General features: G+C 42.2%; 49 protein-coding genes. 16 read left to right on the top strand and 33 right to left on the bottom strand.

All coding sequences use genetic code 11. From position 1 onward, the window contains the following. Window positions 1–506 precede the first annotated feature (506 nt). The 6 genes from CXF72_RS12050 to CXF72_RS12025 all read right to left on the bottom strand — a co-directional run bounded on the left by CXF72_RS12050 (window position 507) and on the right by CXF72_RS12025 (window position 7,014). Window positions 507–1,115: a thiol:disulfide interchange protein DsbA/DsbL gene (locus tag CXF72_RS12050; protein ID WP_101039263.1), complete on the bottom strand. Its 609-nt coding sequence runs from the start codon at window positions 1,113–1,115 to the stop codon at window positions 507–509. A 41-nt stretch (window positions 1,116–1,156) separates the two neighbouring features. After that, window positions 1,157–2,146: a serine/threonine protein kinase gene (locus CXF72_RS12045; RefSeq protein WP_232784971.1), complete on the bottom strand. Its 990-nt coding sequence runs from the start codon at window positions 2,144–2,146 to the stop codon at window positions 1,157–1,159. 50 nt (window positions 2,147–2,196) lie between these two features. Beyond that, complete coding sequence (ccoG, locus tag CXF72_RS12040; protein WP_101039261.1) at window positions 2,197–3,603, bottom strand: cytochrome c oxidase accessory protein CcoG; 1,407 nt, start codon at window positions 3,601–3,603, stop codon at window positions 2,197–2,199. A 464-nt stretch (window positions 3,604–4,067) separates the two neighbouring features. Further along, the gene (gene glpX, locus CXF72_RS12035; RefSeq protein WP_101039260.1) at window positions 4,068–5,078 is read right to left on the bottom strand and encodes a class II fructose-bisphosphatase; all 1,011 of its coding nucleotides are present in this window, start codon (window positions 5,076–5,078) and stop codon (window positions 4,068–4,070) included. Between the two features lie 75 nt (window positions 5,079–5,153). After that, window positions 5,154–6,365 carry an aspartate aminotransferase family protein gene (locus CXF72_RS12030; RefSeq protein ID WP_101039259.1) on the bottom strand — a complete coding sequence of 404 codons (1,212 nt, stop codon included), beginning with the start codon at window positions 6,363–6,365 and terminating at the stop codon, window positions 5,154–5,156. Window positions 6,366–6,429: 64 nt separating this feature from the next. After that, window positions 6,430–7,014: an anthranilate synthase component II gene (locus CXF72_RS12025; RefSeq protein WP_101039258.1), complete on the bottom strand. Its 585-nt coding sequence runs from the start codon at window positions 7,012–7,014 to the stop codon at window positions 6,430–6,432. 208 nt (window positions 7,015–7,222) lie between these two features. On the opposite strand from CXF72_RS12025, the gene CXF72_RS12020 reads away from it, so the two are divergent. Continuing rightward, entirely contained in the window at window positions 7,223–8,131 is a 909-nt protein-coding gene (locus tag CXF72_RS12020) for a TIGR01777 family oxidoreductase (RefSeq protein WP_101039257.1), read from the top strand. Window positions 8,132–9,108: 977 nt separating this feature from the next. On the opposite strand, the gene CXF72_RS12015 is transcribed toward CXF72_RS12020, so the two are convergent. From CXF72_RS12015 to rpmH, 6 genes are all read right to left on the bottom strand, one after another. Next, window positions 9,109–10,044 (bottom strand): porin, encoded by a 936-nt coding sequence (locus CXF72_RS12015; protein ID WP_101039256.1) that lies wholly within the window; start codon window positions 10,042–10,044, stop codon window positions 9,109–9,111. Between the two features lie 243 nt (window positions 10,045–10,287). After that, window positions 10,288–11,655: a tRNA uridine-5-carboxymethylaminomethyl(34) synthesis GTPase MnmE gene (gene mnmE, locus CXF72_RS12010; protein ID WP_101039255.1), complete on the bottom strand. Its 1,368-nt coding sequence runs from the start codon at window positions 11,653–11,655 to the stop codon at window positions 10,288–10,290. A gap of 139 nt (window positions 11,656–11,794) precedes the next feature. Further along, window positions 11,795–13,489, bottom strand: a complete 1,695-nt coding sequence (gene yidC, locus CXF72_RS12005; protein ID WP_101039254.1) for a membrane protein insertase YidC — start codon at window positions 13,487–13,489, stop codon at window positions 11,795–11,797. A gap of 19 nt (window positions 13,490–13,508) precedes the next feature. Next, the gene (gene yidD / locus CXF72_RS12000; protein ID WP_198552581.1) at window positions 13,509–13,769 is read right to left on the bottom strand and encodes a membrane protein insertion efficiency factor YidD; all 261 of its coding nucleotides are present in this window, start codon (window positions 13,767–13,769) and stop codon (window positions 13,509–13,511) included. Then, complete coding sequence (gene rnpA / locus CXF72_RS11995) at window positions 13,736–14,092, bottom strand: ribonuclease P protein component (protein WP_101039252.1); 357 nt, start codon at window positions 14,090–14,092, stop codon at window positions 13,736–13,738. Before rnpA ends, yidD begins: the two co-directional genes overlap by 34 nt. 10 nt (window positions 14,093–14,102) lie before the next feature. Further along, window positions 14,103–14,237 carry a 50S ribosomal protein L34 gene (gene rpmH, locus CXF72_RS11990; protein ID WP_011771839.1) on the bottom strand — a complete coding sequence of 45 codons (135 nt, stop codon included), beginning with the start codon at window positions 14,235–14,237 and terminating at the stop codon, window positions 14,103–14,105. 554 nt (window positions 14,238–14,791) lie between these two features. Here rpmH and CXF72_RS11985 point away from each other — a divergent pair. Both CXF72_RS11985 and lrp read left to right on the top strand, forming a co-directional pair. Beyond that, window positions 14,792–16,921 (top strand): protein-disulfide reductase DsbD family protein, encoded by a 2,130-nt coding sequence (locus CXF72_RS11985; protein WP_101039251.1) that lies wholly within the window; start codon window positions 14,792–14,794, stop codon window positions 16,919–16,921. Window positions 16,922–17,194: 273 nt separating this feature from the next. After that, window positions 17,195–17,662, top strand: a complete 468-nt coding sequence (gene lrp, locus CXF72_RS11980; protein ID WP_101039250.1) for a leucine-responsive transcriptional regulator Lrp — start codon at window positions 17,195–17,197, stop codon at window positions 17,660–17,662. A gap of 36 nt (window positions 17,663–17,698) precedes the next feature. Here lrp and ald read toward each other — a convergent pair whose 3' ends face one another. The 7 genes from ald to CXF72_RS11945 form a co-directional block, all read right to left on the bottom strand. After that, window positions 17,699–18,814, bottom strand: coding sequence for an alanine dehydrogenase (gene ald / locus CXF72_RS11975; RefSeq protein ID WP_101039249.1), 1,116 nt, complete (start codon window positions 18,812–18,814; stop codon window positions 17,699–17,701). A gap of 538 nt (window positions 18,815–19,352) precedes the next feature. Then, window positions 19,353–19,595 carry an acyl carrier protein gene (locus tag CXF72_RS11970; RefSeq protein ID WP_101039264.1) on the bottom strand — a complete coding sequence of 81 codons (243 nt, stop codon included), beginning with the start codon at window positions 19,593–19,595 and terminating at the stop codon, window positions 19,353–19,355. A 298-nt stretch (window positions 19,596–19,893) separates the two neighbouring features. Continuing rightward, window positions 19,894–21,597 carry a 2-oxo acid dehydrogenase subunit E2 gene (locus tag CXF72_RS11965; protein WP_101039248.1) on the bottom strand — a complete coding sequence of 568 codons (1,704 nt, stop codon included), beginning with the start codon at window positions 21,595–21,597 and terminating at the stop codon, window positions 19,894–19,896. Continuing rightward, the gene (locus CXF72_RS11960; protein ID WP_101039247.1) at window positions 21,594–22,598 is read right to left on the bottom strand and encodes an alpha-ketoacid dehydrogenase subunit beta; all 1,005 of its coding nucleotides are present in this window, start codon (window positions 22,596–22,598) and stop codon (window positions 21,594–21,596) included. The genes CXF72_RS11965 and CXF72_RS11960 overlap by 4 nt, the downstream gene beginning before the upstream one ends. Next, window positions 22,591–23,580 carry a pyruvate dehydrogenase (acetyl-transferring) E1 component subunit alpha gene (gene pdhA, locus CXF72_RS11955; protein WP_101039246.1) on the bottom strand — a complete coding sequence of 330 codons (990 nt, stop codon included), beginning with the start codon at window positions 23,578–23,580 and terminating at the stop codon, window positions 22,591–22,593. The genes CXF72_RS11960 and pdhA overlap by 8 nt, the downstream gene beginning before the upstream one ends. A gap of 22 nt (window positions 23,581–23,602) precedes the next feature. Further along, window positions 23,603–25,357 carry an acetate--CoA ligase gene (acsA, locus tag CXF72_RS11950; protein WP_101039245.1) on the bottom strand — a complete coding sequence of 585 codons (1,755 nt, stop codon included), beginning with the start codon at window positions 25,355–25,357 and terminating at the stop codon, window positions 23,603–23,605. A gap of 188 nt (window positions 25,358–25,545) precedes the next feature. Next, on the bottom strand, window positions 25,546–26,568 hold the full coding sequence (locus CXF72_RS11945) for a DUF2860 domain-containing protein (RefSeq protein WP_101039244.1): 1,023 nt from the start codon (window positions 26,566–26,568) through the stop codon (window positions 25,546–25,548). Between the two features lie 243 nt (window positions 26,569–26,811). Between CXF72_RS11945 and CXF72_RS11940 the strand changes: the two genes are divergently transcribed. Continuing rightward, entirely contained in the window at window positions 26,812–27,369 is a 558-nt protein-coding gene (locus tag CXF72_RS11940; protein WP_101039243.1) for a lipocalin family protein, read from the top strand. A gap of 230 nt (window positions 27,370–27,599) precedes the next feature. Here the strand turns inward: CXF72_RS11940 and fbp are convergent, their stop codons facing one another. The 5 genes from fbp to fruB form a co-directional block, all read right to left on the bottom strand. After that, window positions 27,600–28,613 (bottom strand): class 1 fructose-bisphosphatase, encoded by a 1,014-nt coding sequence (gene fbp, locus CXF72_RS11935; protein WP_101039242.1) that lies wholly within the window; start codon window positions 28,611–28,613, stop codon window positions 27,600–27,602. Between the two features lie 115 nt (window positions 28,614–28,728). Further along, entirely contained in the window at window positions 28,729–29,190 is a 462-nt protein-coding gene (locus tag CXF72_RS11930) for an RpiB/LacA/LacB family sugar-phosphate isomerase (protein WP_101039241.1), read from the bottom strand. Between the two features lie 133 nt (window positions 29,191–29,323). Beyond that, the gene (gene fruA / locus CXF72_RS11925) at window positions 29,324–31,051 is read right to left on the bottom strand and encodes a PTS fructose transporter subunit IIBC (RefSeq protein ID WP_101039240.1); all 1,728 of its coding nucleotides are present in this window, start codon (window positions 31,049–31,051) and stop codon (window positions 29,324–29,326) included. A gap of 67 nt (window positions 31,052–31,118) precedes the next feature. Beyond that, window positions 31,119–32,060 (bottom strand): 1-phosphofructokinase, encoded by a 942-nt coding sequence (pfkB, locus tag CXF72_RS11920; protein ID WP_101039239.1) that lies wholly within the window; start codon window positions 32,058–32,060, stop codon window positions 31,119–31,121. After that, window positions 32,057–33,178, bottom strand: coding sequence for a fused PTS fructose transporter subunit IIA/HPr protein (gene fruB, locus CXF72_RS11915; RefSeq protein ID WP_101039238.1), 1,122 nt, complete (start codon window positions 33,176–33,178; stop codon window positions 32,057–32,059). The genes pfkB and fruB overlap by 4 nt, the downstream gene beginning before the upstream one ends. 334 nt (window positions 33,179–33,512) lie before the next feature. Here fruB and cra point away from each other — a divergent pair, with 334 nt between their 5' ends. Continuing rightward, complete coding sequence (cra, locus tag CXF72_RS11910; protein ID WP_101039237.1) at window positions 33,513–34,496, top strand: catabolite repressor/activator; 984 nt, start codon at window positions 33,513–33,515, stop codon at window positions 34,494–34,496. 8 nt (window positions 34,497–34,504) lie between these two features. On the opposite strand, the gene CXF72_RS11905 is transcribed toward cra, so the two are convergent. Genes CXF72_RS11905 through CXF72_RS11895 form a run of 4 tightly spaced genes read right to left on the bottom strand, consistent with a single transcriptional unit; the run spans window position 34,505 to window position 37,021 of the window. Continuing rightward, on the bottom strand, window positions 34,505–35,452 hold the full coding sequence (locus CXF72_RS11905; RefSeq protein ID WP_101039236.1) for a biotin-dependent carboxyltransferase family protein: 948 nt from the start codon (window positions 35,450–35,452) through the stop codon (window positions 34,505–34,507). Next, window positions 35,434–35,607 (bottom strand): hypothetical protein, encoded by a 174-nt coding sequence (locus tag CXF72_RS19365; RefSeq protein WP_157823249.1) that lies wholly within the window; start codon window positions 35,605–35,607, stop codon window positions 35,434–35,436. Before CXF72_RS19365 ends, CXF72_RS11905 begins: the two co-directional genes overlap by 19 nt. Continuing rightward, the gene (gene pxpB, locus CXF72_RS11900) at window positions 35,589–36,293 is read right to left on the bottom strand and encodes a 5-oxoprolinase subunit PxpB (protein ID WP_101039235.1); all 705 of its coding nucleotides are present in this window, start codon (window positions 36,291–36,293) and stop codon (window positions 35,589–35,591) included. Before pxpB ends, CXF72_RS19365 begins: the two co-directional genes overlap by 19 nt. Continuing rightward, window positions 36,290–37,021 (bottom strand): 5-oxoprolinase subunit PxpA, encoded by a 732-nt coding sequence (locus tag CXF72_RS11895; RefSeq protein WP_101039234.1) that lies wholly within the window; start codon window positions 37,019–37,021, stop codon window positions 36,290–36,292. Before CXF72_RS11895 ends, pxpB begins: the two co-directional genes overlap by 4 nt. Before the next feature lie 317 nt (window positions 37,022–37,338). Between CXF72_RS11895 and CXF72_RS11890 the strand changes: the two genes are divergently transcribed. The 4 genes from CXF72_RS11890 (at window position 37,339) to CXF72_RS11875 (ending at window position 40,796) form a co-directional block, all read left to right on the top strand. Next, complete coding sequence (locus tag CXF72_RS11890; RefSeq protein WP_101039233.1) at window positions 37,339–38,310, top strand: TRAP transporter substrate-binding protein; 972 nt, start codon at window positions 37,339–37,341, stop codon at window positions 38,308–38,310. Window positions 38,311–38,403: 93 nt separating this feature from the next. Further along, the gene (locus CXF72_RS11885) at window positions 38,404–38,970 is read left to right on the top strand and encodes a TRAP transporter small permease (protein WP_101039232.1); all 567 of its coding nucleotides are present in this window, start codon (window positions 38,404–38,406) and stop codon (window positions 38,968–38,970) included. Continuing rightward, window positions 38,967–40,271 (top strand): TRAP transporter large permease, encoded by a 1,305-nt coding sequence (locus CXF72_RS11880; RefSeq protein WP_101039231.1) that lies wholly within the window; start codon window positions 38,967–38,969, stop codon window positions 40,269–40,271. Before CXF72_RS11885 ends, CXF72_RS11880 begins: the two co-directional genes overlap by 4 nt. Before the next feature lie 12 nt (window positions 40,272–40,283). After that, entirely contained in the window at window positions 40,284–40,796 is a 513-nt protein-coding gene (locus tag CXF72_RS11875) for a winged helix DNA-binding protein (protein ID WP_101039230.1), read from the top strand. A 129-nt stretch (window positions 40,797–40,925) separates the two neighbouring features. Here the strand turns inward: CXF72_RS11875 and CXF72_RS11870 are convergent, their stop codons facing one another. Continuing rightward, a complete protein-coding gene (locus tag CXF72_RS11870) occupies window positions 40,926–41,930 on the bottom strand; it encodes a zinc-binding alcohol dehydrogenase family protein (RefSeq protein WP_101039229.1) in 1,005 nt (334 codons plus the stop codon). Window positions 41,931–42,711: 781 nt separating this feature from the next. On the opposite strand from CXF72_RS11870, the gene CXF72_RS11865 reads away from it, so the two are divergent. Both CXF72_RS11865 and CXF72_RS11860 read left to right on the top strand, forming a co-directional pair. Further along, window positions 42,712–43,278 (top strand): YSC84-related protein, encoded by a 567-nt coding sequence (locus tag CXF72_RS11865; protein WP_101039228.1) that lies wholly within the window; start codon window positions 42,712–42,714, stop codon window positions 43,276–43,278. A 127-nt stretch (window positions 43,279–43,405) separates the two neighbouring features. After that, window positions 43,406–44,032, top strand: a complete 627-nt coding sequence (locus tag CXF72_RS11860) for an acyl carrier protein phosphodiesterase (protein ID WP_101039227.1) — start codon at window positions 43,406–43,408, stop codon at window positions 44,030–44,032. Between the two features lie 286 nt (window positions 44,033–44,318). Here the strand turns inward: CXF72_RS11860 and CXF72_RS11855 are convergent, their stop codons facing one another. The 4 genes from CXF72_RS11855 to CXF72_RS11840 all read right to left on the bottom strand — a co-directional run bounded on the left by CXF72_RS11855 (window position 44,319) and on the right by CXF72_RS11840 (window position 49,841). Next, window positions 44,319–44,888, bottom strand: coding sequence for a phosphoribosyltransferase (locus CXF72_RS11855; RefSeq protein WP_101039226.1), 570 nt, complete (start codon window positions 44,886–44,888; stop codon window positions 44,319–44,321). Between the two features lie 155 nt (window positions 44,889–45,043). Further along, a complete protein-coding gene (locus CXF72_RS11850) occupies window positions 45,044–47,419 on the bottom strand; it encodes a putative bifunctional diguanylate cyclase/phosphodiesterase (protein WP_101039225.1) in 2,376 nt (791 codons plus the stop codon). 4 nt (window positions 47,420–47,423) lie between these two features. Continuing rightward, window positions 47,424–48,350 (bottom strand): transporter substrate-binding domain-containing protein, encoded by a 927-nt coding sequence (locus CXF72_RS11845; protein WP_101039224.1) that lies wholly within the window; start codon window positions 48,348–48,350, stop codon window positions 47,424–47,426. 90 nt (window positions 48,351–48,440) lie between these two features. Then, on the bottom strand, window positions 48,441–49,841 hold the full coding sequence (locus tag CXF72_RS11840; protein ID WP_101039223.1) for an aminotransferase class V-fold PLP-dependent enzyme: 1,401 nt from the start codon (window positions 49,839–49,841) through the stop codon (window positions 48,441–48,443). Window positions 49,842–50,242: 401 nt separating this feature from the next. Here CXF72_RS11840 and metN point away from each other — a divergent pair, with 401 nt between their 5' ends. The 5 genes from metN to CXF72_RS11815 form a co-directional block, all read left to right on the top strand. Beyond that, on the top strand, window positions 50,243–51,277 hold the full coding sequence (gene metN / locus CXF72_RS11835) for a methionine ABC transporter ATP-binding protein MetN (RefSeq protein ID WP_101039222.1): 1,035 nt from the start codon (window positions 50,243–50,245) through the stop codon (window positions 51,275–51,277). Continuing rightward, window positions 51,267–51,953, top strand: coding sequence for a methionine ABC transporter permease (locus CXF72_RS11830; protein ID WP_101039221.1), 687 nt, complete (start codon window positions 51,267–51,269; stop codon window positions 51,951–51,953). Before metN ends, CXF72_RS11830 begins: the two co-directional genes overlap by 11 nt. A gap of 59 nt (window positions 51,954–52,012) precedes the next feature. Further along, on the top strand, window positions 52,013–52,822 hold the full coding sequence (locus tag CXF72_RS11825) for a MetQ/NlpA family lipoprotein (protein WP_101039220.1): 810 nt from the start codon (window positions 52,013–52,015) through the stop codon (window positions 52,820–52,822). A gap of 181 nt (window positions 52,823–53,003) precedes the next feature. Next, window positions 53,004–53,930 carry a Gfo/Idh/MocA family protein gene (locus CXF72_RS11820; protein WP_101039219.1) on the top strand — a complete coding sequence of 309 codons (927 nt, stop codon included), beginning with the start codon at window positions 53,004–53,006 and terminating at the stop codon, window positions 53,928–53,930. A gap of 130 nt (window positions 53,931–54,060) precedes the next feature. Continuing rightward, on the top strand, window positions 54,061–54,688 hold a 628-nt coding region (locus CXF72_RS11815; protein ID WP_101039218.1), incomplete at its 3' end, for a hypothetical protein.

Below are 54,688 nucleotides of genomic sequence, written 5' to 3'. Positions count from 1 at the left end.
CAATACCACTAATCGCGATGATTTGTGCTTTTATTGACTCATTTTTATTATAACGATCAAGTAAAGCCGCTTTTAGTTGAACTGCGCTGTTAAAGATGGTTTTCAAATGGGAAATTCCCTTATCAAAGACACGTTATACCACAGCGCAGCAAGTATCAAGAGGGCTTGCGCGGTGGCTTTTCTCTCTGCTAAGCTTTTCAAGATGCTTTTATAGCATTCATCAAGTGGTTTAGGTAACTTGTTGTTCTAATTATACCCATGTTACTTCAAGATGCTTTGTCAGGCGCAAGATCGGAGACTAGAGCAAGACGCAACATGAAGTAATGGTTATTCCCTTTCGCAGCACTGGTTTTCGAGCTAGCGCCCCGTAGGGCAAGGAAAATTGTACCAATCTGTTTTGTTATAAAATCTCTATGTAGAATAACTATATTTCAATTTTATGCCTAGCATCTCGGCACAATTTTCCCTGCTGACTTTGGATCTTGAAGTATCATGGGTATATATAATTAGTTTTTCTTCTGGGTTAAGAAAGTGACTAGTGCAACAAACTCTTCATTACTTCGGATTGAGCCTGTATTTACTTTATATTTACCATTAACAATTAAGGTTGGCACGCCTCGAATGTTGAATGTTTCGGTATCCCGTTTCATTTGCGATGCTAATCCGCTAACCGGGAAACTTGCTAATGCGTTTTCTGCTTCCTGTTGGTCAACGCCTGCTTTTTCAAAGAGCTCAAGTACGTCTGTTCGGCCATTAATCGCTTTACCTTGAGTATGAATTTGATCAAAAACGAGGCTTGAAAATTTATCTTCTACTTTGAGGATTTCTGCGGCGGCATAAGCCAAGGTTAACTCCGGGCCAATTTGTTTACCTAAAAAGTTTACATGCACTTTTTTCATTTTTACTTGCTCAGGTAATTTTTGCTCAAGGTTAGCCATCAAGGGTTCAAATTTAAAACAATGTGGGCATAAAAAGGAAAAGAATTCTTTCACTTCCGGGGTTTCGGTGGCTGTTTGCTTGACCACTTCATAGTGGTCTCCTTCATCAAAATCAAAGGCTTGTGCTGAAAATGGGAATATCATTAAGGCCGTTATTAGTGCAAAAATCTTTTTCATTGTCGTTCCTTAGGTTAAATGAGTCGCTGTTTATACTATCTTTAATAATTTGGTTGTAAAGAAATCGGCGCTTCCTTTAAGACGATTAATTGATCTTTAAGTGATTGTAACAGCTCTTTCCAATATTGATCCGTTATAAACCACGGAAAGTTAATAGGAAAAGCGGGATCCGACCAGCGTTTATTAATCCAGTTAACATGACTAATGATACGCATTGTGCGTAGCGGTTCAATCAAGCATAACTGATTCCGGTTAAAATCACACTCCTCTTCGTAACCCTCTAATAACATTGATAATTGCAGCTGTTTCTCCGGTTTTGTACCGCTCAGCAAAATCCACAGATCCTGAATGGCAGGGCCCATTTTACAATCATCAAAATCGACAAAATAGGGCGAGTTATCTTTGAGTAAAATATTACTCGCATGACAATCGCCATGTAGGCGGATTGTTGTATGTTGGTGGTTATTAAATTGCTTTGTTATTTCAAGTTCAAGCGCATCGAGTGTGGAAAATAATGGATCGCGGAGAGATTTTGGAATATAAGGGCTTGTCCGCAGTGCTTTAATTGGGTTTGACAACATAGTTTGGATATTAAGAGGCTCTCTATGTTTAAAGCTATCCTGGGCTCCAATACGGTGTATTTTTCCTAAAGCGCAACCCACATCATAGAGTATATCGATATTATCAAGCTCCATGGAGCGTGCTGATAAACTGTTGAACAGTGCAAAATAGTAACCCTGGAAGTAAAACAAGGTTTGTTGGTTAATTTCTACGGGTGAGGCAATTTGACAGCCGTTTTGCTCTAAGACTTGGCAAAATTGGTGCTCTTCTTTTAATTGCGCTTCACTCCAGTGTTGGGGTCTGTAAAACTTTACTACGTAGCGAATTTTATTTTCATCGGTAAATAAAGACACCCGGTTTTCATAGGAATTAAGTGATATTAATCCTGATTCAGGATAGACAGCAATGGATGCCAAGGCATCAAGTTGCAGTTCAGGTGTGAGAGATTGGTAACTGAAATTTGCTTGCATGGGCATTACTCGATAAAAAAGGGCTTGGTAAGGCCCTTGATATTTTTTGTTTATAAACCAAGAAAGAAAGTTGTTTGTTGTTCTATATTTTCAATTTCACCGGACGCACCGCTCAGTGTGATGGTGATGTAAATCTTGTTTTTCTTAATCCCATAGGGATCGACAGCAATTGAAATAGGTTGGGTTAATACTTCGCCCGGTTTTATAATAATTTGCTTAGGACCAAGCAGCTGAGCGTCTTTCAGACCGGAAAAAGATAAATCGTAGGTTTGGGTTTTTATGGTTTTATTCAATATTTTTAGAGTGTATGTATTTTCAGTCAACCCTTGACTATTTTCTCGGTATAACACATTACGGTCACGGAGAATTTCCATTTCGGCACTGCTTAAATTGGTAATGTTAATGAAAAATACAGCGATCATTATTAATAATAAAGCCCCGTAAGCGATAATTTTAGGGCGTAATACACGGGTCTTTTTACCCGCTAATTTTTCTTCCGTGGTATAGGATATTAACCCGCGCGGATAACCCATTTTATCCATAGTATAATCGCAAGCATCAACACAAGCCCCGCAGTTAATACACTCATATTGTAAGCCATTGCGAATATCAATGCCCGTTGGGCATACTTGCACACAAAGATCACAATCAACGCAATCCCCTAATCCTAACTCTTTAGGGGAATCCTTGCGGCTTCTTGGGCCTCGAGTTTCACCGCGCTTCGCATCATAACCGACAATATAAGTATTTTTATCAAACATGGCTGACTGGAAGCGGGCATAGGGGCACATATGCAGGCAGACAATGGATCTCATCCAACCGGCATTGATGTAGGTGATCACGGCAAAAAAGAGCACACTGGTGGTGGTGGCAAAACCGCTATTTAAGGTGAAAAAGTCGAGGTAAAGTTCGCTAACAGGCACAAAATAAGATGAAAAAGCCAAGCCCGTGAGTAAAGATATTGTTATCCAACCTATATGTTTTGCCGCTTTACGCCAAATTTTATTAAAGCTCCAGGACATTTGATCCAATCTTTTACGTTTATTTGCACTGCCTTCACAACGCTCCTCAAACCAAATGAAGATAAAGGTCCAAACCGTTTGCGGGCAGGTATAACCACACCAAACTCGGCCCAAATAGGTAGTGACAAAGAACAAAGCAAAAGCCGCAATAATAAAGACCCAGGCGAGCAGGGTGAGATCCTGTGGAAACAGGGTCATATTAAAAATATGATACTGTTGATCGGCAATATCAAATAAAATGGCCTGCTGCCCATTCCACTTTATTAGCGGTAAGGCAATAAATGCAAGAATTAATCCCCAGCCCGTATAACGACGCAGTTTTTGATAAAATCCATACATGGCACGCACATAAATTCGGTTGCTCGGATTATATTGTTTAACGTCGCTTGTCTTGCTGCTGTCTATCTCTTTTATTTTAATACGGTCAGTCATCATTCGATCCTGAGGTGGGGGTTTTTGAAAGCATATTATAAAGGAAATTGGCTCAATAAAATAATGCATTTGCAGATAATACTAATTTGACTTATTAATTTATTCTGAGTAGTAAGCATAAACACTTTTTTTTTAGTGCCTTTTCTCTTCTTTTGCAAATGCGCTTTCAACTTGATTCCGCAGTTTTTTTTCTGGCGGCTTTGAAGTGAAATTTTACTTACTTAAAAATCAAATGCTTATCATGACCTAGGAAAGTAGCATATTCCTTTCGTTTAAAGCAATTGAGATTAAAGGCTGGAAATTTCATAGAATCTCTAAAGTTAAAAACAGTAGAGTTTAGCTAGTGTGTTGTTTTGATTGATTGGGCTTAGGGTTGCAGAGGTTTATATCAATAAACAAGTAATTGATCATTATTGCATGCCGTTTGCAGAGGCGAAACGGCATGCCGATCTTTTAAAAAATCAATTTTATAGAATGATATCTTTTAATTTTCGATCTTTTCTATCTAAGTAATGAGTGGAGCAGATACGACGTATAGTACGTGACTTACCGCGCACTAATAATGTTTCTGTCGTTGCTAAACGTCCATTTGCTGATACGCCTTCAACTAAATCACCTTTAGTAATACCGGTTGCAGAAAAAATTATATTATCATTTTTAACTAAATCTTCGAGTTTTAAAATTTTGTTAACTTCAATGCCGACCGCTTCACAACGTGCAGTTTCTTCTGCTCCAATTTTGATATTTTCCTCTGTTGCCCCTTTAACCATCGGACGAGGAATCAAGCGAGCCTGCATATTACCATCTAATGCGCGCACAACCGCTGCAGAAATAACACCTTCAGGTGCACCACCAATACAATACAATACATCTACTTGGTTATCGGGCATACAGGCTAATACAGAAATAGCAACATCACCGTCGGGAATGGCAAAAACACGCACGCCTAAACCCTGCATTTCTTTAATAATTCGGTCATGACGCGGTTTGGCTAAGGTAGCAACGGTTAATTGACCTAAGGGTTTATCCAATGCGGCTGCAATTGCTTTTAAATTTTGCTCTAAAGAGAGATTTAAATCAATGGCATCTTTAGCATTCGGTCCCACAATTAATTTTTCCATGTACATATCAGGTGCACGTAAAAAACTGCCTTTTTCGCCAACCGCGAGTACTGCGAGTGCATTAGACTGACCCATTGCGGTCATGCGAGTACCTTCGATAGGATCGACTGCGATATCAACGGTATCACCTATGCCGGTACCAACGTGCTCACCAATATAAAGCATAGGGGCTTCATCAATTTCACCCTCGCCAATAACGATTTCACCATCAATCTCAATTTGGTTGAAAGTTAAACGCATTGCTTCTACGGCTGCACCGTCTGCTGTGTTTTTATCACCTCGGCCTAACCATTTATAACCGGCTAGGGCAGCTGCTTCTGTTACTCGACAAAATTCTATTTCTAATCCGCGTCTCATTTTTGAGCTCCCACTTTAATATATTTTTATTGGCTAACTATACAGGATAGTTAGCTGCAATTTTCTGTTATTAGATTATTCAGTTAGTATTTTTACTGCTTGCTTAAATTTATCCATGGCCTGATCTATTTCTTGATTACTGATGTTGAGAGCGGGTGCGAAACGGATCACATTTGCACCTGCAGCCAGTACTAATAAACCTTGATCTGCACTTGCCAGCAGCAAATCTTTTGCTCGGTCCTGATAGCGATTATTTAAAACTACTCCCAGTAATAAACCCGCCCCACGAACCTCTTTAAAAACATCATATTGTTGGTTTATTTTCTCCAGAGCATGACGTATTAAATGTTCTTTTTCTTTTACCCCGTTTAAGATTTGATCGCTATTGATTAACTCAAAGGCTTTGCTGGCAACGGCACAAGCAAGCGGGTTGCCGCCAAATGTTGTGCCGTGTGTTCCTACCGTTAGGCAGCTGGCAAATTTATTCAAGGTTAACATTGCCGAAATAGGGAAACCTGCTCCTAAGGATTTTGCCGAGGTAAGCACATCCGGGGTCACACCTAATGCCATGTAGGCAAATAATGAACCGGTGCGGCCCATACCTGTTTGTACTTCATCTAAAATCATTAGCGCATTATATTTATCACAGAGTTTACGGACACCCTGAGCAAAGGATTTATCGATAGGTAAAACACCGCCTTCACCCTGCAGAGGCTCAAGTAAAACAGCGCAGGTTCTATCGGACATCGCATTTTCTAATGCGCTTAAATCATTGTAATCCAGGTGTGTTATATCGCCTGGTTTGGGCCCAAAACCATCGGAATAAGCTGCACTACCGCCTGCACTGACCGTAAAAAATGTTCGTCCATGAAAGCCGTGATGGAAGGCGATAATTTCAGTTTTTTCTTTACCGTAATGATCAAAGGCGAAACGACGCGCTAATTTTAATGCGGCTTCATTGGCTTCTGCCCCTGAATTTGCAAAAAAAACTTTTTCGGCAAAAGTATTATCAATAATCTGCTGTGCCAATTGTAAAGCAGGTTCATTGGTATAATAATTACTGACATGCCATAGTTTTTTAGCTTGCTCTGTTAATACTGCTACTAATTCCGGATGTGCATGGCCCAGTGCATTCACAGCAATACCACCCGTTAGGTCGATATATTCACGATTTTCTTGATCCCAAACACGAGAGCCTTCACCACGAACAGGGATCATTGCTAAAGGGGCATAATTGGGCACCATAATTTGATCAAAAAGCGCGCGCGTGATGGCAGGGTTTGACATAAAAAATCCTTTAAAATAAAAATACCAAATAAGGGCTTAAAATAATGGGTGCTAATATACGCACTTATTTTTTGAAACCAAGTGATTGGTCAATAAAATTGTTGAGCAGTTTGAGGCCCTGTTCAGACATAATGCTTTCGGGATGGAATTGTACCCCTTCAAGCGCTAATGTTTTATGGCGGATAGCCATTATTTCATTACTGTTGAGCACCCTTGCCGTGACTTCCAGGCAACTGGGCAGAGTGTCCGGATCAAGTATTAGGCTATGGTAGCGTGTGATATTTAAGGGATTATTTAATCCTTCAAATACACCTTGAGCATCATGTTCAATCAATGAATTTTTACCATGCATCACTTTATTGGCGCGCACTACTTTTGCGCCAAAGACCTGACCGATACTTTGATGGCCCAGACAAACACCTAATAAAGGAATTTGACCCGCAAAACGTTCAATCGTTTTTAATGAAATACCGGCTGCATCGGGTGTGCAGGGGCCGGGCGAAATGACTATCTGATCCGGGTTTAAGTCAGTAATCTCCTGTAAACTTATCTGATCATTCCTTTTTACTATAACCTCTTGCTTTAGCTGGCCAAAATACTGCACTAGATTGTAAGTAAAAGAGTCATAATTATCGATCATCAAAAGCATTGGGAAATTACCTGTCATAAAATAGCCGGGTATTATTTTATCATTACAACTCTAAACCACCTACACTAAAACCAAGTCTACAATTAACTTACTGATCTATTGAGTGTCTGTTTACGTACAACATTATATAAAATTGAGTTAGGTACCCACTTTGTTCGATCTAATTTAAGCAAATTGGGATGATATAAATGAAGTAATGGGAGTCATTATGGATAAAGGTAAAGTGCTGCTAACCGGTTCATCAGGTCTGGTTGGAACGGCTTTAAGTGAGCTTTTGAAAGCGCAAGGTTATCAGGTCGGGAGATTATTACGCCGCGATCAGGCGGATCAACCCTACTGGGATATTAAGCAGCAATACCTTGCACTTAAGGATTTTGAAAATCCCGATGTGATTATTCATTTAGCGGGTGAAAATATTGGTGACGGGCGATGGACCAAGGATAAGAAAAAGAAACTGAGAGACAGTCGCATTCTATCTACCCGGTTACTGGTCGAACATTTCAAAAAAGTCCTGCCGCCCCCTAAACTTTTTATCTGCGCTTCGGCAATTGGTTTTTATGGTAATCGAGATCACGAAAAGCTTGATGAAAATAGTGCTGCCGGTGCTGATTTTGTCAGTCAGTTAGCACTGGATTGGGAAGAAAGCAGCCAAGGAATTAAGGAGGCAGGGACTAGGCTTGTGAATCTGCGCACCGGTCTCGTTATCAGTAAAAAAGGCGGTGCATTAGCGAAAATGTTGCCGGCTTTTAAACTGGGTTTAGGCGGAAAAATCGGCTCCGGTGAGCAAATAATGAGTTGGATTGATATTAACGATATGATCCGCGCTGTTTTATTTATTATTGAAAATGAGAATCTTCAAGGCCCGATAAATTTGGTCACTCCAAACCCTGTGACTAACCAGGTATTTAGCCAGCTGCTGGCAAAACAGTTAAATCGCCCCTGCTTTTTTCCCCTGCCTGAGGGACTGGTTAAGTTGCTGTTTGCTGAAATGGGTAAGGAATTATTGCTTTCAAGTACGCGGGTAAATCCTAAAAAGCTGCTTGATGCTGGTTTTGTATTTAAATATGCCAAGTTAGAGAATAGTTTTTTTCAGCAGTTTGGGGGGAAATCAGAATAAATTCAGGGATTAAATTAAAATCAGAGTTAGGTTTACTGTCTATCCCTAAAATTTTGCAAATGAAAATAGAAAAGTAAATTTTATAAGGCATTGTAATTTAAGTAGTTAATTATAAAAAAGCAAAGCAAAGGAAAGGGCAGCCTAAGCTGCCCTAATTTTAGTCATCCTGTCTTATCCATGACGGTCGAAGCTTCCTGCTGCATATCCTTATTGACTATTGCGACCCTACCTGGGCTTCCACTTCCCCAGTCCTTTGGGTTTCATCCATTTTATATCCCTATCAGATAAACGTTCCTGTTTATCTGCCGGCTCCCTTTCCTTGGGAGGTGTCCTTTTTTGTCATCCTGACTTAATAATACTCATCCCAAATATTATTAACCACTTTTATCCATAAAGTGTCCGGTGTATGCCTGAGCAGATAAATAATCCTTATTTATCTGTAACAACCAGCTTACTATTGTTATCTCTGGATTCTCCGTTGCTGTAAAACCATCCTGATTCTTACAAGGCTAATGATATGCCCTTATCTTAAAATATTAACAATGAAAATCACATTTTTTTGATTTTGTGATAAGAAATTTATAACAAACTGTTTTATTACAGTAGGTTGTATTATAGAACTTGTTTTTAAACTTTTTAAAATCAGCTTGATTGACACAATGTCGTCGAGCAGTAATGGTCAATCTCTTACAAACTATAGTTGTTGATTTATAAAACGCAATAATTATCAAACAGTTGTGGTTATTTATCGTACAAAACTGCGTGAGAAGGCAATAATGACGGCTTGCTTCGAATAGGGCAATAATGCCAATTTTCTATAAGAAGAAAGGGCAGCCGAAACTGCCCTGAATCTTATTAGTTCCCAGCTCCTTTGGGTTACCTCCCTGTAAGATAAACAATCCCGTTTATCAACTAGCGCCTTTCCCTGCCGCTTTTATTAGGCGGATTTAATCATAAAATCCGTGACTGAGCAGTGATTAGAAGTTGTAACGCAGACCCGCTACTAGCTCATCATCACCATCTGTTATGTTATTCAGCTTATATGAAGCGTAAGTGCGCAGGCTGTCGTTAAAGCGGTATTGTCCTTCCAATGCCGCGTAGTCAGCTGTATCAGTGGTAACACCTGCTTCTTCTTCATCGGCCATAGCGTAGGTTGCGATCATGCGGAACTCTTTAGTGAACTTATATTGAGCAGCCACTTCTAATGAAGTGAAATCATTCGTATCAGAGATTGAACCCATTGCGTAAGTAGTCGCAAGATATAAATCTTCAAATGTATATCCCGCACCTAAAGTGATTTGATTCTCCTGATCCTGATCTGCATAGGAAATACCTAAGTCTACACCGGTATCCATTGAGTAACGTGCTGATAAACCGAAAGAGTCTTCAGCGGCGGCATCTACTGTTTTAGAACCGTTGGCAATATAGTTGGCTTTTAGTGATAAATTCTTAATAGAGTTATTTGCAAATACAAAGTTATTTGACTGTTTATCCGATGCTGCATCAATAATCTGCTGCACACCTGAATGATATGAGGCAATATCCGTCATATTAGAAAGTTGTACGCTAGCTGTGTCCTGACGGCCGTAGGAAAAATCACCAGCCACTGTGCTTAAACCTGCAAACAGGTAGCGGTTATCAATTTCTGTGCTGCCATCTGGTCTATCTAATTCATATTCCATAAAAGCAAAACCCGTTAGCGTTTCAGCAATTTTTGTTTCACCTTCAAAATTGATCCGTGCACGGCTTTTATCCAGCATTGAACCATCAACTGCATCGGAAAATAGCGCGCGTACTTCAGCTCGGCCGCCGATTGATAATTTAGTATTCTCTTTGTCGTAAACCGTTGCTGCACTTAACGCGCCTGAAACGAAACTGCTAAGGATCAATGTTGCTAATAATGTCTTTTTCATAATGCTTCCAATTATAGTTAGTTAAAGGTTTTTTTGGTTTGTCAGCTCTGCGGCTGTTTACGAAAAGAAGCATAACTTTTTACTGTGACAATATTATGACAAATAGCAGTGTATTCTGGAAAAAAGAAACTTTTTTTCAGTAGGTTATGGTGGTAATAGTAACGATAATTATTACTGTTTGTAGTTGGGGGATAAAAAAACCGCTGAATAGCGGCTTTTGATTAACGGAAAAAAGGTGGTTATTTATTTGCCAATACAGAAACTTGAGAAAATCTTGCCAAGCAGATCATCAGAACTGAATTCGCCGGTAATTTCACTCAGGTACTGCTGGGTTAACCTTAACTCTTCAGCTAATAATTCACCCGCTCTATACTCTTCGAGCTGTACTTTGCCTTCCATTAAATGACGCTGGGCGTTATCAATGGCTTCTAAATGGCGGCGTCTTGCCATAAAACCACTAGTCGTATGGCCCTGATAACCCATAATCTCTTTAAGGTGTTCTTTTAATAAGTCCACTCCCTGGCCGGTTTTTGCTGAAATACGATAAACGGGGTGATCATGATTTTCCGTCGTCGTTAGCGCCTCTCCAGTCAAGTCGGCTTTATTACGCACGACGGTTAAACCCACTGATTTTGGCAGTTTATCAATAAAATCCGGCCAAATTTGACGGGGATCTTCAGCACTAGTGGTAGTGGCATCGAGCATAAACAGGATACGATCCGCTGTTGCTATCTCCTGCCAGGCGCGCTCAATACCTATTTTTTCAATTTCATCGGCCCCTTCACGCAGACCCGCGGTATCAATAATATGTAATGGCATACCGTCGATATGAATATGTTCGCGCATCACATCACGGGTGGTACCGGCAATGTCGGTCACTATGGCGCGCTCGACGCCTACCAGGCTGTTTAATAAACTTGATTTACCGGCATTGGGTCGTCCTGCAATAACTACTTTCATGCCATCACGTAAAATAGCCCCCTGTTTAGCCTGCTTTTTTACCGCTTCCAGGTTATCAATGATCTGGTATAAACCTTTGGCAATTTTTCCGTCACTTAAAAAATCCACTTCCTCTTCAGGAAAATCAATAGAAGCTTCAACATAAATGCGTAAATAGATGAGGCTTTCAACAAGCTCGTTTATTTTCTCTGAAAATTCACCCTGTAAAGAGTGCAGGGCACTTTTAGCGGCTTGTTCTGAGGTTGCTTCAATTAAATCCGCAATGGCTTCAGCTTGTGCTAAATCAAGCTTATCGTTCATAAATGCACGTTCTGAAAACTCTCCAGGCTTGGCGCCACGAAGATTTTTCATGCTTAAAATCGCCTTAATAAGCATATCCATCACCACGGGACCACCATGTCCCTGAAGTTCCAGTACATCTTCGCCCGTAAATGAATTAGGGGCTTTAAAAAACAATGCAATACCTTGATCCAGCACGTCGTTATGCTGGTCGCTAAAGGGTAAATATTCGGCAAAACGCAGTTTAGGTACTTTGCCTAAAATGATTTTTGCTACCGCCTCTACATCTGGGCCTGAAACGCGAATAATGCCAACACCACCACGACCGGGTGCGGTTGCTTGAGCAACAATTGTATCAGTAGCTTTGATCATGATTAGACCTCGAAATTTAAATTAGGATACCCAAACTACTTGAAGGTGCAGATTCCTGCCGCTGCAAGCCGTTTGGGCATATACAAAAAAGGCGACTTTTTATAGTCGCCTTTTTATCAATGGTTATTGGGAAAGTAAATTATTTTTTGGTGAGAACCACAGGTTCTTTTTCTTTTTCTTTTTGATGTAACCCTTTCTTTTCAAAGCTGCGATAAATCAGCGTTTGTTGGATCAGGGTGACAACATTACTCATCAACCAGTAAAGTACTAGACCTGCAGGGAACCACAGGAAGAAGAAAGTGAAAATAACCGGCATAAACTGCATTACTTTCTGCTGCATTGGATCTTGTACTGTTGTTGGAGACATTTTCTGAATAAAGAACATGCTCACACCCATTAGGATTGGCATGATGTAATAAGGGTCTTGTACCGACAGATCCTGAATCCACAACATAAAGGGTGCATGACGCAATTCAACGGATTCCATCAACGACCAGTATAAGGCAATGAAAATAGGCATTTGTAATAGGATAGGGAAACAACCACCAAGCGGGTTTACTTTCTCTTTCTTATACAGTTCCATCATTGCTTTTGATACTTTCTGACGGTCCTCTCCAAACTGTTCGCGTAATTCTTTAATCTTAGGCTGCAGCAGGCGCATTTTAGCCATAGAAGTGTATTGCGCTTTGGTCAGTGGATAAAGTGCACCTTTAACGGTAAAGGTAATCAGAATAATCGCAACACCCCAGTTACCAACAATACCCTGGAAGAATAACAGCAGTTTGAACAGCGGTTGAGCAATAAACCATAACCAGCCGTAATCAACTGTTAAATCAAGGTTCTTAGCAACAATTGCCATATCTTCCTGTATTTTAGGACCGACCCATAAATTAGTCTCAAGCTCAGCAACACTTTGTGCTGCAATGGTTTTTGATGGTGCCTTAAAGCCTATTGCAGCATCTTTATCTTGAATAATATTACTGTACAGTACATTTGTATCGCTAGGGGATGGAATCCATGCTGATACAAAGTAATGTTGCAGCATTGCTACCCAGCCACCTTGAGTTGTTTTTTGTAATGGCCCGTCTTGCATATCACTAAAGCTGTATTTTTCGTAACGGGTATCTGTTGTTGAGAAAGCGCCACCACGATAAACAGGCATCACCATACTGCCGCTATCATCGGATAATGTTTCTCTTAATTGTGCATAGAGCTGAACATTGATTGAGCTATTCGTTTTGTTTTCAATTTTATAAGCAACATTAGTCACATATTCACCACGTTTAAGGGTGAAGGTTTTAGTGAAAACATTACCATCTGCATCAACAAAATGCAGCACGGTTGATACTTCATTCTGGCCATCGGCTAAAACCGATTCTGTATCAGCTGTATTGTATAAAGGGCGGCCATTTTTATTAGCATCCGGACCTTGCCCAATCAAACCACTTTGTGCGATATAGGTAAAACCATTACCGCTATCCAATAGACGGTAAGGGGTCTCAGAATCAAGCGTTTCATCATGTTGTAAAAGATCCGCTTTAATAATATCACCACCAATCAGGGAGATGGTTAAGCGTAATTCGTCATTGGCTATGGTAACCGATTTACTCGCGGGCAGCTGAGTGGGTGTGGTATCGGTAGTGCTTAGCTCGGCGGAGATTGGTACGCCATCACTATTGGCACTGGAAGCTACTGAAGCCTGAACAGATGAATCAACTTGTTCTGTTTGTACTTGCGGAGCTACTTGAGGATTTTTTTCTTCGACCCATGCGGTATAAAGCAAAAAGCTCACAAACAGCAGGGCGAGTAAAAGTAAATTGCGTTGGGATTCCATAACGTTTTTTATTCTCTATTTAGTTAGGTTTATTTTTATTAGCACAACAAGTAGGCACAGGATCGTAACCACCCTCACTGAAAGGCTGACACTTTATAATACGCTTAGCCGCGAGCCAACAACCTTTTATAATTCCGTTTAATTTTATCGCTTCGATCGCATATTGTGAACAAGTTGGCGTAAAACGACAACGTGGGCCAATCATCGGGCTAATAAATAGTTGATAACCGCGAATCAATTTGATTACTACCCATTGCACCGCTGCACTAATTTCCGCCATAATTTATCCAATATTTTGTTGATTTCTTGATTTGATAAATCCGCAATACCCGCTTTAGCAATAACAACAATATCTATTGCAGGGAGTTGGTGTTGTTGGTGACGAAATTGCTCTCTAACAATGCGACGAATTCTATTACGCCCTACGGCATGTTTTATGTGCTTTTTGGGAATAGCCATTCCAATGCGAGGGTGATCTAGAGTGTTTTTTCGAGCTAAAAGAGTCAGATAGGGGGAAACTGCCGGGACAGCATTTTTAAAAACAGGTTGAAAATCTTCGGGAGTTAACAAACGTAACTCCCGAGAAAACGAATAATTCACCACGTCTGGTAGATTATGCGCTTAAGCTTGAGCGGCCTTTAGCACGACGACGAGCTAGTACGTTACGACCATTTTTAGTCGCCATACGAGTTCGAAAACCGTGTGAACGCTTACGCTTAATGTTACTTGGTTGAAAAGTACGTTTCATGCTCTTTTCCACTATTGTTAAGTACGGTACAGTAGCTAATGTTTTTAGCTTATTATTGATAAATAACTTTAATAGTCATTCATAAATAATAAATAAAAACCGTCAGCCGATTAAAAAGAGAGCGAATTCTATGTTTTGATCGACTAAAAGTCAATCAGAGATGCTTCTTTCGGCACATTAAAATTTTTACCTAATAAGCATAAACTTATATTAGATAAAGATAATGTACGCGCCAGACTCATAGTCAGGGTGCAAGGATTATATAGAAGCGTCATTAATAAGCAAGGATCTTAGGATGATCTTTCTGTTATTTATCCCTGAAGGGATTGCAGTTAGAAGATCTTCATGGTTAATCGCTTTGGTTAGGTCGGTCTCTTATTTTAACGGATTTTTCGCAGAAATTTTTAAAGCGATAAATAGTGTTAAGCACTTTGAGTCGTTATAATGACCAGCACGTTACCCTTTAAATTATAATATGACTGATCTGTGCACTCGAGAATAAGGTTTTTTATTTCAAACAGTTGCCTGAACCTTTATTATTTGGAGCTTTCCAATTGAAAAAATTTCAATTTATAGTTCGACCAGTGTTAAGCGCTTTATTATTGATTTCCTGCCTATTTAGCACGTTGGCATTGGCTGAAACATCTACAGGTTGGATAACCGACCCTAATCATCCTCCAGTGAGCGTATTGGTTGAGTTAAGCGGGCAAATTAATAAAGATAAACACAGTGTTAATGCTTTATTACAAGTACGCCTTGCAGACCAATGGAAAACCTATTGGCGTTCACCCGGTGAAGGGGGCGTTGCGCCGAGCTTTGATTTTTCCAACTCAGCAAATATAAAAGAGGTTAGCTGGTTGTGGCCGGCCCCCAAACGTTACCCAGTCTCCGGTGTGGAAACAATAGGTTATAAAAAGCAGGTTAATTTCCCGTTAACCATAACACTGCAGGATATCAGTCAACCGGCTCGATTAAAGGGGCTATTAACCCTTGCTTCATGCACCAACATTTGTGTTTTAAGTGATTATAAAATTGACCTTGCCTTTGAGCCTAATGGGCTGGTGAGCTTACCTGAAGTGGTCTTTAAATTTGGTCAGGCACTCGGCACTATTCCCATTTTAATCACTGAACAACAACTTTTACAGGAGCAGGATAACGCCACTATTAGCCGAGTACGTTCCTCCTGGAATCCATTAAAACAGCAGTTAGTGGTGCAGTTGAATAATAGCTTTGGCTGGTCTAAACCGGATCTATTTATTGACTCAGACAATCCTGAGCTTGCTTATGTTACTTTTTCAGTTCCTGAGATTAGTATTTTAAACCAGACTATGACGGCAACCATCACAGCCTCAAGTTGGTCCGGTGAGGTTGATTTAGCTAATCAACCTATCCATGCAACGGTACTGGATACTAATCTTGCCGTGGAGCTAGTGACCACAACATCGGATCAAATTATCCGCAGTACAGCGGCAGACAGTCTTTTGAGCATATTCTTAATTGCCCTGTTAGGTGGGTTGATTCTTAATATTCTGCCCTGTGTTTTACCTGTTTTAGGGATGAAACTGAGTTCGATTTTATCTGCCCATGGTATCGATCGCGGTCAAATTCGCAGACAATTCTTAGCCTCCTCGCTGGGTATCTTAACTTCATTTTGGTTATTGGCTGTTTTCTTACTGTTATTAAAATTATCCGGTCAGGCATTAGGTTGGGGTATTCAATTTCAAAGCCCTTATTTTATTGTTGTGATGGTGATTATAACGGCTCTGTTCGCGGCGAATATGTTAGGGCTCTTTGAAATTCAACTGCCCGTGGCGATGCAAACCTGGCTTGCCGGTAAAGGTGACCAATCTTATCTTGGTCATTACCTGCAGGGTATGTTTGCAACTCTATTAGCAACACCCTGCAGTGCGCCCTTTTTAGGGACTGCAGTGGCGTTTGCACTGGGGGGATCGACAGCCGAGTTGTTTGCTATTTTCACCGCATTGGGTCTGGGCATGGCGTTACCCTGGTTATTAATTGCCCTTTTTCCTCGAATAGCATTGTTACTGCCTAAACCCGGCAGATGGATGGGAACCGTTAAATTAGTCTTTGCACTGATGATTTTGGCAACGACTTTCTGGTTGTTAAGCCTGCTTGGCAACTTTATCGGTACGTCAAATATGTTCCTGACAGCAGCGCTGCTGCTGGTTGTTTTATTTACTTTGACACTCCGGAAATACGGTAAAAGAATTCTGTTAATTGCATTATTCTCATTACTATTAAGCACTGCGCTTGGCTTCTTTCTAGGTAGTCTAACGACTAAAGATTGGGGCAGCCCGATAGCCGGCGAGCTGGATTGGTCTCCTTTGGATGCAGCGGCTATCCAGCAGCAGGTGGCGTCGGGTAAAACTGTTTTTGTTGATGTCACCGCGGATTGGTGTATTACCTGTAAAGCGAATAAAATTGGCGTGATTTTACAGGAGCCTGTGTACAGCGCTCTGCAGGCAGAAAACATCCTGTTAATGCAGGGAGATTGGACCGTCCGATCTGATTCAGTGACTGCCTATTTACAGTCATATGGCCGATACGGCGTACCCTTTAATATCGTTTATGGGCCCGGGGCTCCGCAGGGGTTGCCTTTATCGACAATATTAAGCAGTAAGCAGGTTTTATCTGCGCTTAAACAGGCGCGGGGTAACGAGTGATGAGCGCTAAAATAACGGCAAAAATGCCGCAGGAATCAGCTGATAGACGGTGCTTCAATGGCCTTCCTGATATGAAACATGGTCTGCGATTGAAGGGGTCGCTAATAAATACCTTACTCGTCCGCTTTCGATTAAACCGTTTTAACTGCAGTGACAACACTTTTTTCATGTTTTTTTTGGAGCAATTTACTTATCCGTATGGGTATCGCTTGATAGCGCCTGAGTTTTGTGAAATAAAGAGCTTAATTAAATGAATTTAAACAAGGCTGGGCAATGAAAGAGTTGGATCGTATTGATCGTAAAATATTAAATGAGCTGCAAAAAGACGGGAGGATATCCAATGTTGAACTTTCCAAACGTGTTGATCTCAGTCCTACCCCCTGTCTCGAGCGAGTAAGACGTCTTGAGCGTCAGGGTTTTATAACGGGTTACATTGCCACACTCAATCCGCAATATTTAGGCGCTGCACTACTGGTTTTTATTGAGGTAACCTTGAGCCGCGGCGCGTCAGATGTGTTTGAACAGTTTAATAAAGCCGTTTTGCAGTTGGAGGCATTTCAAGAATGTCATTTAGTATCGGGTGATTTTGACTACCTGCTGAAGGCGCGTGTTGCTGACATGTCTGCATATCGTAAATTACTTGCAGAAACATTATTGACTTTGCCCAGTATTAAAGAGACTCGGACTTATGTGGTAATGGAAGAAGTTAAGGTAAATAGCCAGTTAATTATAAAATGCTAATGCAGAAAAAGCGCCCTTGGGGGCGCTCAATAAAGATTATGCTAATGCGACTTTAGGATCAACAAACTCAAATCCTAAGTTTTCCGCTACACTGGCACAAGTTATTTGACCATTAATAACATTTAGGCCATTTAAGAAATGCTGATCACTTAATAAAGCTTCTTTATAGCCTTTATTAGCAAGCTTTATAATGAAGGGCAGTGTCGCATTATTCAACGCAAAGGTTGATGTTAGTGGAACAGCACCGGGCATATTAGCAACACAGTAGTGAACTACATCATCAACAATAAAGGTTGGATCTGCGTGTGTTGTGGCTTTTGAAGTGGCAATACAGCCTCCTTGATCAATGGCAACATCAACAATGGCAGAGCCCGCTTTCATATTCTTAATATGTTCCGCTGTGACTAATTTAGGGGCAGCTGCGCCGGCAACCAGTACTCCGCCAATCACTAAATCGGCCTCAAGAACATGCTCTTCAAGCGCTTCCGTTGTAGAATAGACAGTTTTTATTTTATTACCAAACTGCGCATCAAGACGACGTAACACATTAACATTACGATCTAGAATAACCACTTCAGCACCCATGCCTACCGCCATTTGTGCCGCATTATTACCCACCATTCCGCCACCAATAATGACAACCTTGGCAGGAGCAACACCGGGAACACCGCCTAATAACATACCACGGCCCGCATTCGATTTTTCAAGGGCTTGGGCACCGGCTTGAATTGACATGCGACCTGCAACTTCTGACATTGGGGCTAAAAGAGGTAAACCACCTTGATTGTCGGTAACTGTCTCATAGGCAATACAAATTGCTTTTGATTTAATCAAATCTTCAGTTTGCGGAAGATCAGGTGCCAAGTGAAGGTAAGTAAATAGAATTTGTCCTTCACGCAACATAGCACGTTCAATGGCTTGAGGTTCTTTTACCTTAACTATCATATCAGCGCTGGCGAAGACTTCTGCCGCATTTTTTTGGATTGATGCACCAACATTAAGATAGTCCTGATCACTGAAACCTATGCCTAAACCGGCATTTGTCTCAACAATAACCTGATGCCCATGATTAGTTAATTCACGTACGCTACCAGGAACCATACCTACACGATATTCGTGGTTTTTAATTTCTTTAGGGACGCCGACAATCATAATACACACTCCGTTATGGTTTGATTTAATAAATATTTAAAGCTAGTTTAAATGTCTTTATCTAGATTGTGCTACTGAATTTTTGTTCCTTTATAGTTTAATATTTTATTATTTTGTGATTTTCTGGTTTTATATTCTGAATCGATTTTTGTCGGCTTGTTATCAAGTTGTTATCAGCTTGTTATCGTCTTGTTGATCTTTAGTTGTTGCTTTTTCATTCAAAATTTAAAGGGGAATCACCGAGCAGGTTAATTATACCCATGTTACTTCAAGATGCTTTGTCAGGCGCAAGCTCTTCGATCAGAGCAAGACGCAGCATGACCTTTCGAGCGAGCGGTATATGTAAATGGTTATTCCCTTTCCGATTGGTGCAACGCAGCGCTGGTTTTCGAGCTAGCGCCCCGTAGGGCAAGGCAAATTGCATCTTGAAGTACCATGGGTATATAATGTTATGAAAAATTGTATAAACAAACGCTGCACTTGTTCGCAGTGTATGGGTAACCATTCTGGCCAGAGTATAAAAAGAGCGATACTTAATTTAAGCGTGCTTCATTATGTAAGAAATCATTGCATTTAGGCTGAGCACCTTAGCGTAATCAGCTTCTGGAATGACGACCTGAGAGCGCTTGGAAACAGCGATCACTAAATTAAGGAAATCCATCGAATCGAGTTCCAGTGCTTCGCGCATATCCTGATCATCGGGTACGTCATCTGCCTCTATTTCAGGGGCAATATTACTTAACTCTTTAAGAATCAGTGTTTTTATTTCATTATTGTTCATAAATCCTCTCATTTTATTATCTTTCAATTTTCAATCTGCTTACCCTTGTTATACCAAAGGAATTAATGAAGTGATCAAGTATTGCGAAGGAAAAATTAGCACTAACAAGGCGAGAGTTGCATTCGATCGTTGTTCTCCTTCACAAAATGGTATGGAACAATTTTGAACAGCTTTAGCTGGCCACAAAGTGGTGAAGAACAGGATGTTCTGAATAAAACTCACAACGCGGTTAGGGATAATTTTAACCAGCAAGGGTGATCACCTTTTTAGTTCTTTTGGTATTAGGTACAGCTCTCATTCAAACTGTCCATAAAGCTTGCGGATTTTGCAGCAGTTGGTTTAACTGATAAAGAAAACGGGCACCGATTCGGCCATCACTGACACGATGATCGGCGGCAAGGGAAGCCTCAATAACGGAACGTATTTTTATCGAACTATCGACGGCCATTACCTCTTGATGAGGGCTACCTAAAGCCAGAATTGCGACCTGTGGCGGAAAAATAACAGCGAACATCTGCTCTGCACCGCGTTCACCAATGCTGGTCACGGTAAAGCTGCCCCCGCTCAATTCAGAAAAGACTAAACTGCCATTGCGCGCCCGTGTCACCTGCTGTTTAAGAAGTTCCATCACCTGCGCCGGAGCAAGTGTTTGTGCGGCGCGGATCACCGGCATAACCAATCCACCGCCACGTAAATTAATCGCATTGGCTAAATGTACTGTTTCACTCGCGACAAAGCGATCCTCTGTATATTCGCCATTAAGTTGCTGGCTATCCATTAATGTACGCGCAATGGCGCACAATAAAGGTGCCGCTAAGAGCATACGCTGATCGATGGTAATACTTGCATTAACCTGCAGCAAGTAGTCCTTCAACGCTGTTATATCCAAACGCTGGCGCAAATAATAGTGTGGTATCTGTTGTTTTGAGCGGGTCACGGTGGCGCTAATCGCCTGGCGCATAGCCTCTTTATCAAAACCTTTTTTAGGTTTTTCCGCTGCACTGACCTTAGCGGTTTCTTTTTTATCTGCCGTCGCGGGTGAATGCTGACTAAGCTGTTTTTGTAGTATTGCCTGCTCGACCATAGTCAAAGTGACAATTTTATTGTTAGGCTTGGGAAACAGTGAGTTTAAAGTGAGTTGCTGCTGCTTCGCAAAAAATCGTGCAGCGGGTGTTGCTAAAATAAAATCTTCAGGGGTTGTGAAGTGACTGTTATCTTGCTCAACTTCAGCGGGTGCAGAGCCAGGATTTATAGCTGCAGCGCTGGTGGTGGGCGCAGGGCTCGCATTTATAGCTGCAGCGCTGGTGGTGGACGCAGGGCTTGAATTTATAACTGCAGCGCTGGTGGTGGACGCAGGGCTCGCATTTATAGCTGCAGCGCTGGTGGTGGACGCAGGGCTTGAATTTATAACTGCAGCGCCTGTAGTGGACGCAGGGCTTGAATTTATAACTGCAGCGCTGGTGGTGGACGCAGGGCTCGCATTTATAGCTGCAGCGCTGGTGGGCGCAGGGCTTGAATTTATAACTGCAGCGCTGGTGGGCGCAGGGCTCGCATTTATAGCTGCAGTGCTTGTGGTGGACGCAGGGCTTGAATTTATAACTGCAGCGCTGGTGGGCGCAGGGCTTGAATTTATAACTGCAGCGCTTGTGGTGGGCGCTGGGCTTGAACTTATATTCGCAGCAGTTTTTGTGGACATAGGATTGGGCTCGATATCGGCAACATTCGTCGAAGGAGGGGCTGTATTTTCACTGTCTTTAACCGAGCTTAATCTGGCAATAGGCTCTCCAACTGCGATCTGCTCCCCTTCTTTGACCAGTAAGCTTATTATTACTGCATCTTCAAACAGATCTAAATCAATTGCCCCCTTGTGAGTTTCGATAACCGCGACCACATCACCCCGTTTTATATGATCGCCCTCTTTAACCAGCCATTGTACTAGCGTTCCTTTTCTCATATCAGAACCAAAAGAGGGCATTTTTAAGTCATGTTCATTGTTGCTCATAATGGATCCCTTATAGAGGCATTGAAGGGTTCCATCATTTGCTTAGCAACGGCGATAATTTGCGCGACTTGCGGCAGGCTAGCCTGTTCTAAATGATATGCGTAGGGAATCGGCACTTCAGCGCTACAAACACGATTAATGGGGGCATCTAAATACCAGAGTCCGAGCTCTGCAATAGTAGCGCTGACTTCAGCGGACATGCCGCCACTTTTCCATGATTCGTCAACAATCAGTGCCTTGTGTGTACGGCGTACTGAATCTAAAATTGTGACTCTATCTAAAGGGCGTAAACAGCGCAAATCGACGACTTCCGCATCAATGCCTAAGGTTTTCAGCTGCTCTGCCGCATCCATTGCTTTATACAAACAGCCTCCCCAGGTAATAATGCTTAAATCGTGACCTGTTCTGCGGATCACCGCTTTTTCCATTGGCGCAATAGTCTGTTTTTCAGGTAGCTCAGCTTCCATATTATAGAGCATCACATGTTCAAAGATAATCACCGGATCAGGGTCATCAAGGGCCATTTTTAACATATAGCGCGCATCACCAATCGTGCCCGGATAAAGTACTTTAAGACCCGGAATATGGGCATATAAACCTTCAAAACTGTGCGAGTGTTGAGCTGCCAGTTGTTTTCCTGCACCGCAGGACATGCGAATCACTACGGGCACCGATATCTGTCCACCGGACATGTGCCTGAGCGTCGCGGCGTTGTTGATTATTTGATCCAGTGCGAGCAGACTGAAATTGACCGTCATAATTTCGACTATGGGCCTCATTCCGCCTATTGCTGCACCAATTCCTGCTCCGACAAAGCCTGCTTCCGCCAGAGGAGCATCAATAATGCGTTGCGCGCCAAAGCTATCGAGCAAGCCTTTGGAAACCGCATAACACCCCCCATATCGACCCACGTCTTCGCCGATTAAAAAGACTCTGGAATCATCCTTTAAGGCTTCCGCTATTCCAGCCCTAGATGCCTCTCTGAAGGTAATTTTATCCATGGGAAACCTCCGTATAGACATGCTTTAACAAATTTTCAACGGGCTCGATCTCTGCCGCATCAGCACTGCGTACCGCTGCATCGATCTCCTTATCTACCGCTAATTCGATGGCCTGCAGCTCATCGGATTCTATTTGATGGTTGTCTTTTAACCATTGGGTTAACTGGATCAGAGGGCCTTTTTTCTTCCACTGCTCAACTTCGTCATTATTACGATAAAGCTGAGTATCAAACATAGAGTGACCCCGAAAACGATAGGTTTGGCATTCTATAAAATGCGGCCCTGCACCATTGCGTATCGCGCTGCAGGCAAGTTTTGCCGCGGCCTCAACATCAACCACATTCATACCATCTATCACTTGCGAAGCTAAGCCATAACTTGCTGCTTTTAAATGAATTTTTTGATTGGACTGTTCGAGTTCCAGGGCTGTGCCCATGGCATAAAGATTATTTTCACAGATAAACAAGATTGGCAGTTGCCATAATTTGGCAAGATTCAGGCTCTCATGAAACTCTCCCTCGGCGACCGCTCCGTCACCAAAAAAACAGCAGGTGACAGCCTGGTTCTGTAACATTTTATCTGCTAATGCGATTCCAACGGCAATAGGCAGCGCACCGGCAACAATGGCACTGCCGCCATAAAAACGTTGGCTGCTATCAAAGAGGTGCATCGACCCACCTCGTCCACCGCTACAACCACTGGCTTTACCAAACATCTCCGCCATCACGATGTCCATGCTCAGGCCTCTTGCCAGCGCATGGCCATGTTCACGATAAGTTGCAAGTACCGCATCCTGCGCCGTTAATGCCTGCATTACGCCAACGGCAATGGCCTCCTCTCCGTTATACAAGTGCAAAAAACCACGAATTTTTTCTTCATTATAGAGGGTGACGCAACGTTCTTCGAAGCGGCGAATTCGAATCATCTGCTTAAGTAAAAAATGTAAATGAATACGATTAACATGTAATTTGTTATTGCTCATACCGTTATCTCCAAAGCAAACTTTAGGCCTCATCACTTTCAAGCGTGGAAATATCACCTTCAGGCAATCCGAGTTCGCGCGCTTTTAATAAACGCCGCATAATTTTGCCGCTGCGGGTCTTAGGTAAATTTTTACGGAAAACAATCTCTCTTGGCGCAACGGCGGCGCCCAAACGTTTACGTGAATGACCTAATAAGGTTTTACGTAAGATTTCATCACCTTGATATTCAGGTTTCAGCGCCACAAAAGCTTTTACAATTTCGCCCGCCACTTGATCGGGTAGGCCTATTACCGCGACTTCGGCGACAGCAGGGTGCTCCATCAACACACTTTCTACTTCAAAAGGACCAATCAAATGTCCAGAGCTTTTAATCACATCATCTGCCCGACCAATAAACCAGTAATAACCATCGGCATCACACATGGCCAGATCGCCGCTTAAATACCAGTCCCCGACAAAACATTTTTGATAACGTTGTTCTTCATGCAAATAACCCCGAAACATGGACGGCCAACCTTTTTTCAGTGCCAGCTCGCCGACTTGATTGGCTTTTGTCGTGGCTTTGATTTGCCCGCCTTCAGTGTGTTCCATAATGGCAACCTCAATACCGGGCAGGGGCCTGCCCATTGAACCCGGGCGAACGGTATTGGTTGCAAGGTTGGCTATCATGATGCCGCCGGTCTCGGTCTGCCACCAGTTATCGTGAAACGGCATGGCAAAAACTTTCTGTCCCCAGACGACAGCTTCAGGATTAAGGGGCTCACCGACGCTGGCAATAAAGCGTAAGGCACTAAGATCATATTGAGCGGCAAGCTCACCTCCGGCTTTCATTAACATGCGGATAGCGGTAGGGGCGGTATACCAGACATTAATTTTTTGTTCGCTGAGTAACTGATACCAGTGCTCAGGATCAAATTCAGCTTCATCAATGATCATGGTGACACGGTTGCATAATGGCGCAATAATGCCGTAGGAAGTGCCCGTTACCCAACCCGGGTCGGCGGTACACCAGTAACGGTCGCCCGGCCTGAGATCCAGCGCGTAAAAGGCTGAGATGCTGTGATAAACCACGGCTTGATGAACATGCATGGCACCTTTCGGTTTACCCGTTGTGCCCGAGGTAAAGTGTAATAAAGCGAGATGTTCCGGATCGCAGAGACGGGCAGGAAAGTCCGCGCTATTCTCTTTTAATAAAGCATCAAGATCAGAACAATCATCAGGAAGCGGGCCGGTTACGTTATACAGTAATACCCATTTCAGGCTGCTTAGCTGTTCACGCCAGGGTTTAACTTTTTTGAGATAAAGCGCTTCACTGGTAATTAAAAGACGCGCTCGACCTATCTCCATCCGTGAACGAACAGGCTCTGGACCAAATGCTGAAAATAGGGGGGAAAATACCGCGCCGAATTTAAGCGTGCCTAATAATGCGATATAGAGTTGCGGTACTCTGCTGCATAAACCGAACACAGTATCATTAGGCTGCACACCAAAACTAGACAGAATATGAGCAAAACGACTGGTTTGTGCCATTAATTCTGCATAACTAATGTCTACCGGCACCCCCTGTTTGCTCAGCCAACGAATGGCGACCTGTTCACCAAAACCCTCTTTTACATGACGATCCAGTGCTTCATAGGCGATATTTAAGCCCTCTTTATTACCGGCAATACGCTCCTGTGCCTGCTGCCAGTTAAAGTGAGTATACGTATCTTCATAGTTAATTAAATTATGCTTGGATGCCGATAAAGGATCTTTTTTTATTTCAGAAAAACTCATTTTTATCCCCCTTTGCTAAAGCCTAAAACAAGTTAAAGAGCTTAGTTAAGGATAGATCAAAGGAATAAAAGTGCTTAGTTAATCGCCGCTGTAGCTCCATTTTACAATTAACCAGTCGAGCGCCGGCTGCTCAGGAAAGAACAGTGAAAAACAACTCGTATTGCTCTGATATTTAGTCTTATTTGAAGCTAAAATTGATAGGTAATACCGGTCGACATAAATAAACCTTCGCTATCGTAAAAATTGATATCAGAGTCTTCTTTATTGTAACCGGCCAGTATATTAAAAATTAATGGTTGCCAGTTAAGCGCCTGGGCATAGCTATAAACTGAAAAGAGTCCGGCATTGACGGTATTCTGTTTTTGACTAAAGACAGGATTTTCGACGGCAAACTTTTTAATGCCGGCATTGAGGGTGGTAATTAAGCTGTGTCTACCTTTAAAAAACAGTAGGCCTAACTGCAGTCCATATTGGTCAAAGTTATGTGCTTCACCATCGGCAGACCTTGTTGTGTATTGCAGTGCGGGTTTAAAAAACACACCGGGTGCGATCCTATACCTTGTTTGTATTTCGACGCGCTGATACAAGCTATCACGTCGCAGCAGAGTCAACTGCTTAGCATTCAATCCTAAGCTTTGTCCGCTGTGTTCATTTTCGATATCAGTAAAAGCAAAGGCATATTTAAGGGTAATTGAACTTCCTGCAATGTGGGTCAAAGAAAATCGTCCACCCTGTGTATTTTCGTCCGTTGTTATTCGTGCACTGCCGGTTAAATAAGGATCCTGCCAAGTATCATTGAAGGATAGCAGTGGGGGAAAATAAGCGACCGTCAGTTCGCTGCTGTTATTAAATAAGTGCGTTATCCCAAGTTCATATTGAAACGCGGCTGTCGAAATTTGTTCGCGGCTGTCAGCGGCAAAGATCTGCGTTTTAAATTCTGCAAAGGTATACTGTGCACGGGCTAAGGGAAAGATAAAGGTCTTATCGAGGGAATGGCCGCTATTGTTAAGATCTTCATTGAGCTTGTTATCATGAGCGGTATCTAATTGTGAGCGGCTGCTGCTGTAACCTAGATGAATCCCAAGAGTAAACTCCCAGCCGGCTTCCTCAGCAAGATGTTGCGGCGCTGGTGCTGAATTTGCGGCGACTTCAGTGACCAGAAAATTGCTTAACAAAATAGTTAATATGATAGCTGGAAACCGTTTTTGCATTATTTTACTCCTTGAATGAGATAATCTTAAGATAGAAACCCGCTGAGGTTTATCACCTGTTTTGCTGCGCTGTCATAGGAAAATATGCATAGCATTGCGGATTCTATGGTGCCAATCAATCTCTTCCTCGGACACGCTAAGATAGTCTGCTATAACAAATTAACTTTAGCTGTGATCGCATGTTTATGTTGCAACGTATTACATTTAAGCTAAGTTGAGGTTTCACTATTAGGGAAAATAAAGATGCGTATAATGTTGATCGCTGTGATTGCTTTTTTACAGGTTGCCTGTACCGGGATCGCCAAGGATATCAAAGCCGTCGAAGGACTGCAGACCGACAAATATTTAGGTCTGTGGTATGAAATTGCCCGTTTGGATCACTCCTTTGAAAGGGGGATGTCCAATGTCAGTGCTGAATATTCACTGCGTGAAGATGGCGGGATAAAGGTCTTAAATAGTGGTTACTCAAGAGCAAAAAAAGAATGGACAACGGCTGAAGGAAAAGCTTATTTTGTCGATGAGAAAAACAAAGGTCACTTAAAAGTATCATTTTTCGGTCCGTTTTACGGCTCTTATGTGATTTTTAAACTGGATAAAATAAATTATCAGTATGCCTATGTGACAAGCTACAGCAAAGATTATTTATGGTTATTAGCCAGAACAGCAACGGTCGCTGAGGCTGTTAAAAAAGATTTTATCCAGACGGCCAAAATGCACGGTTTTGCAACGGATCAGCTGATTTTTGTTGATCAACAAAGCGTGCTCAATGAAGCGGATAAAGATGGAATTACCAGAGAATAAATCATACCAAATCCACTAATTTTCTATTCATTTATGCTTGTTAAAATGAATGCTAGCTTCGTTGTTTATTTTGTAATTAGAACAACTAGTTACTGCAATAAACGCCTTGCTTTCATGTATTTTTCCGGCGCCTAAACAGATCACCCAATTAGTGGAATTGGTATTTAAAAAAACCGCTCATTGAGCGGTTTTTTTTCTTATCTGTATAAAGGGAATAAAGTTAAACGATTTTATTTTTCTTCTGAGGAATACTCTTCCATCATTGTTTCTACTTTATCGACCATTTTAGAACTACCACAGAAAAATGGCACCCGCTGGTGCAACTCGGTTGGCTTTAGCTCCATAATGCGGCGGTTAAAACCATCGGTTGCTCTTCCGCCAGCCTGTTCTATTAGAAATGCCATCGGGTTACATTCGTATAATAATCTTAGCTTACCTTTTGGTGCGGAGGCCGTAGAAGGGTAGATATAAATACCGCCCTTAAGCAAATTTCGGTGAAAATCAGAAACCAAAGAACCAATATAACGAGATGTGTAAGGGCGGTTTGTTGGGCCATCAATTTCTTGACAGTATTTTAAATATTTTTTTACACCCTGTGGAAATTTCAGATAGTTACCTTCATTAATCGAGTAAATTGAACCAGCATCTGGAATTTTCATATTTTCATGTGAAAGGTAAAAAGTACCCAATGAAGGGTCACAGGTAAAACCGTGTGTACCGTATCCGGTTGTATAAACTAACATGGTTGACGAACCGTATATAACATATCCGGCGGCAACCTGTTCAGTTCCTGGTTGTAAGAAATCTTCTAAGGTGACTGGCTGACCGGGTTCGCTGATGCGGCGATAAATGGAGAAAATGGTTCCAACCGAGACATTAACATCAATATTTGAAGAGCCGTCCAGCGGATCCATCAATACAACATATTTACTGTTTATACAGCGTTGATCATCAAAGGAAACAAACTCATCTTCTTCCTCGGTTGCGACACCACAGACTTCGCCACGCGCTTCCAATGCCGCTTTAAAAACGTCATTAGCGTATAGATCCATTTTTTGCTGGACTTCACCCTGCACATTTTCCACACCCGTTGCGCCAATAATATCAACTAATCCGGCTTTATTTATGTCTCGATTAACGACTTTGGTCGCTAATCGAATTGCGCCTAATATAGATGATAATTCTCCTGTTGCCTCTGGAGATTCATGCTGCTTTTTAATAATGTATTCACCGAGCGTAATCATTCTATATTCCTTTATCCAGATCTATTATCTGCAAAACGTTATCGTGTATGTCAAATTAACATGATTTAATATTTATTAATGTTAGCCAACATCAATATTGTGCTGTTAGTTGTAGTTATAATGGTTTTAGATGTTTATTTGCTATTGTAATTATTTTATCAACACGTTTTTTGTATTTTGCGTCATCGCTAAGAAATTCGGTGGTCATCCAGGTATTGACTATCTCTGCAGCAATACCAGAGCCAATTATTTTGGCGCCAATGCAAAGGACATTAGTATTTGAATGAGAACGTGCGAGTTGCGCGCAAAAAGGATCTTGGCAGACTGCGGCATACAATCCTGCAATTTTATTAGCGATTAACGCACTGCCATAACCGACGCCATCAATAAAAATGCCTCGTTGCGCTTCGCCCGAAGCAACGGCTAATGCTGCCGGGTAAATATGATCGGACAAATCACAAGCATCTTCATTATTTGCGCCAAAATCAATAATAGTATGCCCGGCATTTATCAATAATATTTTGACCTCTTCTTTTAAACTAAAACCAGAGTGGTCACAGGCCATTGCTATTTTCATATTATTTACCTTCTTCGTCTGAATGGATTCAAAAATATTCTGTTTTCTTCAAAATGACGATATTTTCCGTTAAAAAAACCCGACAATGTGCCGGGTTTTTATGGATTAAGCCGTCGCTATTTAAAGCGTCTAATTAAGCCGCAACGGCTTCTTTACGGTCGTTTTTCTTAAGGAAAGCGTAACTGATACCAGTCACTGCTGTTCCTGCTGCAATCGCGACTAAGTAAAGCAGTACTGGACTAATTGCACCCGGGATAAGCAGTACAAATAAACCACCGTGTGGTGCTAGTAGTTGCGCACCAAATAACATAGACAGTGCACCTGTTAACGCGCCACCGGCCATACAACAAGGGATTACGCGTAATGGATCATGCGCGGCAAACGGGATTGCACCTTCAGAGATAAAGCAAAGACCTAATACGAATGATGCTTTACCCGCTTCTGCTTCACTGGCGATAAATTTAGATTTGGCTAAGAATGTCGCTAGACCCATGCCTAAAGCCGGTACCATACCCGCAGCCATAATCGCCGCCATCGGTGCATAGGTTTGTGAGGCCAATAGACCTACACCAAAGGTATAGGCTGTTTTGTTCACTGGACCACCAAGGTCGAAACACATCATTGCGCCAAGAAGAATACCTAATAACACGGCATTTGCTGAGCCCATGCTTGCAAGGAAGTCAGTTAGTCCGGCCATGATTGCAGCGACGGGCGTACCAACTACGTAGATCATCACTAAACCTGTTACTAAGCTGGCAATCAAAGGGATGATTAGAATGGGTTTTAGCGCCGCCATAGAATCTGGCAGTGGGAAATTATCGGCAACCCATTTTGCGGTGTAACCCGCTAGGAAACCTGCAATGATACCACCAAGGAAACCGGCTCCCGTTGAACTTGCTAACATACCGCCAATTAAACCGGGTGCAAGACCGGGTCTGTCGGCAATCGAAAAGGCGATAAAACCAGATAATACCGGTATCATCAGTGCAAAAGCGGAGGCGCCGCCGATAGTCATTAATGCCGCTGCCAGTGTCCCTTCCTCTTTAAAGGCTTCTATACCGAAGACAAAAGACAACGCAATTAATAAACCACCCGCAACAACCACGGGTAGCATATGAGAAACACCGGACATAAGGTGTTTATAGATAGCAGACGATGCTTTCATTTGTTCGCCGTCACTGCTTTCAGCGGCACCTGTGCTGCGATAAACCGCTGCATCGGAAAATGCTTTGTTGATTTCTTGCTCGGTTTTTTTAAGGGCTAAACCAGTACTGGTTTTATACAATTTTTTGCCATCAAAACGGGCTAAATCAACGGCAATATCTGCGGCAATAATAACCACATCAGCTGCGCTGATATCTTCTGCTGTTAACTGATTTTTTGCGCCGACTGAGCCGCGTGTTTCAACCTTAATTTCGTAACCAAGCTGTTTAGCTTTATCTTCTAAGGCTGTTGCCGCCATAAAGGTGTGTGCAACACCGGTTGGGCAGGCTGTAATTGCAACAATTTTTTGAGCTGTTGACATAATGGTCTTCCTCGTTGTGGATTGGATAAGCAGTTCCCCATTGTTAACTGCATTTTGTAAATAGGTTTTTGTATCTTCCAGGCATTGGCTAATATCAGATTGATACACTTTTTTACCTTGAAAGCGGCTAAGATCAACCGCGGTATTCGCTGCAATAACGATGCAGTCGGCTTGATCAATTTGTTGTTGAGTTAAAGGCTGTACAGGTTTTACGCTAGATTGACATTCAATTGTCGCTTCCCAGTTTAATGCCGAGACCGCTTTTTCAATTAAACCCGCTGCAATAATACTGTTGGCAATGCCGCTCGGGCATGCGGTGACTATGGCTAATTTCATCTTCTTATCCTCTGAACCATTTATTTATAAAGTTATTAATAGCGACGTAATTAAATGACCTGTTTAATCACTCTGCTGTTATTTTTATGTTTTTTTGCAATGCTTCAACCTGATCGATGTCTTCAACACCGACGCCTACCTGGCTGACAGCAAGTGCTGCTAATGCGGTAGAAAAACTTAAACTTTGTGATTTATTCCATTGATTTAGCTCACCCCAACAAAGGCCTGCCACTAAGGTATCGCCGGCGCCAACTGTGCTGACTACTTCCATTTTAGGTGGCGTTGATTTGAGCCAGCCGGCTTTGTTAAGCCAAAGCACACCATTTTCACCCATAGAAATAACTATATTATGACAACCCTGTTGCTGTAATTGTTGCGCGGCATTCTTAATCTCATTCGTATTTTTTAATGGTAGATTAAGTAACGCACGGAGTTCCTCATCATTGGGTTTAACCAGGTAAGGATGAGCATTAACACCGGCTGCTAATGCTTTATTACTGCTATCAAAAAATACTTTTTTACCTGCTTTGTTCAGTTTTTCAATCCAGCCTGCACAACGTTCCGGTGTCACGCCTTGCGGAAGACTTCCGGCAATAACAAAGACATCATGTGTTTTTGAAAGCTTAAATAAAGTTCGCTCAAATTCGGCTAATTCAGACTCTCCGATGCTCACGCCCGGAAAGTTGAGATCGCTCACCTGACCGGATTTCTCAACAATTTTGACATTGATGCGCGTATCACCCTGAACACGGATAAATTGGTCATTGATCTTTAACGATTCAAATAACGCGACAAACGAAGCTTGATTATTTTCCCCGAGTAGACCCGTAACAGTGACCTTTGCGCCGAGTTCGGCAAGTACCTTGGCAACATTGATACCTTTGCCTGCCGGATGCAGACTGCCGGTTGCCATTAAATTCACTGACCCCGTCTGTAATACCTCAAGTGAGCCGGTGAGATCTAAGGCTGGGTTTAGAGTGACAGTAACCACTTTCAGATTTTTACTCATTGGATTGATTCTCCTAAACCTTCTTCAATCGCTTTACCAATGGCAAGTAGTGCTTGATCCGCATCTTCACCCTGCGCGGTAACCTGTAACTGGTCTTTAAACTTGACCCCTAAGGTCATCACCTTCATTAAACTTTTTGCATTGGCTGTTTTGTCCGGCGTATTCGCTTTCGCCAGTTGAATGCTTGCTGCAAATTTTTTCGCCGTATTAACCAGCATTGCACCCGGACGGGCGTGTAAACCATGCGGATTTCTAATAGTAAAAACCTGTTGGCTGCCTTCGAGTATTTCTTTCGTCAGCAGGTTGATAACTTGTTCCTGATTCGAGCTGAACAGTTTCTCTGCTTTTTGCTTATCAATCAGGTCAATCAGAAGCTCCAGCGTTTTTAAATGCAGTTCACTGTTACTGGCGATACAGAGCAGGCCGTTGACCGGTTTATTTGAATGTTTTAATGCTTGCGGGGTTTTTACAAAAGAGAGAGCGGTTTTATTGACACCTTGGTTGCTGGCACTTAACCACAGACCCTGGCCTAAATGCGTTGGAGTGTTAGCCGCTATTGTCTCAGCAAAGGTATCGCTGGTCGCCCCCTGATTTTTGAGTAAATCGGCTGCAAGCGCGGTTAGTTGTGATAGATCCTGTGCGGCAGCATCGAGCTTGATTAAGTCAGCCGTTAACAACATTTCGGTTTGCACTTTACCGGTTAATAAATCAACGATAGTTTCAGCCGTGCTTGCATTTTGTAACTGTTGCTCAACACCGTCAGCTGAAAGTACTTTAGTCAGCATTTTTAAAATTTCTAAATGCTGATCTGACTTTGCCGCGATACCTATGGCTAAATAAACCGTATTATCATCACCCCAATTCACACCCTGTGGGAAGTGGTGCAAAATAACACCGGTTTGTTTTATTTGATCACGGGTATCCGTTGTTCCATGGGGGATGGCGATACCATTACCTAAAAAAGTTGTATTTTGCGCTTCACGAGCGAGCATGCCGTTAACATAACCGCTTTCTACATAACCTTTGTCCAGCAGGCCGTTAGCGATAGATTTAATTGCATCTTGTTTATTCTCTGCTGTTTGCGCGAGAATAATATCGTGGGTATTAATTGATAACATGCCGGACACCTTACTAAAGTTAGTGACTGTCGCGCTTATTAACGCAGTCATTAATGGTTTAAAAATGTTCACAACCGAGATCTTAGTCTTCAGTATAGTTGTGCGCCAAGCAACGATTTAAGAAATGGGTAATCCAGTCTTATACTCACTGTAGAGATGTGAATAGCTGTACTCGCAATCTGTTATTTCTTATCTTTATCGCTGCTGAACCGATTCAGTTGTCATGCTGAACCGTTTCAGCTACAATTGCAACTGCTTTTTGATGGTTATTGGCTTGGTGATTTCCTATACTGTGATACGGATCTCGATAATTGTTTTTTAGAAAGGATGTTTGATGAAATTAGTAGAAATAGCGCGTTTAGCAGGCGTCTCTCGTACCACTGCCAGTTATGTTATTAATGGTAAAGCAGAGCAATACCGTATTAGTGAAAAAACGCGTTTGAAAGTGATGGCCGTTGTGGATAAATATAATTATCAAGCTAATTATGCAGCCAGTGCTCTACGGGCGGGCAATAGCCGTACCTTTGGTTTAATTATCCCGGATCTGGAAAATACCAGTTATGCCAAAATCGCTAAACTATTAGAGCGCGATGCCAGAAAATCAGGTTTTCAATTAATAATCTGTTGCTCGGGTGATGAAATTAAGACAGAAATGAACGTTGCTGAAAATCTTATTAGGCGGGGTATTGATGTGTTAATTGTTGCCACTGCATTGCCCGGAGATGATCCCTTTTATCGTAACGTGCAGGCTAAGGGTGTGCCTGTGGTAGGTATCGACAGGTGTTTGGATGATGAATTTTTCAGCAGTGTAATCAGTGAAGATTTGGAAGGGGCTTATCAGTTATGTGAAGCCTTATTAGAAAAAAACATTAACAGTATTGGTTTAATTGGTGCTGCGCCATTACTGGGAGTCTCCAAAGAGCGAGAATTAGGATTTAAAGCGGCACTGGCACAATACAGCGGCACCCTTGAGGTTCAATACGCTTATGGTGAAAATTTCAGTATCGAACAAGGTCAATGTTTAGCGCAGCAATGGATAGATCAGGATTGCTTTCCCGATGCGATTTTAATTACCTCTTATACCTTGTTTGTTGGAGTACTGGATTGTTTATTAGCGCATCCAGAATTACAGAAAAAAACTGAACTGGCGACTTTTGGTGATAACCGCCTGTTAGATTTTTTACCAATCAAAGTACAGTCTTTACCGCAGCAATTAGAAGTCATTGCAGAAAAAACACTGCAACTGGCCTTACTCGCTGCACAGGGAACTTATAACTCCAGTGTGGAAGTTGTCTCGCGCCGATTGATTAAACGTTAGTACATACTCTATACGTTGAAAAAACCTAAAAACTCACACCATTGTGACGATTTTTCTTCAATGTCTGCAGCGTAAAAGTGGATTGTTGAACCCGCTCTGGCTTGTGCTATTTTGGGTAGATCCAAGCGTGATACGCAGCCTATTTTCGGATAACCTCCCAGCGTTTGGCGATCATTAAGCAGTATAATCGGTTGCCCGTCGGGCGGGATTTGAATCGCGCCAAGGGCAATGCCTTCGGAAATAATTCCGGCAGTATCACACTTAATCTCCGCACCTGTTAAACGCACACCCATCCGATCGCTTTGCGGGCTAACGGTAAAACTACTTTGAAAAAATCGCTCGCGCTGTAATTTAGGAAAGCTTTCAACTTGATATGATGGCAGTACGCCAATCTCGATAATATCGCCATAGTCCGGAATAAAATGGTTTGGAACCGATAGGCAAACAGTGCGATCCTGATTACTGCTTGCCGCGCTTAATAACTGCCCCGCTGCTATTTTGTTTCCTCTGGCAAGGGAACCGTCGCCTTTGGTCAGTCCTCCCAGTTTATTGCGCATCACGGTGGCGCTACTGCCAAATATTTTCTGTGCAGCAAAACCGCCGGCAATGGCAAGATAAGCTCTAAGCCCGGTTTGAGCAAAGCTAAGTTTAAGTGTCTGTCCTTTTTTGATTTGAAAGCTGCGCCAGTTTTTTTGTGCTGTTCCGTCAAGGGTCGCCATCATATCGGCTCCCGTGAGTGCTACCATAGTGTCTTCCCGGGCTGTAAAGCTCGCCTGACCTAATGTAATTTCAAGTACCGGACAGTGCATGCTATTAGCAAGTAAATGGTTTGCCCAGCAGTAGGCATGCAGATCAACGGGCCCGCCTTGACTTAACCCGAGTTGTGCAACGCCAAAGCGACCGACATCCTGAATAAGCGATAACATTCCCGGCTGAATTACTTCCAGTTTGGACATCTTTGTCCTCCTTGCTGAGTAAACTCTTCTGCTGATACCTGCTTAAAACACGCCGATTCACCGGCAGAAGCTTCCTGACTTAAATCCAAATGCGCAACGCCAACGCGCTGAATAAGCGATAACATTCCCGGCTGAATTACTTCCAGTTTGGACATCTTTGTCCTCCTTGCTGAGTAAACTCTTCCAGTGATACGGATTTAAAGCGTACCGTGTCACCGACCGAAAACGGCATCATCGGCTCCCTTTCCGGACTGAATAAGGTGCTTGGGCAGTTACCTATAATCTGCCATCCACCCGGTGAATCATCGGGATAAACGGCCGTCTGTCGGTCAGCAATACCGACACTGCCTGCGGGTATTTTCAGGCGCGGACTGGCGTGACGGGGCATGACTATCCGGTCATCGACGCTGCCAAGAAAGGCGAAACCGGGAGAAAATCCGATCGCACATACGGTATAAAGGGTCTGGCAATGAATCTCGATAACCTGCTGGACAGATAAATTTTTCGCTTCAGCCAGCGTCTGTAAATCCGGCGCTACATCGGCGTGGTAATAAACGGGCAGTTCAATAACCCTTGCTTGGATTTTTTGTGCGCTTTGTTCAAAACCACCAAGTAACTCGGTTAAACCTGCTTCCAGAGTCCCATAGGATATTTTTGAGAGATTGAATTCAATCATAATCGAGGTATAGGAGGGGACCACCTCAATAACCCCTGCGCTGAACTCCAGACGAATTTTTTCGCACAGAGAGCCGAACAGAGATGCCCGTTCAGGGGCAATAGTGTCCCCGATATATATCATTACATGGGTTTCTGATACCCGCTTGATAACGGCTGATTTCATGGGTTCAATGCCTTAAAAAGTTGTTCGACCGTTGCCACCGACTCCGGATTGTCTCCATGAACACAGACACTGTCAGCGTTAAGCTGCAGTTGGCCACCTTCGATTGTGGTAACACAACCATTTTTGGCTAATTGCATCACCTGTTCGATAATTTGCTCTGCGTTATGATATACCGCACCCGCTTGTGAGCGCGGAGCAAGTCGGCCTTCCGGTGTATAGGCCCTGTCGGCAAAGGCTTCTAAAATTAAGCGCACACCCGATTGCTCAGCAATATCTTGGTAGAGGCTATTATCCGTTTGTGCGAGGATCATCAGCGCCGGTCGCGGAGACAGTTTGGTCAGCCCCTCAAGCACTGCGCGGAAAATATCTTCATTCACCATCATATCGTTATACAGTGCACCATGGGGTTTTACATATTCAACATTACTGTCATAGAGCTGGCAGATTGCCTGCAGGGCACCGGTTTGGTAGGCAATCAGGTGGGATATCTGCTTTTGGGAATGAGGAATACTGCGTCGTCCGAAGCCGATTTTATCATTATAGCCGGGGTGGGCACCAATCTGGAGATTTTTTTCAACGGCTGCTTGAACGGTTTTGGCCATCACATCCGGATCCGATGCATGGAATCCGCAGGCGATATTAACCATATCAATCCAGGGGATCACTGCTTCATCTAAACCCATTTCCCAGATACCAAAACTTTCTCCCATATCGCAATTAAGTTTCATTTCTACCTTCCTGTTATGACGTTAGGGTGATTATTTGAGAGCGACGCGATAGATAAATGAACCTTATCATGATCCCAAAAGTGTGATTCAAAGATACATTGAAGACGATTTGTAAGCAAATTGTTTTTAATTTGTTGCCAAACTGTTGCAGTACGTATAAGTTCGGTGCTTGAAATTTAAGTTGTTCTGTCATTTTTTACAAAAATGACGGTGAGTATTATCCATTTTAAACAGGCGTTATTTGTTAATAACAGTAAAATAAAATGGATAGCAGATAGGTCTAATCGACCTGAGGCGTTAAAAAAGGAACTAAAACAATGAGAGTATTTCTTAAAACAACCACAATGCTGCTTGCTATAGCGGCCACTTCGACCAGCTTTGCCAGCACCCGATGGGATATGGCGACACCTTATGTTGATTCAACTCATCATACTCAGAATATCCGTCAATTTGCTGAAGATGTTAAAGCGGCAACCGATGGTGAGCTTGAGATAGTCGTTCATGCGGGTGGTTCGTTAATCGACCATAAAGAGATTGTCCGTGCCGTGCGTTCCCGCCAGATTTCTATCGGCGAAGTTTTTATCGGTATCTTAGGCAATGAGGATCCGGTGTTTAAGCTTGATAATCTGCCGTTTTTAGCCACTGACTTTGATCAGGCGAAGAAGTTATACGCTGTATCAAAAGCGACGATAGAGAACAAACTGGCCGAAGATAACATGATGTTGTTGTATTCTGTGCCATGGCCGCCACAGGGTATTTACAGTAAAAAAGCCATTAACTCTGTAGCAGACATGGAAGGTGGGAAAATGCGTGCCTACAGCTCAACCCTATCCCAATTATCTGTTTTACTGAAGGCATCACCCACTACGGTGCAAACCGTCGAAATTCCGCAAGCTTTCTCCACCGGCATTATCGATATGATGATCACCTCACCAACAACAGGTGTCAGCAGCCAATCTTGGGATTATGTCAGCCACTATACGGACGTGCAGGCATGGATTCCGAAAAACATGGTGATTATTAATACCCGTGCATTTAAACGTTTGGATGAAAAAACTCAACAGGGACTATTACAAGCGTCTGCTGATGCAGAGTCGCGCGGCTGGGAAATGGCTAAAAAAGAAACGGCATTAAATACTAAGATTCTTGCTGATAAAGGGATGAATGTAGCAGCGCCGACGAAAGCTTTGATGAGCTCTCTTAATGACATTGGCGATACCATGGCAACAGACTGGCTGAAAGAAGCCGGAACTGAAGGTAAAGCCATCTTAGACGCGTACAAAAAATAATATATCCCAAACTACTTGAAGATGCTGATGTCTGCCTCTTCAAGTCATTTGGGTCTAGTCCCCGAGGGGAATAAAAAACAGGAGTTTCTATTCATGCGTTGTTTCTTGAATAAGTTGTATCACGGAGCCGGAATTTTATCCGCCGTATGTATCGTCGCCATATGTGTTGTGATTCTCGCTCGCGTGGTCGGACGCTGGATGGGAATTGTTGTTCCCTCAAGTGATGACTTTGCCGGCTTCCTGCTGGCAGCTTCAAGTTTTATGGCATTAGCTTATACATTTCAGCATGGCGGTCATATTCGAGTGAGCTTATTTACTTCACGCTTGAGCGAAAAAAGTGCACTTTTTTGCGAGCGTTTTGTCCTGCTCAGCGCGTCTGTTCTAGTCGCATATTTAGCCTACGAGCTTTGTTATATGGTCTGGGAGTCCTGGGATTATGAGGAGGTCTCGTCGGGTTTTGTCGCCATTCCGATGTGGATTGTTCAACTTCCTGTCGCCATTGGCATGGTTATATTTGCTATCTCGGTCATTGACTTGACCGTCTGCAGTCTTTTCTTTGGTAAGCGGATTCCGCTTTCTGAAGAGGAATCGCTCGCTGAAAAAGATTTTATCAACGTTGACGGAGTAGAACGTCAGGATTCAAAGGGAGAGAGTCAATGAATGAACTGATTATTGGAGGCATCCTTCTGGTTGTGCTCTTCGGTTTTCTTGCCAGCGGATTGTGGGTGGCTTTGTCACTACTGATGGTGGCTATCTCAGGTATGATTCTGCTGGGTAACGATGCCTTTGGTTTGATCTATGCAACCTCCACCTGGGGCGCGGTGTCTGACTGGTCACTCGCGGCTTTACCGCTGTTTATCTGGATGGGGGAAATCCTGTTCAGAACCCGTTTATCCACTGACCTGTTTGAAGGCTTAACACCCTGGCTGGGACGAGTACCCGGTCGCCTGTTACATGTTAATATTTTAAGTTGCGGTCTATTTGCCGCAGTATCCGGATCATCGGCTGCAACGGCGGCGACTATTGGTAAAATGACCCTGCCTGAGCTCAAAAAGCAGGGCTACGATGATAAAATGGCGATTGCAACACTGGCAGGTTCAGGCACGCTCGGTCTTTTAATTCCACCGTCGATTATCCTGATTGTTTACGGTGTGGCCGCAGAGGTCTCTATTGGCCGTTTATTTATCGCAGGTGCCGTGCCCGGTATGATGCTGGTAATGCTGTTTATGGGATATACCATGTACTGGGCATTGCGCAATCCGAGCAAAGTACCCAGCGACACTGTCACTTACAGCTGGTCTGTAAAGCTGAAAGCACTGCTTAAGCTTATTCCTGTTGGGCTTCTGGTGTTATTTGTTCTGGGTTCTATTTATGGTGGTTTAACAACCCCGACCGAAGCGGCTGCTTTTGGCGTCGTCGGTGCATTATTACTTGCTTTTACCGGTCGCTCCCTGACTCGGGAAAGTCTGGTCGGCAGTTTAATGGGGGCGACAAAAACCTCATGCATGATTCTTTTGATCCTTGCCGGCGCCGCCTTTTTAACCGTTGCAATGGGTTTTATCGGGTTACCCCGTATGCTGGCGGAAAGTATCGCGGCAATGGAGCTTTCCCCTTATCTGCTGCTGTTTATTTTGACCCTGCTGTTTGTGGTGCTGGGCTGTTTCTTAGACGGCATATCCGTTGTGGTGCTGACCACTTCAGTGGTTTTACCTATGGTGCTGCAGGCTGGGATTGATCCGTTGTGGTTCGGTATTTATATTGTGCTGGTCGTTGAAATGTCACAAATAACTCCGCCGGTTGGTTTTAACTTATTTGTCCTCCAAAGCCTCACCGGGCGTGATATGATCTTTATCTCGAAGGCTGCGCTGCCGTTTTTCTTTTTATTGCTTTTCGCGGTCGTAATAGTCACGGTATTCCCGGGTATTGTCACTTGGCTACCATCGGAAATGACCGCCAGTTAAAAAGAGGTAACTATGAAAAAAAATGAATATTTTCCAATCGTTTCTTCATCACATTTGATGGGGAAAGATTCCGTTACGTTAAGTGAATTTGAGTATGCATTAACCATGCTCAATAACGCCTTTGAACGTTGGATGCTGTCGTGCAGTTTTGCCGCGGGGCTTCCTGAGCTGGGACCGCTTGATATTCTGGTATTGCATAACATGCATCATCGTGACCGGCCAAAACGGATCGTGGATGTGGCATTCACGCTCAATATTGAAGATATTCATAATGTCTCCTATTCGGTGCGCAAACTGGTTAAGCGGGATCTGGTTGAAAGTGAAAGGCGCGGCAAAGATACCTATTATAAGGTTGCAGAAAGCGGGGTGAAATTTTGCGCGGAATATCGCAAGATCCGCGAACAATGGCTTGTTGATGCCGTTAGCAAGCTGGATATCGGCGATCAACTGGGTGAACTTGCCGCTACCATGAGAACCTTGTCGGGTATTTATGATCCGGCATCACGTGCTGTACGTTCATTGTAATGTGCTTTTAGCCTCTGAAAAAATTCAGAGGCATTTTAAGCGTTATCAGCTTAAGCACCGCAGTACTTAAATATTTTCAGGTATAAACGCCTGTTGCTAACTCTTTTTAAAAACCAGACAAGACTATTTTTAAAAACCAGACAAGACTATTTTCCCCTTGGATTTTTCCGATTCTAATAAAGCATGCGCCTTGATAAGGTTCGCGGCATTGATTGTTCCAAAATCATTTGCCACGGTCGATTTTAATTTTCCCTGATCCACCATGTTGGCAACGCGGGTTAATAATTTATGCTGCTCAATCATATCCTCTGTTTCAAATAGTGAGCGGGTAAACATCAGTTCCCAATGAACAGAGACGCTCTTACGCTTAAGCGGCATAATATCGAGGGTCGCCGCATCATCGATCACGGCTAATTTTCCCTGTGGGGCGATAATTGTCGCAATGCCCGAAAAATGCTCTTCCGTATGGGTAAGACTGGCGATGTAGTTGACATTGTCCAGACCAATTGCCTGCAGCTCCTGTTCTAAATTGTGACGGTGGTTAATCACATGGTCAGCACCTAATGCTTTGACCCAACTTTGTGTTTCCGGTCTTGATGCTGTGGCAATAATGGTCAGATTGGTGAGCTGTTTCGCCAGTTGAATCATGATCGATCCCACACCGCCCGCAGCGCCAATAATTAACAGGGTACCTTTACTCTCACTATTAAGATTAAAGCGATCAAATAATATTTCCCATGCTGTAATTGAGGTAAGCGGCATGGCGGCGGCTTCGCGGCAGGATAAATTTTGGGGAGCCAGAGCAACGATTCTTTGATCAACCAGATGGTATTCACAATTTGCACCCTGGCGGTTAATTGCACCTGCATACCAAACTTTATCGCCGGGTTTAAATAAGGTTACCTGCTCACCAATGGAGACAACCGTTCCAACCGCATCCCAACCTAATATTTTGTATTGCTGATCGGTCGGATTGACGTTATTGCGAACTTTTGTATCGACGGGATTCACTGAAATAGCTTCAACATTGACTAATATATCAGTGCCACTGGCGACTGGTTTTGGAAGGTCGATATCAATCAAAGCCTGAGGATGGGTAATTGGTTGTGAATTTTGGTAAGCAACTGCTTTCATGTAGACTTCCTTTTTTAGTGATATAGCCAAATTACTTGAAGATTCAAGAATCATTATCTCCCGGTAGTTTGAGGTTAGATTAACAGCGTTAAGCTGTTCGCCTGAAAGGTGTAAATAAAGCAGCATAGCAGGTTTCTCATCGCTGCTAATAATGGATATTCTCTGCTGCGCGCGGGCTCACATGAAAATTATGAGGGACGCTTCTGCAATCGATTGAGCCGGTTTTTTTTGCAACAATTAAACTGAATAAGTGTGATTATGATTTGGTTATTATTGATATTGAATTTAAAAAATTGTTAACATTAGTCGCGATATAGTTAGATTATTTATCATGCTTGCTGTCACTGCCGCGATTGTTTTACTACAAACTTCAATTTGGATTTAATCGAACAGCAGCTCGATTACCCTTTTTTAAATATACCCCTTCAACATTTCATTCTACCTGACATTTAAACCGTTCAATGATCCTTTCGAGTCATCACAATACTCAGTTTAATCAAAGCATCGTTATATCTGCTAATCCGCAATCCTAGAAAGCATTAAATGCTACGCAGAATCAAATAGAGTGAACTATATTTAAGTAATATTCTTTCGGTCTTGTCCTAGGTACAATTTCCCATAATCGAGAAACAGATTGGGAATATAATGCTTATGAATCAATTTAATAACCAAGACTAAACGGTATTTTATGCTATACATTTTAAACAGCGTAAGTGCAGAGAAAATCAACTAATTTGGTATTAACACTTTACTCACCCTCAAATATTCAAGGATCTATAAAATGAAAAAATGGTTAGCACTTTGTGCCGGTGGTTTAGTGTTGAGTTTACAGGTTGCCGCCAATGAGTATCAAACAACAATAGAGCAGTTTCAACGTTCGCCAAGCACCGCTGAATTTTTTGATAATGCTTATGGTTATGCCGTTTTCCCTACTATAGGAAAAGGCGGTATTGGTCTTGGCGGTGCCTATGGAGAGGGGCAAGTCTACTTAGGCGGACGGCCGACGGGCAGTGTGAATATGATACAAATCAGTTTGGGTTTTCAGTTGGGCGGTCAAGCCTTCAGCCAAATTATTTTCTTACAGGATAAGCGTGCCTATAATGCTTTTACCGCCGGTAGCTTTGAATTTGGCGCTCAGGCAAGTGCCGTTGCGCTGACCTATGGTACATCGGCGCAAGCAGGTAGTACTGGTACTGGGGCTGCGTTAGGTAATAAGCAAAGCAAAGCAAATTATGTCGGTGGTTTTGCTGTCTTCACCTTGGCTAAAGGTGGGTTAATGTATGAAGCGAGTATCGCCGGGCAAAAATTTAACTTTAAAGCCGCAAAGACTGATAATAAAGCCGATTAATAATTTTCAAATACGGGGTGACTTAATTTTCATTCAGCGTGATGTCAATTTGCCCCTTTTTATTGTTTTACTTTCTTTAACAGGGGCTATAAATTACGCTTAATTGTCACTCTTGATGGATTTTAACATGAATTTTCTTGCACACTTACATATTGCAGAGCATACCGGGACCAGCTTTGTAGGGAATTTTTTGGGCGATTTTATTAAAGGGGATCCCAGCGGGAAATTTAACGGTGATATTGTGCAGGGAATTCGTCTGCATCGTTTTGTTGATAGTTATACTGACCAGCATCAACTGGTTAAATTAGCTAAACCATTGTTTTCCGCCGATCTGCGTCGTTATGCACCGATTGCTTTAGATATGTTTTGGGATCATTTTCTGGCTAAGCATTGGTCTCAATTTCATGATTTATCATTAGGCGGCTTTTGCCAGCAAGCGCAGTTACAAATTGAATTGGAATCTGCCCGTGAAATAAATGCATTTCCGGAGAGTTTTAAAAAAACCTCAACATTGCTTTGGCAGCAAAAGTGGATTGAGTCTTACCAGAAAGTCGATAATATTCAGTATGCGCTAGAGCGTATGTCTTTGCGCAGCGTAAGAATGGCACCATTAGCTTTAACCGGTGAAACCTTGGTTAAGCATTATGCGGTGCTATCGGAAATTTTTTTTGAGTTATATGCAGATTTATTAGATAAAACAGCTGGTTATGTTACTGACGAGAGAATAAATAAGATGTTATACCAAAAGAATTAATGAAGTGATTAATGATTGCGAAGGAAAAATTAACACTAAAGTTGCATTCGATCGTTATTCTCCTTCACACAATCGTATGGAACGATTTTGAACAGCTTTAGCTGACCACAAAGTGGTGAAGAATAGGATGTTCTGAATAAAACTCACAACGGAGTTAGGGATGATTTTAACCAGCAAGGGTGATCATCTTTTTATTTTTTTGGTATTAGATACCCAAACTATTTGCTGATGCCAGCATCTTTAAATAATTTGGGTATGCCATAAGTATTTTATTTAGTGAAAAAAATCAGACTGATTCAGTGAATAAATGCTTAATATTTTCAAAATCACTTTTACCGGAAACGATTTCTTCAATGCTCAAGCCTGAGACTTCATGGGGGAAAACTAACCACTCTTCCGATTCATGGATAAAATAATCAGGCACTATGGCAACGGTTTTATTTTTAGGTTTGTAATAGGGCGTAGCAATGCGTACATCGGTGGGCATATTTAAGCGCATTTCTGCTGTCAGTCTTTCAACTAATGCCACCACACTTCTGCCTGAGTCGAATACATCATCAACAATTAATAAGCCATCATCAGCATTCGCATTTTCAATAATATAATGCAGGCCATGAACTTTTATGGTTTTACTTTGTTTGCCAATACCATAATAGGAAGAGGTACGCACTGCAATATGGTCGGTCTCTACTTTTTTGTAATCAAAGTATTCCTGTACTGCAATACCAATAGGAGCTCCTCCTCGCCAAATACCAACAATAAATTGTGGACGAAAACCGCTGTCATAGACTTGTGCGGCAAGACGAAATGAGTCTTCAAGTAGTTGTTGGGCAGTAATATATACTTTGCTGGACATTTAATAACCTCTGCGAGTGAATTTTTGCGCAAAGTTTAGAGCAACAGGAGAAAATAACAATAACCTAGATCCTATTTATTGCGTTTTTTTACATAAAATTCTTATTATTACCCACCGGCAGACAGTTCTTCATCCAGATAGGTATAAATCGTTTTTCAAACATATTTAGTTTGATACTCCAGGCTTTCCAAGGTCTTGCATTGATTATCTTTTAATAACAGTTTTTTAAACTCCGCTGCGCTAACTGCCTTGCTGAATAAATATCCTTGACCGTATTCACACTGTTGCCGCTCCAATAAATCGGCCTGCCAGTCATTCTCAATGCCTTCTGCAATGACGGTTAATTTCAATGCGCTGGCCATTGCTAAGATAGCGGTAACCAAACTCATGTCTGCACTGTTGGTCGCCATGTTACTGATGAACGCACGGTCAATTTTAAGCGTTGAAAAAGAAAACTTTTGCAGATAACTTAATGCGGAATAACCTGTACCAAAGTCATCAATGGAGAGTTGAACACCGTCCGCTTTGAGCTCTTCTAACATGCTCATAAGGTTATCATCTTGGTTAATCAGAAGGCTTTCCGTTACTTCCATTTCGAGTTTGTTAGCCGGCAAGCCACTTTTTTTCAAGATTTCTCTGATTTTAAGCAGCAGTTGATCGCAGTAGCGAAACTGTACGCAGGAGAAGTTCACTGCAATTTTAACGGGTGAAATTGATTGCCACTCGGCGGCCTGAGTGCAAGCCTGTTCGAGTGCTCGTTCTCCGATAATATGAATCAAGCCATTTTTTTCGGCCAAAGGAATAAATTCATCGGGCGCGATGGAACCTAACTGCTTATCTTGCCAGCGCAAAAGTGCTTCAGCAGCGATGATTTTACGCGTTTTTAGGTCAATAATAGGCTGGTAGTATAGTACTAACTCATTATTACTAATGGCTTGGCGTAAGCGACTGTTTAATAAAAGATTACGCTGTACGTCATGATTCATGCTTGGCTCGTAAAAACTGAAACCATTACGTCCGGCTTCTTTAACTCTGTACAGGGCGGTATCTGCATTTTTCAGCAAATTTTTGGGGGTTTTGCCGTCCTGCGGGTAGATAGACATACCTATGCTAGTTGAGGTGAAAAATTCCTGATTATCAATATGAAAAGGTTGCTCAAAGGACGTGAGAATTTTACAGGCTAAATCTTGTGCTGCTTTTTCGCCTGTTATTTTAGGAATAATGAGTAAAAATTCATCTCCTCCCAAACGAGCGACGGTATCGGTGTTGCGCACTGAGCTAATCAGTCGCTCGCTGGTTTGCTGGAGAATTTGATCACCTGCTCCATGGCCTAAAGTATCATTAATCTGTTTGAAATTATCCAAATCGATAAACATAATCAGAATCTGCGTATTATCTCTTTGGGAGTGATTAATCGCCCGAATAAGCCTGTTCTGGCTGCAGCTTCTATTAGGTAATTGAGTCAAAGAATCGTGGTTAGCTTGATGCACAAGCTCTTGCTCGGATTGTTTACGTTTTGTGACTTCAGTTTGTAACTTAGTATTTTGCTCGGCGAGAATAGTTTGTTGTTTAGTCGATAGTTCAACCTTAGTGTGCAGTATTATATTGGCTTTATTGATCCGCATTAGATAATAAAGTCCCATTAATACCGGGAATGCCAAGATTGAAATGCCTAAAACAAACCAACCAGATGTAAATATATCCTGTTCACCGACGGGTTCAAACCAAGCCTCTAAGCTAAATATTGTGCCCCTGATCGGAGCTTCAACGTATATATGCGCATTATGTATATCGTCTATGGGTACGGGGGAGGATTTTGTATTCGATGCTGTAAAAGAGTTCCATGCTTGAATATTGCCAATCGGCGTTGACAGTTGAATGTGATTATTATTGTTATTTTGCCTCTGCGTGAGCAGCTGCCGAATCAATAAGTTATGATTAATTTCGGCAATTAATAGTGCACTGGGTTTATTTTGATAATAGACAGTTTGCACTATTTTAATTTTTAATCCGGCAGGCGTGTTAATGGCGATGATTTTTGAAGGGTGTTTTGTCTTCGAGAATGTGTTTTCCTCCATTTCAGAAAATGGGATTTGGCTAATATTTAGTGTTGTATCTTGATTTGTGTCGACGATAGGACGCCTGTTTAAATCAACTAACGCGATCCGTTCGTAAATTGGAATGCCATTAATGTTGCCGCTGCGAGCAAGGTCACCGATCAGTTTATTTAAGTTAAACAGGCTTGAACCTAATCCGTATTCCATAGACATTCCGGAAGCCAGGTTGGCGAAAAAGGTGCGCATGGTTTTATCTGTCGCTATGTTGTCAATATTATCCTGGTTGACCTCAAAGAAAAAACCCAGAGTATCTGCATAGTTAGTGACTTTAAGTTGTAACTCATTATATTGGGATTCCTTGAGCCGTTGTTGACCGAGGTTGGTCACCGCCAGAATCAAAATAAGATAAGCTATTAATACAACAGCCGCCAGAATAATAGCTGTTTTGCTGCTAAACCACTTTTTTATCACCATAGTGCTATTTTACTGCACTAGAGGTTGCAAAAAATTTTGGATAAAAATGAAATACACTGGGGTAATATTTCTGCACTATTTGATTGTAAGCGCCATCAGCTCGAATCTGCTTTAGATAAGCGTTAAAAGCTTTGCGCAATTCCGGTGATTCTTTACGAAAGCCAACGGCCATTCGCTGCTCGAAGGAGATGGGGCCGATTACCTTAATCTTTCCCGGCCACTTTTCCAGTGCGATCAGTGTATCGGGAACATCCAATAAAGTACTGTCTGCATCGTGGTTAAGAATGGCGGGGATCATTTCATTTAATTTGCGTTCTTTAACGGGAAAAATAATATTAGCACCGGTTAATTCCAGATTGTATAGGTCAGGATCCAGGCAAGATTGTTTCATTGCCAACACGTCACGCTTGTTAAGCAGTGATTTGACTTGAGCAATATCTTTCTCGAGAGATCCGCTTGGCCGAATCGGTTGTAAATCCGAGTCACTGCGTGATACTAACCATACTGCAGAGGGGAAATAATCATCAGAAAAATCAATCACTTCTTTGCGCCACTCAAGTGTAGTCGCACCATTGGCGATGATATCACCCTCTATACTTTGCGGTTCGCCATAGGTTATTTTATTATTATTGAATTGTGCATTTCGACCGGTTAATTTTCCGAACACATTGCTCCACTTTGCCGGGACATATTCATATTTAACCCCTAAGTGAGCCGCAAAGGCCTGGATCAGTTCGGTGTCCATTCCCCCGTGAATGATTTTGTCACCCTGCGGATATTTAGTCACAAAATTGGCATAGGGGATTCCGATATGGCGAAGTACTCCTGCTGCCTGGATTTCAGCCAGATCTCGAATACTGGCCTGGGCAGTGGTTATTGTTAACATGGCCAAGAAGAGAGCCGATATGAAGGGAATACGCTTAATGACCATTTTTTACCTCTATGCCAGCTAAAAATTTGCTTATTTTTTCAAAAATAGCACAACCTAGAGCTTATCTAAATTATGCTGTTATGTCGATAATTACATTGTTCGGTATAGCTTAGCCATCGCTTTAACTAAACCCTTTACATCTTTGTCATTATGGAAGAGGTGCGTTGAAATGCGCAGCGCATGGGTCTCTAAGTTATCATCAACCTGTACTTTAAAGTCAGTGGTACGGATGATGTAACCAGTTTCTTCACGTAAACGATCTCTAAACTCGGTTAATATAATCAAATCTGTTTGATCATAAAAGGGATTAAAAGAGGTGATACCGCTTGATAGTTCACGGATATTAGGTGCGTAGAGCCGTCCGAAAGGGAAAGCTCTATTATCTGTTAATAAATCTTTACACAGTGCGCTTAAATCTAAAACATGCTCCTGAATTTTATCACGGCCAATTTTATCCCACATTTTGCACGAATCCGTTAACGCCTGCAGAGCTGGGAAATTGTCATTGCCTTTGTATTGCAGTTTCCATTGCGCAGAGAAAGAATCAATGTGTCCTAATGATGAGTTAATAAACCAGATTAATTTCTCTTGCGATGATTTCTTTACATAAAGGATACCCGTTGAACCCGGGCCGCATTGCCATTTATGTCCGGAGCCTGCATAAAAATCACAGCCTATATCATGAAAATCTACGTTCATCATACCGATAGTATGAGCACCATCGATCAAGGTTGAAATATCATGTTGAGTAGCCAATTCACAGATCGCTTTAGCCGGTAGAGTAGTCCCTGTTTTGTAGGTGATATGGGAAAAAGCGATTAAACGCACGGGGCCTTGAGCATCCGCAATACCTTGTGCGAAAACGTCTACAAAGTCTTGTGCGCTGATCTCATTATCACCGCTGTAAACAGGGATCTCTAAGTAAACAACGATCGCGCCATAGCGCTTCGCTGCAATAGTTAAGGGTGAAATGGCGGCGACATGTTCGTGGTGGGTGGTTAAGATCACATCCCCCTCGTGAATATCCAGGCCGTTAATAATGCTTACCATGCCGTCTGTGGTATTACGGCTTATTACAATTTCGTCTTTATCAGCACCAAAACCTGCTGCAATGGCATCGGTCATTTCAGTCGTATGAGGCCAATCACCAAATTTATTTTGCATATCCCACGGATTACTGGCAACAATTTGATTATTGTCATTATAGCTGTTGAGCACTCGACGAGGCATTGAACCGGTCGTGCCTATATTCATATAGGTCGTTTCCGGATCGAGAATAAACTCTTCACTTATTTTTTCCCAAAATTTCTTATCGGAATGGTGATTGTCTGAATCTTCCCAACGATCCCTTGAGTCATCTGAATGCTTATGCCTAGAGCCACTTGCCTGTGCCGTGCCGGACAGTACGCCTGCAATGGCAATACCGGTAGTGGTTTTAAGAAAATCTCGACGGCTGAAAGGCGAAGACTGGCTGTTGTTTTTTTGACTCATCTTTAAAACTCCATTTTGTTATTAAAAAGCTCCGGTTTTATTCTTTTTTAATCCTTGATACTAATCAGAGCTTGCGCTGTTTTCAATTTTTTTATTGACTGTTCTAATCTAGTACGCTGTTTTAACTAGAAAATTAGAAATTTCATGTTAACTAATTTACAGTAAAAGCCAAAGGTAGATTCGCGTGTTTTTTCACTATTGATTGTTCAAGCTTTGCAAAGATAGTTTTAATGATTGAGCCCCTGGTTTGTTGATGGCAACAATAATTGAAGGGATCAGAAGAAAATATTGACTTAGACGTCTATACGGCTTAGTGTTCGGCGGTATTTCGCTTTCATCTGCTTTCCGCATAGTGTGAATAGAAAAATGTAGATCACTCACCGTTAAATTCAGGAAATTTGATGATCCAGATAAAAAAAGTTAATAAAGTATTTTATCAAGCCGGGCGAGCAATTCATGCACTCAGTGATATTAACCTCTCTATTGAGCAGGGGAGTATTTTTGGTGTTATTGGTTCCTCGGGTGCGGGTAAGAGTACTTTAATTCGCTGTGTTAATTTATTAGAACGCCCTTCAAGTGGCAGCATTATTATTGATGGCGTTGATTTGACTAAACTGTCAACGCAGGAGCTAACCTTAACACGCCGTAAAATTGGCATGATTTTCCAACACTTTAACCTGTTATCTTCGCGAACCGTTTTTGATAACGTGGCGTTGCCCCTTGAATTAGCGGCTGTCAGCAAGGATAAAATTAAAGAGAAGGTCAATAGTTTGTTGGAGCTTGTTGGTCTAACCGACAAAAGCGATACTTACCCTGCTAATTTAAGTGGGGGACAAAAACAGCGTGTGGCGATTGCGCGTGCATTGGCGTCCGATCCGGTGGTTTTATTGTGTGATGAAGCGACCAGCTCACTGGATCCCGCAACCACACAATCCATTTTAGAACTACTGCGCAAGATTAACAGCGAGTTAAATTTGACCATTTTGTTAATTACCCATGAAATGGCAGTCGTCAAAGGTATCTGTGCACAGGTTGCTATTATTGGTGATGGGAAAATGGTTGAAAAAGGACCTGTTGGTGATATTTTCGCACATCCCAAAACAGAATTGGCACGTCAGTTTATCCGTTCTACTCTGGATCTTACTATTCCCGCCGATTATCGTGCGCGTTTATTGCCAACTCGAGTTGAAAAAAGTTTTCCTCTGGTGCGTTTAGAGTTTACCGGCGCATCGGTTGATACGCCTGTAATCAGCCAGTTGGCACGGCAGTTTGATATAGATATCAGTATTATCAGCTCTAATATGGACTATGTTGGCGGGGTTAAATTTGGCCTGATGTTAGCTGAGTTTTTTGGTACGGAAGACGCGGCTTTAAAAGCAGTTGCTTTTTTAAAAGAACATAATGTAGAAGTTGAGGTATTAGGTTATGTCATTTGATTCAGTGTTGAGTTGGTGGGAGGGGCATGAAGGTCTTCTGCAATTATTACTCGAAGCGTTAGGTGAGACAGTCGCGATGGTGTTCGCTTCCGGATTTATCGGATTTGCGATAGGCATTCCCGTTGGTATTGTCTTACACTTAAGTAAAAAAAATGGATTACTTGAGCATCATTTTCTTAATAAAATATTGGGTATGGTGGTCAATATTGGTCGCTCGATCCCCTTTATTATTCTTTTGGTGGCGATTATTCCTTTTACGCGCTTTATTGTGGGTACTACTATCGGGACCGCCGCAGCGATTGTGCCGCTGACCATTGGGGCAATACCGTTTATTGCCCGTCTTGTTGAGGGAGCGTTATTAGAAGTACCCTCAGGATTGGTAGAGGCTGCGCAGGCCATGGGTGCAAAACCTGCTCAGATTATTACTAAAGTACTTTTACCAGAAGCGCTACCCGGCATTATCAATGCCGTTACTATTACGCTTGTGACCTTAGTTGGTTATTCGGCAATGGCCGGCACTGTTGGTGGCGGTGGCCTTGGAGACGTTGGCATTCGTTATGGCTACCAACGCTTTGATGCGACCGTGATGATGATTACAGTAGTGATTTTAGTTTTTATTGTACAACTTATTCAATCAATGGGTGATCACTTCGTTAAGTATGTGGATCACCGCTAAGAATACCCATTTACGTTAACATTTAAAAAATCAAGGGATACCTTGAAAGGAGATATACTATGAACCTGAAAAATATTTTTACCGTTGTAGGTCTTGCTTCCACACTGCTTATAAGCGCCTGTGGTGATAAAGATGCTGTTGTTGATAATAATAAAATCACCGTCGGTGTTATTGCTGGAGCTGAGGCTCAAGTAGCTGAAGTTGCTGCACAAGTTGCAAAAGAAAAATACGGTCTAGAAGTGGAGCTAATTACTTTTTCTGATTACATTACGCCAAATGCGGCACTTGCCGAAGGCTCTATTGATGTTAATGCATTCCAGCATAAACCTTATCTGGACCAGCAAATCAAAGATCGTGATTATAAATTTGCAGTGGTAGGTAATACCTTTGTTTACCCTATTGCCGGCTACTCAAGCAAAATTACATCACTTGATGAATTACAAGATGGTGATCTTATTGCCGTGCCAAGCGATCCAAGTAACTTAGGTCGTTCATTGATGCTGCTTGAGCGTCAGGGCCTACTAGTATTAAAAGAGGGCGCAGGTCTGGGTGCAACCGTACTTGATATTGCTAGCAGCCCAAAGAATTTAGAGATTGTTGAGCTTGAAGCGGCGCAGTTGCCACGCTCTTTGGAAGATGTAAGCCTTGCTATTATTAATACAACCTACGCAAGCAGCATTAACTTGTCACCTGAGAAAGATGGTCTTTTTGTTGAAGGTAAAGACTCTCCTTATGTTAACTTGCTGGTTGCACGTGAAGATAATGTCGCTGCTGAAAATGTCCAAAACTTTCTTAAAGCGTACCAGACAGAAACAGTTTATGACGCTGCAATGAAAATTTTCAAAGATGGTGTTGTTAAAGGCTGGTAAGTCAGACCTTTTAACTAACTGCTTGTGATGAGCAAAATAAAAAGTATTGATCTTAGATCAATACTTTTTTTTGCCTGCTGAATGAGAAGTATTGCCCTTAGCTCAATATTTTTTTGCCTGTGGCGCAATATAAATTTATTTGAAATAATAGACCTTATAAAGGTAGTCACTGGGAGATGGAATGAAACTTGCTATTATTGGACTGGGTGATATTGCACAAAAAGCGCATTTACCCGTTATCACTCAAATCTCAGGGCTTGAAGTAGTTCTCTGTACACGCGATAAAAACACGTTAAGAAAACTTTCTAAGTTGTATCGTATTGATCAATTATATTCAGATTATCGAGACTTAATGAAAGCCGGGATTGATGCGGTGATGATTCATAGCAGCACGGTTTCTCATCTGGAAATCGCGACCTTTTTTTTACAACGGGGCATTCCAACCTTTGTTGATAAACCTCTGGCGGATAATGCCTTTGATTGTGAAACACTCTATGAGTTGGCTGCAAAGCATCAGCAACCTTTGTATCTGGGATTTAATCGTCGTTTTATTCCTTTGTACAATCAGTATCTGCCTACGGTTCAAAATGCCAAAGAGCATTCCTCCTTATTATCATTACGTTGGGAGAAAAATAGATTCAATCAACCGGGAGATATTCGGACCTTTATTTTTGACGACTTTATTCATCCGCTGGACAGTATCAACCTTGATGCTAAAAATAACTTAGATGATGTCTACCTTACCTGGCAGTCTCAAGGTCAGCAGTTATCACGTGTAGATATTCAGTGGCAACAACAAAACACCCTATTGCATGCCTCAATGGATCGTGTTTATGGTGCAACTAAAGAGCGTATCTCAGCGAGTTATGAAAATGATGCTTTTGAGTTTGATTCCTTTGTCTCTGGTAAACGCTGGCAGAATAATCAAGAGTCCGCCATTGCACTGCCTGACTGGACGCCGATGTTAACCGGCAAAGGCTTTACGGGGATGATCGATGATTGGTTAAGGGTCGTGGAAAAGGGCAAGTTAGCTCCGTCGGTTGTTGAACGTAATCTTGCAACGCATCAATTAGCCGAACTCATTTGCCACAAGATATTGGCAGAATAGTCTGTATACAAGGCAAATGAATGAAAGACTCGCAAGGGACTTGCGAGTCGCCATCTTTCCCGCATAATAGTTGATCACTTTCTTAATAGCTTTGTTATTATTGTTTTTTGTATGGCAAAAATGGAAAAGCATGAATAAATATCCTTTGATTGAAATCCCCTTTAATAAGCGCAACCAATGCTGGTTTTGTGGCGAGCCGCAAGACAAAGTGATTAACTTTCCTAAATACAGTAGCGAAGAGAGTTTAATTACCCATGCGCCAATTTGCGTGCCGTGCTGTAATGAGTGTGCTGGTATTGTTCAACGTACCGCATTCAGTTCATTATTTTCCTACCGGGATGCGATTAAAAAAGCATTAACGGTCAAACATCAAAAAACCTTGGCTATAGGGTCGAATTGGACTAAGCAGGAGCTGGCAGAATCTGAACTTGAAGGCAGTGCTTTTGAAGGGTTTAAACGCAGTGCCTGGTTTATGTTTGAAATGATCCAGACACGTATTAATTATCAAGGTTGGGAACTGCGGGTAAATAACGACAAGCTCTATCTTGAACAAGAAACCGAAGCTTTTGATTTTGATGGTACAAGTTATGTTAATCTGGACTGTGCGGTTATCTATGCCATTAAAACCTTTCATCTTGATGAGCAGTTATTTACCCGGGTATTAAGCGTGATTGGCAAAGAAAAGTTTGGCCAGGCAATCCGCTTATGTCGCCTGCATCCGCAATTGACCAGTAAAAACAGAGAAGGCGTTTTTTTGG

Source organism: Psychromonas sp. MB-3u-54, from assembly GCF_002836415.1.
GTDB lineage: Bacteria > Pseudomonadota > Gammaproteobacteria > Enterobacterales > Psychromonadaceae > Psychromonas.
The sequence above is the reverse complement of the archived record's forward strand: the minus strand, read 5'-3'. Positions and strand labels throughout refer to the sequence as shown.

What these genes read in the sequence shown, in the direction of transcription:
- CXF72_RS12050 (WP_101039263.1), bottom strand. Translation starts at nt 1,115, where the DNA reads ATGAAAAAGATTTTTGCACTAATAACGGCCTTAATGATATTCCCATTT.
- CXF72_RS12045 (WP_232784971.1), bottom strand. Translation starts at nt 2,146, where the DNA reads ATGCAAGCAAATTTCAGTTACCAATCTCTCACACCTGAACTGCAACTT.
- ccoG (WP_101039261.1), bottom strand. Translation starts at nt 3,603, where the DNA reads ATGATGACTGACCGTATTAAAATAAAAGAGATAGACAGCAGCAAGACA.
- glpX (WP_101039260.1), bottom strand. Translation starts at nt 5,078, where the DNA reads ATGAGACGCGGATTAGAAATAGAATTTTGTCGAGTAACAGAAGCAGCT.
- CXF72_RS12030 (WP_101039259.1), bottom strand. Translation starts at nt 6,365, where the DNA reads ATGTCAAACCCTGCCATCACGCGCGCGCTTTTTGATCAAATTATGGTG.
- CXF72_RS12025 (WP_101039258.1), bottom strand. Translation starts at nt 7,014, where the DNA reads ATGCTTTTGATGATCGATAATTATGACTCTTTTACTTACAATCTAGTG.
- CXF72_RS12020 (WP_101039257.1), top strand. Translation starts at nt 7,223, where the DNA reads ATGGATAAAGGTAAAGTGCTGCTAACCGGTTCATCAGGTCTGGTTGGA.
- CXF72_RS12015 (WP_101039256.1), bottom strand. Translation starts at nt 10,044, where the DNA reads ATGAAAAAGACATTATTAGCAACATTGATCCTTAGCAGTTTCGTTTCA.
- mnmE (WP_101039255.1), bottom strand. Translation starts at nt 11,655, where the DNA reads ATGATCAAAGCTACTGATACAATTGTTGCTCAAGCAACCGCACCCGGT.
- yidC (WP_101039254.1), bottom strand. Translation starts at nt 13,489, where the DNA reads ATGGAATCCCAACGCAATTTACTTTTACTCGCCCTGCTGTTTGTGAGC.
- yidD (WP_198552581.1), bottom strand. Translation starts at nt 13,769, where the DNA reads ATGGCGGAAATTAGTGCAGCGGTGCAATGGGTAGTAATCAAATTGATT.
- rpmH (WP_011771839.1), bottom strand. Translation starts at nt 14,237, where the DNA reads ATGAAACGTACTTTTCAACCAAGTAACATTAAGCGTAAGCGTTCACAC.
- lrp (WP_101039250.1), top strand. Translation starts at nt 17,195, where the DNA reads ATGAAAGAGTTGGATCGTATTGATCGTAAAATATTAAATGAGCTGCAA.
- ald (WP_101039249.1), bottom strand. Translation starts at nt 18,814, where the DNA reads ATGATTGTCGGCGTCCCTAAAGAAATTAAAAACCACGAATATCGTGTA.
- CXF72_RS11970 (WP_101039264.1), bottom strand. Translation starts at nt 19,595, where the DNA reads ATGAACAATAATGAAATAAAAACACTGATTCTTAAAGAGTTAAGTAAT.
- CXF72_RS11965 (WP_101039248.1), bottom strand. Translation starts at nt 21,597, where the DNA reads ATGAGCAACAATGAACATGACTTAAAAATGCCCTCTTTTGGTTCTGAT.
- CXF72_RS11960 (WP_101039247.1), bottom strand. Translation starts at nt 22,598, where the DNA reads ATGGATAAAATTACCTTCAGAGAGGCATCTAGGGCTGGAATAGCGGAA.
- pdhA (WP_101039246.1), bottom strand. Translation starts at nt 23,580, where the DNA reads ATGAGCAATAACAAATTACATGTTAATCGTATTCATTTACATTTTTTA.
- acsA (WP_101039245.1), bottom strand. Translation starts at nt 25,357, where the DNA reads ATGAGTTTTTCTGAAATAAAAAAAGATCCTTTATCGGCATCCAAGCAT.
- CXF72_RS11945 (WP_101039244.1), bottom strand. Translation starts at nt 26,568, where the DNA reads ATGCAAAAACGGTTTCCAGCTATCATATTAACTATTTTGTTAAGCAAT.
- CXF72_RS11940 (WP_101039243.1), top strand. Translation starts at nt 26,812, where the DNA reads ATGCGTATAATGTTGATCGCTGTGATTGCTTTTTTACAGGTTGCCTGT.
- fbp (WP_101039242.1), bottom strand. Translation starts at nt 28,613, where the DNA reads ATGATTACGCTCGGTGAATACATTATTAAAAAGCAGCATGAATCTCCA.
- CXF72_RS11930 (WP_101039241.1), bottom strand. Translation starts at nt 29,190, where the DNA reads ATGAAAATAGCAATGGCCTGTGACCACTCTGGTTTTAGTTTAAAAGAA.
- fruA (WP_101039240.1), bottom strand. Translation starts at nt 31,051, where the DNA reads ATGAAATTAGCCATAGTCACCGCATGCCCGAGCGGCATTGCCAACAGT.
- pfkB (WP_101039239.1), bottom strand. Translation starts at nt 32,060, where the DNA reads ATGAGTAAAAATCTGAAAGTGGTTACTGTCACTCTAAACCCAGCCTTA.
- fruB (WP_101039238.1), bottom strand. Translation starts at nt 33,178, where the DNA reads ATGTTATCAATTAATACCCACGATATTATTCTCGCGCAAACAGCAGAG.
- cra (WP_101039237.1), top strand. Translation starts at nt 33,513, where the DNA reads ATGAAATTAGTAGAAATAGCGCGTTTAGCAGGCGTCTCTCGTACCACT.
- CXF72_RS11905 (WP_101039236.1), bottom strand. Translation starts at nt 35,452, where the DNA reads ATGTCCAAACTGGAAGTAATTCAGCCGGGAATGTTATCGCTTATTCAG.
- CXF72_RS19365 (WP_157823249.1), bottom strand. Translation starts at nt 35,607, where the DNA reads ATGTCCAAACTGGAAGTAATTCAGCCGGGAATGTTATCGCTTATTCAG.
- pxpB (WP_101039235.1), bottom strand. Translation starts at nt 36,293, where the DNA reads ATGAAATCAGCCGTTATCAAGCGGGTATCAGAAACCCATGTAATGATA.
- CXF72_RS11895 (WP_101039234.1), bottom strand. Translation starts at nt 37,021, where the DNA reads ATGAAACTTAATTGCGATATGGGAGAAAGTTTTGGTATCTGGGAAATG.
- CXF72_RS11890 (WP_101039233.1), top strand. Translation starts at nt 37,339, where the DNA reads ATGAGAGTATTTCTTAAAACAACCACAATGCTGCTTGCTATAGCGGCC.
- CXF72_RS11885 (WP_101039232.1), top strand. Translation starts at nt 38,404, where the DNA reads ATGCGTTGTTTCTTGAATAAGTTGTATCACGGAGCCGGAATTTTATCC.
- CXF72_RS11880 (WP_101039231.1), top strand. Translation starts at nt 38,967, where the DNA reads ATGAATGAACTGATTATTGGAGGCATCCTTCTGGTTGTGCTCTTCGGT.
- CXF72_RS11875 (WP_101039230.1), top strand. Translation starts at nt 40,284, where the DNA reads ATGAAAAAAAATGAATATTTTCCAATCGTTTCTTCATCACATTTGATG.
- CXF72_RS11870 (WP_101039229.1), bottom strand. Translation starts at nt 41,930, where the DNA reads ATGAAAGCAGTTGCTTACCAAAATTCACAACCAATTACCCATCCTCAG.
- CXF72_RS11865 (WP_101039228.1), top strand. Translation starts at nt 42,712, where the DNA reads ATGAAAAAATGGTTAGCACTTTGTGCCGGTGGTTTAGTGTTGAGTTTA.
- CXF72_RS11860 (WP_101039227.1), top strand. Translation starts at nt 43,406, where the DNA reads ATGAATTTTCTTGCACACTTACATATTGCAGAGCATACCGGGACCAGC.
- CXF72_RS11855 (WP_101039226.1), bottom strand. Translation starts at nt 44,888, where the DNA reads ATGTCCAGCAAAGTATATATTACTGCCCAACAACTACTTGAAGACTCA.
- CXF72_RS11850 (WP_101039225.1), bottom strand. Translation starts at nt 47,419, where the DNA reads ATGGTGATAAAAAAGTGGTTTAGCAGCAAAACAGCTATTATTCTGGCG.
- CXF72_RS11845 (WP_101039224.1), bottom strand. Translation starts at nt 48,350, where the DNA reads ATGGTCATTAAGCGTATTCCCTTCATATCGGCTCTCTTCTTGGCCATG.
- CXF72_RS11840 (WP_101039223.1), bottom strand. Translation starts at nt 49,841, where the DNA reads ATGAGTCAAAAAAACAACAGCCAGTCTTCGCCTTTCAGCCGTCGAGAT.
- metN (WP_101039222.1), top strand. Translation starts at nt 50,243, where the DNA reads ATGATCCAGATAAAAAAAGTTAATAAAGTATTTTATCAAGCCGGGCGA.
- CXF72_RS11830 (WP_101039221.1), top strand. Translation starts at nt 51,267, where the DNA reads ATGTCATTTGATTCAGTGTTGAGTTGGTGGGAGGGGCATGAAGGTCTT.
- CXF72_RS11825 (WP_101039220.1), top strand. Translation starts at nt 52,013, where the DNA reads ATGAACCTGAAAAATATTTTTACCGTTGTAGGTCTTGCTTCCACACTG.
- CXF72_RS11820 (WP_101039219.1), top strand. Translation starts at nt 53,004, where the DNA reads ATGAAACTTGCTATTATTGGACTGGGTGATATTGCACAAAAAGCGCAT.